Source organism: Cupriavidus sp. SS-3, assembly GCF_035818815.1.
Lineage (GTDB): Bacteria > Pseudomonadota > Gammaproteobacteria > Burkholderiales > Burkholderiaceae > Cupriavidus > Cupriavidus taiwanensis_C.
The window spans coordinates 56,549-114,219 of sequence record NZ_JAYLVT010000020.1; the positions used below are offsets into that span (position 1 = coordinate 56,549).

43 protein-coding genes and 1 tRNA gene (1 of these 44 cut by a window edge) are annotated in these 57,671 nt (G+C 62.9%); 24 read left to right on the top strand and 20 right to left on the bottom strand.

Annotated elements, in window-relative coordinates; genetic code table 11:
- The 4 genes from clpP to U9J39_RS24475 all read left to right on the top strand — a co-directional run.
- Nucleotides 1-344, top strand: the 3' portion of a protein-coding gene (clpP, locus tag U9J39_RS24460) for an ATP-dependent Clp endopeptidase proteolytic subunit ClpP (protein ID WP_011615108.1). It extends 307 nt beyond the left edge of the window; only the last 344 of its 651 coding nucleotides appear in the window; its start codon lies off the left edge, out of view; its stop codon occupies nucleotides 342-344.
- 251 nt (nucleotides 345-595) lie between these two features.
- A complete protein-coding gene (gene clpX / locus U9J39_RS24465; protein ID WP_115680086.1) occupies nucleotides 596-1,873 on the top strand; it encodes an ATP-dependent Clp protease ATP-binding subunit ClpX in 1,278 nt (425 codons plus the stop codon).
- 255 nt (nucleotides 1,874-2,128) lie between these two features.
- The gene (lon, locus tag U9J39_RS24470; RefSeq protein ID WP_115681436.1) at nucleotides 2,129-4,540 is read left to right on the top strand and encodes an endopeptidase La; all 2,412 of its coding nucleotides are present in this window, start codon (nucleotides 2,129-2,131) and stop codon (nucleotides 4,538-4,540) included.
- A 189-nt stretch (nucleotides 4,541-4,729) separates the two neighbouring features.
- Nucleotides 4,730-4,805, top strand: a tRNA-Val gene (locus U9J39_RS24475).
- Between the two features lie 194 nt (nucleotides 4,806-4,999).
- Here the strand turns inward: U9J39_RS24475 and U9J39_RS24480 are convergent.
- Both U9J39_RS24480 and U9J39_RS24485 read right to left on the bottom strand, forming a co-directional pair.
- Nucleotides 5,000-6,097, bottom strand: coding sequence for an enolase C-terminal domain-like protein (locus U9J39_RS24480; protein ID WP_326348314.1), 1,098 nt, complete (start codon nucleotides 6,095-6,097; stop codon nucleotides 5,000-5,002).
- Between the two features lie 221 nt (nucleotides 6,098-6,318).
- Nucleotides 6,319-7,053 carry an RNA polymerase sigma factor gene (locus tag U9J39_RS24485; protein ID WP_326348315.1) on the bottom strand — a complete coding sequence of 245 codons (735 nt, stop codon included), beginning with the start codon at nucleotides 7,051-7,053 and terminating at the stop codon, nucleotides 6,319-6,321.
- 301 nt (nucleotides 7,054-7,354) lie between these two features.
- On the opposite strand from U9J39_RS24485, the gene U9J39_RS24490 reads away from it, so the two are divergent.
- Complete coding sequence (locus tag U9J39_RS24490; RefSeq protein WP_240991252.1) at nucleotides 7,355-8,656, top strand: c-type cytochrome; 1,302 nt, start codon at nucleotides 7,355-7,357, stop codon at nucleotides 8,654-8,656.
- A gap of 247 nt (nucleotides 8,657-8,903) precedes the next feature.
- Nucleotides 8,904-12,278 carry an adenylate/guanylate cyclase domain-containing protein gene (locus tag U9J39_RS24495; RefSeq protein WP_326348316.1) on the top strand — a complete coding sequence of 1,125 codons (3,375 nt, stop codon included), beginning with the start codon at nucleotides 8,904-8,906 and terminating at the stop codon, nucleotides 12,276-12,278.
- A 90-nt stretch (nucleotides 12,279-12,368) separates the two neighbouring features.
- Here U9J39_RS24495 and U9J39_RS24500 read toward each other — a convergent pair whose 3' ends face one another.
- From U9J39_RS24500 to U9J39_RS24515, 4 genes are read right to left on the bottom strand one after another with little or no spacing between them, the layout of a single operon-like run.
- On the bottom strand, nucleotides 12,369-12,872 hold the full coding sequence (locus U9J39_RS24500) for an Lrp/AsnC family transcriptional regulator (protein WP_115709198.1): 504 nt from the start codon (nucleotides 12,870-12,872) through the stop codon (nucleotides 12,369-12,371).
- A gap of 31 nt (nucleotides 12,873-12,903) precedes the next feature.
- Nucleotides 12,904-14,256 (bottom strand): aspartate aminotransferase family protein, encoded by a 1,353-nt coding sequence (locus tag U9J39_RS24505; protein ID WP_115709199.1) that lies wholly within the window; start codon nucleotides 14,254-14,256, stop codon nucleotides 12,904-12,906.
- Nucleotides 14,257-15,318: a phosphotransferase gene (locus U9J39_RS24510; RefSeq protein ID WP_326348317.1), complete on the bottom strand. Its 1,062-nt coding sequence runs from the start codon at nucleotides 15,316-15,318 to the stop codon at nucleotides 14,257-14,259. It abuts the gene before it with no gap.
- Between the two features lie 5 nt (nucleotides 15,319-15,323).
- Nucleotides 15,324-16,019 carry a haloacid dehalogenase type II gene (locus tag U9J39_RS24515; RefSeq protein WP_115709201.1) on the bottom strand — a complete coding sequence of 232 codons (696 nt, stop codon included), beginning with the start codon at nucleotides 16,017-16,019 and terminating at the stop codon, nucleotides 15,324-15,326.
- A gap of 95 nt (nucleotides 16,020-16,114) precedes the next feature.
- Here U9J39_RS24515 and U9J39_RS24520 point away from each other — a divergent pair, with 95 nt between their 5' ends.
- A complete protein-coding gene (locus U9J39_RS24520; protein WP_147310525.1) occupies nucleotides 16,115-16,333 on the top strand; it encodes a hypothetical protein in 219 nt (72 codons plus the stop codon).
- A 317-nt stretch (nucleotides 16,334-16,650) separates the two neighbouring features.
- Here the strand turns inward: U9J39_RS24520 and U9J39_RS24525 are convergent, their stop codons facing one another.
- The 4 genes from U9J39_RS24525 to U9J39_RS24540 form a co-directional block, all read right to left on the bottom strand.
- The gene (locus tag U9J39_RS24525; RefSeq protein WP_326348318.1) at nucleotides 16,651-17,640 is read right to left on the bottom strand and encodes a threonine/serine dehydratase; all 990 of its coding nucleotides are present in this window, start codon (nucleotides 17,638-17,640) and stop codon (nucleotides 16,651-16,653) included.
- A 44-nt stretch (nucleotides 17,641-17,684) separates the two neighbouring features.
- Nucleotides 17,685-18,674 (bottom strand): ornithine cyclodeaminase family protein, encoded by a 990-nt coding sequence (locus tag U9J39_RS24530; RefSeq protein WP_326348319.1) that lies wholly within the window; start codon nucleotides 18,672-18,674, stop codon nucleotides 17,685-17,687.
- Between the two features lie 37 nt (nucleotides 18,675-18,711).
- Entirely contained in the window at nucleotides 18,712-19,821 is a 1,110-nt protein-coding gene (locus U9J39_RS24535; protein WP_326348320.1) for a tartrate dehydrogenase, read from the bottom strand.
- A gap of 211 nt (nucleotides 19,822-20,032) precedes the next feature.
- Nucleotides 20,033-22,150 (bottom strand): TonB-dependent siderophore receptor, encoded by a 2,118-nt coding sequence (locus tag U9J39_RS24540; protein ID WP_326348321.1) that lies wholly within the window; start codon nucleotides 22,148-22,150, stop codon nucleotides 20,033-20,035.
- Nucleotides 22,151-22,531: 381 nt separating this feature from the next.
- Between U9J39_RS24540 and U9J39_RS24545 the strand changes: the two genes are divergently transcribed.
- The 9 genes from U9J39_RS24545 (at nucleotide 22,532) to U9J39_RS24585 (ending at nucleotide 34,244) form a co-directional block, all read left to right on the top strand.
- Nucleotides 22,532-23,713, top strand: a complete 1,182-nt coding sequence (locus U9J39_RS24545) for an amidohydrolase (RefSeq protein WP_115709208.1) — start codon at nucleotides 22,532-22,534, stop codon at nucleotides 23,711-23,713.
- A 41-nt stretch (nucleotides 23,714-23,754) separates the two neighbouring features.
- On the top strand, nucleotides 23,755-25,176 hold the full coding sequence (locus tag U9J39_RS24550) for an aspartate ammonia-lyase (RefSeq protein WP_115709210.1): 1,422 nt from the start codon (nucleotides 23,755-23,757) through the stop codon (nucleotides 25,174-25,176).
- Nucleotides 25,177-25,489: 313 nt separating this feature from the next.
- Complete coding sequence (locus U9J39_RS24555; RefSeq protein ID WP_115709211.1) at nucleotides 25,490-26,155, top strand: haloacid dehalogenase type II; 666 nt, start codon at nucleotides 25,490-25,492, stop codon at nucleotides 26,153-26,155.
- Nucleotides 26,156-26,185: 30 nt separating this feature from the next.
- Nucleotides 26,186-27,475, top strand: a complete 1,290-nt coding sequence (locus tag U9J39_RS24560) for an NAD(P)/FAD-dependent oxidoreductase (RefSeq protein WP_326348323.1) — start codon at nucleotides 26,186-26,188, stop codon at nucleotides 27,473-27,475.
- Nucleotides 27,476-27,545: 70 nt separating this feature from the next.
- Nucleotides 27,546-29,165 carry an ABC transporter substrate-binding protein gene (locus U9J39_RS24565; RefSeq protein WP_326348324.1) on the top strand — a complete coding sequence of 540 codons (1,620 nt, stop codon included), beginning with the start codon at nucleotides 27,546-27,548 and terminating at the stop codon, nucleotides 29,163-29,165.
- 127 nt (nucleotides 29,166-29,292) lie between these two features.
- Nucleotides 29,293-30,222: a 2-hydroxyacid dehydrogenase gene (locus U9J39_RS24570; protein WP_115709217.1), complete on the top strand. Its 930-nt coding sequence runs from the start codon at nucleotides 29,293-29,295 to the stop codon at nucleotides 30,220-30,222.
- Nucleotides 30,223-30,478: 256 nt separating this feature from the next.
- Nucleotides 30,479-31,594: a porin gene (locus tag U9J39_RS24575; protein ID WP_115709219.1), complete on the top strand. Its 1,116-nt coding sequence runs from the start codon at nucleotides 30,479-30,481 to the stop codon at nucleotides 31,592-31,594.
- A gap of 126 nt (nucleotides 31,595-31,720) precedes the next feature.
- The gene (gene acs, locus U9J39_RS24580) at nucleotides 31,721-33,703 is read left to right on the top strand and encodes an acetate--CoA ligase (RefSeq protein WP_326348328.1); all 1,983 of its coding nucleotides are present in this window, start codon (nucleotides 31,721-31,723) and stop codon (nucleotides 33,701-33,703) included.
- A gap of 244 nt (nucleotides 33,704-33,947) precedes the next feature.
- On the top strand, nucleotides 33,948-34,244 hold the full coding sequence (locus U9J39_RS24585) for a hypothetical protein (protein ID WP_115706743.1): 297 nt from the start codon (nucleotides 33,948-33,950) through the stop codon (nucleotides 34,242-34,244).
- 45 nt (nucleotides 34,245-34,289) lie between these two features.
- Here the strand turns inward: U9J39_RS24585 and U9J39_RS24590 are convergent, their stop codons facing one another.
- Entirely contained in the window at nucleotides 34,290-35,147 is an 858-nt protein-coding gene (locus U9J39_RS24590) for a GNAT family N-acetyltransferase (RefSeq protein WP_326348329.1), read from the bottom strand.
- Nucleotides 35,148-35,708: 561 nt separating this feature from the next.
- Here U9J39_RS24590 and U9J39_RS24595 point away from each other — a divergent pair.
- Entirely contained in the window at nucleotides 35,709-36,449 is a 741-nt protein-coding gene (locus U9J39_RS24595; RefSeq protein ID WP_326348330.1) for a cupin domain-containing protein, read from the top strand.
- Between the two features lie 179 nt (nucleotides 36,450-36,628).
- Here U9J39_RS24595 and U9J39_RS24600 read toward each other — a convergent pair whose 3' ends face one another.
- On the bottom strand, nucleotides 36,629-38,032 hold the full coding sequence (locus U9J39_RS24600) for an aspartate aminotransferase family protein (protein ID WP_326348331.1): 1,404 nt from the start codon (nucleotides 38,030-38,032) through the stop codon (nucleotides 36,629-36,631).
- A 619-nt stretch (nucleotides 38,033-38,651) separates the two neighbouring features.
- Between U9J39_RS24600 and U9J39_RS24605 the strand changes: the two genes are divergently transcribed.
- A complete protein-coding gene (locus tag U9J39_RS24605) occupies nucleotides 38,652-40,271 on the top strand; it encodes an ABC transporter substrate-binding protein (protein WP_116312469.1) in 1,620 nt (539 codons plus the stop codon).
- 207 nt (nucleotides 40,272-40,478) lie between these two features.
- Here the strand turns inward: U9J39_RS24605 and gabT are convergent, their stop codons facing one another.
- The 5 genes from gabT to U9J39_RS24630 form a co-directional block, all read right to left on the bottom strand.
- Nucleotides 40,479-41,771: a 4-aminobutyrate--2-oxoglutarate transaminase gene (gene gabT, locus U9J39_RS24610; RefSeq protein ID WP_326348332.1), complete on the bottom strand. Its 1,293-nt coding sequence runs from the start codon at nucleotides 41,769-41,771 to the stop codon at nucleotides 40,479-40,481.
- A 346-nt stretch (nucleotides 41,772-42,117) separates the two neighbouring features.
- Nucleotides 42,118-43,596: an NAD-dependent succinate-semialdehyde dehydrogenase gene (locus tag U9J39_RS24615; RefSeq protein ID WP_115709231.1), complete on the bottom strand. Its 1,479-nt coding sequence runs from the start codon at nucleotides 43,594-43,596 to the stop codon at nucleotides 42,118-42,120.
- A gap of 25 nt (nucleotides 43,597-43,621) precedes the next feature.
- Entirely contained in the window at nucleotides 43,622-45,274 is a 1,653-nt protein-coding gene (locus U9J39_RS24620; protein WP_115709233.1) for an ABC transporter ATP-binding protein, read from the bottom strand.
- A complete protein-coding gene (locus U9J39_RS24625) occupies nucleotides 45,274-46,158 on the bottom strand; it encodes an ABC transporter permease (RefSeq protein WP_115709235.1) in 885 nt (294 codons plus the stop codon). The genes U9J39_RS24620 and U9J39_RS24625 overlap by 1 nt, the downstream gene beginning before the upstream one ends.
- Nucleotides 46,159-46,188: 30 nt before the next feature.
- The gene (locus U9J39_RS24630; RefSeq protein WP_115709237.1) at nucleotides 46,189-47,145 is read right to left on the bottom strand and encodes an ABC transporter permease; all 957 of its coding nucleotides are present in this window, start codon (nucleotides 47,143-47,145) and stop codon (nucleotides 46,189-46,191) included.
- A gap of 475 nt (nucleotides 47,146-47,620) precedes the next feature.
- Between U9J39_RS24630 and U9J39_RS24635 the strand changes: the two genes are divergently transcribed.
- On the top strand, nucleotides 47,621-48,589 hold the full coding sequence (locus U9J39_RS24635) for a GNAT family N-acetyltransferase (RefSeq protein WP_240991253.1): 969 nt from the start codon (nucleotides 47,621-47,623) through the stop codon (nucleotides 48,587-48,589).
- A 199-nt stretch (nucleotides 48,590-48,788) separates the two neighbouring features.
- Nucleotides 48,789-49,283 carry an Lrp/AsnC family transcriptional regulator gene (locus U9J39_RS24640; RefSeq protein WP_111519868.1) on the top strand — a complete coding sequence of 165 codons (495 nt, stop codon included), beginning with the start codon at nucleotides 48,789-48,791 and terminating at the stop codon, nucleotides 49,281-49,283.
- Here U9J39_RS24640 and U9J39_RS24645 read toward each other — a convergent pair.
- Nucleotides 49,247-49,675, bottom strand: a complete 429-nt coding sequence (locus U9J39_RS24645; protein ID WP_116312473.1) for a helix-turn-helix domain-containing protein — start codon at nucleotides 49,673-49,675, stop codon at nucleotides 49,247-49,249. The genes U9J39_RS24640 and U9J39_RS24645 overlap by 37 nt on opposite strands.
- A 300-nt stretch (nucleotides 49,676-49,975) precedes the next feature.
- Between U9J39_RS24645 and U9J39_RS24650 the strand changes: the two genes are divergently transcribed.
- The 3 genes from U9J39_RS24650 (at nucleotide 49,976) to U9J39_RS24660 (ending at nucleotide 54,170) form a co-directional block, all read left to right on the top strand.
- Entirely contained in the window at nucleotides 49,976-50,857 is an 882-nt protein-coding gene (locus U9J39_RS24650) for an HpcH/HpaI aldolase/citrate lyase family protein (protein ID WP_240991254.1), read from the top strand.
- Between the two features lie 415 nt (nucleotides 50,858-51,272).
- A complete protein-coding gene (locus tag U9J39_RS24655) occupies nucleotides 51,273-52,736 on the top strand; it encodes an aldehyde dehydrogenase family protein (protein ID WP_326348335.1) in 1,464 nt (487 codons plus the stop codon).
- A 108-nt stretch (nucleotides 52,737-52,844) separates the two neighbouring features.
- Nucleotides 52,845-54,170: an NAD(P)/FAD-dependent oxidoreductase gene (locus U9J39_RS24660; RefSeq protein WP_115706757.1), complete on the top strand. Its 1,326-nt coding sequence runs from the start codon at nucleotides 52,845-52,847 to the stop codon at nucleotides 54,168-54,170.
- 101 nt (nucleotides 54,171-54,271) lie between these two features.
- Here U9J39_RS24660 and U9J39_RS24665 read toward each other — a convergent pair whose 3' ends face one another.
- Together U9J39_RS24665 and U9J39_RS24670 are read right to left on the bottom strand one after the other, a co-directional pair.
- Nucleotides 54,272-55,567 (bottom strand): NAD(P)/FAD-dependent oxidoreductase, encoded by a 1,296-nt coding sequence (locus tag U9J39_RS24665; protein ID WP_326348336.1) that lies wholly within the window; start codon nucleotides 55,565-55,567, stop codon nucleotides 54,272-54,274.
- A 37-nt stretch (nucleotides 55,568-55,604) separates the two neighbouring features.
- Nucleotides 55,605-56,477, bottom strand: coding sequence for a hypothetical protein (locus tag U9J39_RS24670; protein ID WP_326348337.1), 873 nt, complete (start codon nucleotides 56,475-56,477; stop codon nucleotides 55,605-55,607).
- On the opposite strand from U9J39_RS24670, the gene U9J39_RS24675 reads away from it, so the two are divergent.
- Nucleotides 56,388-57,380, top strand: coding sequence for a LysR family transcriptional regulator (locus tag U9J39_RS24675; RefSeq protein WP_115709248.1), 993 nt, complete (start codon nucleotides 56,388-56,390; stop codon nucleotides 57,378-57,380). The two genes, U9J39_RS24670 and U9J39_RS24675, sit on opposite strands and share 90 nt — an antisense overlap.
- Nucleotides 57,381-57,671 lie beyond the last annotated feature (291 nt).

A 57,671-nucleotide genomic window follows, 5' to 3' on the forward strand; every position in this document is an offset into this window, starting at 1 on the left:
TGCAGTTCATCAAGCCGGACGTGTCGACGCTGTGCATGGGCATGGCGGCCAGCATGGGCGCCTTCCTGCTGGCGGCGGGTGCCAAGGGCAAGCGTTCGGCGCTGCCTAACTCGCGCATCATGATCCACCAGCCGCTGGGCGGCGCGCGCGGCCAGGCCTCGGATATCGAGATCCAGGCGCGCGAGATCCTGTACCTGCGCGAGCGGCTCAACACCATCCTGTCGGAAGTGACCGGCCAGCCGGTCGAGAAGATTGCCCGCGACACCGATCGCGACAACTTCATGAGCGGCGACCAGGCGGTCGACTACGGCCTGATCGACAAGGTTCTCGCCCGCCGCGGCTGATGCGGCGCGCCGCCGTGGCCATGGTGCAACGGCGGCCTGCCACGCTGGCTGGGCCCAAATGGCAAAGGCTATACCGGAACGAGGCCCCATGCCTCGTTTTTTGCATCGGAACCTGTGAAACGGGGCCTTGGCCCCACAGCCGGGGGGAACCGCCGGTGGTGCCAATTGTTTTGGCGTATGATGCGTTTGAAGCGTATCGCCGAGGAGCCTGTCGCCCCGCGGTGTGCGCACTGCAAAAGTGACTGATTCCTATGGCGGACAAAAAAGGTTCATCCAGCGAAAAGCTTCTGTACTGCTCCTTCTGCGGCAAGAGCCAGCATGAGGTCAAGAAGCTGATTGCCGGCCCGTCGGTGTTCATTTGCGACGAGTGCATCGACCTGTGCAACGAGATCATTCGCGACGAGGCCACGGCATCCGAGAAAGACGCCGCCACGGCCGCGCGCTCCGACCTGCCCACGCCCCACGAGATCCGCGAAAGCCTGGACCAGTATGTGATCGGCCAGGAACAAGCCAAGAAGATTCTGGCCGTGGCGGTCTACAACCATTACAAGCGCCTCAAGCACCTCGGCAAGAAGGATGACGTCGAGCTGTCCAAGAGCAATATCCTGCTGATCGGGCCCACCGGCTCGGGCAAGACGCTGCTGGCGCAGACGCTGGCGCGCCTGCTGAACGTGCCGTTCGTGATCGCCGACGCGACCACGCTGACCGAAGCCGGCTACGTCGGCGAGGACGTCGAGAACATCATCCAGAAGCTGCTGCAGAACTGCAACTACGAAGTCGAGAAGGCGCAGCGCGGCATCGTCTACATCGATGAGATCGACAAGATCTCGCGCAAGTCGGACAACCCATCGATTACGCGCGACGTGTCCGGCGAAGGCGTGCAGCAGGCCCTGCTCAAGCTGATCGAAGGCACCATGGCATCGGTGCCGCCGCAGGGTGGCCGCAAGCATCCGAACCAGGACTTCCTGCAGGTGGACACGACCAACATCCTGTTCATCTGCGGCGGCGCCTTCGATGGCCTCGAGAAGGTCATCATGCAGCGCTCGGACAAGACCGGCATCGGCTTTGCCGCGCAGGTCAAGAGCAAGGAAGAACGCGACGTCAGCGAGGTGCTGCCGCAGACCGAGCCGGAAGACCTGATCAAGTTCGGCCTGATTCCCGAACTGATCGGCCGCCTGCCGGTGGTGGCGACGCTGGCCAAGCTGGACGAGGCCGCGCTGATGCAGATCCTGGTCGAGCCCAAGAATGCGCTGGTCAAGCAATACCAGAAGCTGCTGGCGATGGAAGGCGTCGAGCTCGAAATCCGTCCCGGTGCGCTGAGCGCCATCGCGCGCAAGGCGATCCGCCGCAAGACCGGTGCCCGCGGGCTGCGCTCGATCCTGGAGCAGTCGCTGATGGACGTCATGTATGACTTGCCTAATTACAAGGGCGTGCAAAAGGTGGTGATCGATGAAAATACGATCAACGGCGATGCACCGCCGCTGCTGATGTACGAAGAGCAGCAGCCCAAGGTGGCAGGGTCTAACTGACGCGAGGCCTGCCAGAGTGGTCAGAGGTCGGCACCACACGGGCAGCAGGTCGAAAAAGGCCGTTCGCGTAGAAGCGAGCGGCTTTTTTTGTTTATTTCTACCGACGAGAGGGAGGAAACGCGGGTATGCTGTTTCAGAGGGGCCACCAAGTGCAGGTAGCGGCATCTGCCTGTCTTGATGAATCGATTGGCACGTATCTTGTAATCGATTCGGGCGGCCCAATTTACGCCTTAAATGACTGACTTGGGGAAAATGATGTCCGGAACACAACTCCTCCCGGCCGAGCCGATTCGCCTCCCACTGTTGCCGCTGCGCGACGTGGTGGTGTTTCCGCACATGGTGATCCCGCTGTTCGTGGGACGCCCAAAGTCCATCAAGGCGCTTGAGACTGCGATGGAGGCGGGCAAGAGCATCATGCTCGTGGCCCAGAAGACGGCGGCCAAGGACGAGCCGACCGCCGACGACCTGTACGAGGTCGGCTGCATCGCCAATATCCTGCAAATGCTGAAGCTGCCCGACGGTACCGTGAAGGTGCTGGTCGAGGGCACCCAGCGCGCAAATATCCGCGAGGTGAGCGAGGACGATTCGCACTTCATGTGCGAAGCCGTGCCCGTGCCGCCCGCACCTGGCGAAAGCGCCGAGACCGAGGCCCTGCGCCGCGCGATCGTGTCGCAGTTCGACCAGTACGTAAAACTCAACAAGAAGATCCCGCCGGAGATCCTGACCTCGCTGTCGGGCATCGACGAGGCCGGGCGCCTGGCGGACACCATCGCCGCGCACCTGCCGATCAAGCTCGAGCAGAAGCAGAAGATCCTGGAGATGGTCAACGTGACCGAGCGCCTGGAAAGCCTGCTGTCGCAGCTCGAGGGCGAGATCGACATCCTGCAGGTCGAAAAGCGCATCCGTGGCCGCGTCAAGCGCCAGATGGAGAAGAGCCAGCGCGAGTACTACCTGAACGAGCAGGTCAAGGCCATCCAGAAGGAACTGGGCGAGGGCGAAGAAGGCGCCGACCTGGAAGAACTCGACAAGCGCATCAAGGCTGCGCGCATGCCGAAGGAAGCCAAGAAGAAGGCCGACGCCGAATTCAAGAAGCTCAAGCTGATGTCGCCGATGTCGGCCGAAGCCACCGTCGTGCGCAACTACATCGACACGCTGGTGAACCTGCCGTGGCGCAAGAAGAGCAAGGTCAACAACGACCTCGCCAACGCCGAGCGCGTGCTGGATGAAGACCACTACGGCCTGGAGAAGGTCAAGGAACGCATTCTCGAGTACCTCGCGGTGCAACAGCGCGTGGACAAGGTGAAGGCACCCATCCTCTGCCTGGTCGGGCCTCCCGGCGTGGGCAAGACCTCGCTCGGCCAGTCGGTGGCGCGCGCGACGAACCGCAAGTTCGTGCGCATGGCACTGGGTGGCGTGCGCGACGAGGCCGAGATCCGCGGCCACCGCCGTACCTACATCGGGTCGATGCCGGGCAAGATCCTGCAGAGCCTGTCCAAGGTTGGCGTGCGCAATCCGCTCTTCCTGCTCGACGAGATCGACAAGATGGGCCAGGATTTCCGCGGCGATCCGTCGTCGGCGCTGCTCGAGGTGCTGGACCCGGAACAGAACCACACGTTCCAGGACCACTACATCGAGGTCGATTTCGACCTGTCCGACGTGATGTTCGTGGCGACGTCGAACTCGCTGAACATTCCGCCGCCGCTGCTCGACCGTATGGAAGTGATCCGCCTGTCGGGTTATACCGAGGAAGAGAAGCTCAACATCGCCACGCGTTACCTGCTGCCGAAGCAGATCAAGAACAATGGTCTGAAGGCGGGCGAGATCGAGGTCACCGATGCGGCGATCCGCGACATCATCCGCTACTACACGCGCGAAGCCGGTGTGCGTTCGCTCGAGCGCGAGGTCTCCAAGATTGCCCGCAAGGCGGTCAAGCTGCTGCTGCTGAAGAAGGAGTCGGGCACGATCAAGGTCGATTCGGACAACCTCGACAAGTTCCTGGGCGTACGCAAGTACGACTTCGGCCTGGCCGGCAAGGAAAACCAGGTGGGCCAGGTGACCGGCCTGGCGTGGACCGAGGTGGGCGGCGACCTGCTGACCATCGAAGCCGCGATCATGCCGGGCAAGGGCAACATCACCCGCACCGGCTCGCTGGGCGACGTGATGAAGGAATCGGTCGAGGCCGCGCGCTCGGTGGTACGTTCGCGGGCACGCCGCCTGGGCATCACCGATGAGATGTTCGAGAAGCGCGACATCCACATCCACGTGCCCGAAGGCGCCACGCCCAAGGACGGCCCGTCTGCGGGCGGTGCCATGACCACGGCGCTGGTGTCGGTGCTGACCGGCATCCCGGTGCGCGCGGATGTCGCCATGACCGGCGAGATCACGCTGCGCGGCGAGGTGCTGCCCATCGGCGGCCTGAAGGAGAAGCTGCTGGCAGCCCACCGCGGCGGCATCAAGCTGGTGCTGATCCCCGAGGAAAACGTCAAGGACCTGGCCGAGATCCCGGACAACGTCAAGAACGCCATCGAGATCGTGCCGGTGCGCTGGATCGACAAGGTGCTGGAACTGGCACTCGAGCGCAAGCCCGAGGCGTTGCCGGAAGAAGATGCCAAGCCCGCCGAGGTGGCGGACAAGGCCACCGCCAAGGTCGAGCGACTGCATCACTGACGACGCCTTAGCCGCATGAACCAAACGCCGCAGGGCAGCGATGCCCGGCGGCGTTTTTTGTCCGCGCGGGCCTTGGCAAACCGAAATCACATGTATTAAACTTGCGCCCTCGCAACGCAAACCACGGCATCTGCCGCGAGGTGCGGAGCGTTCAGCAAGTTGCAGGCAGGCAGCCTGCGATGGTCGAGCGGGTGCTTAGCTCAGTTGGTAGAGCGGCGCCCTTACAAGGCGTAGGTCGGGGGTTCGAACCCCTCAGCACCCACCACCGCTCCACCAGCAAGAATCAAGGACTTAGAGCGATCTGGGTCTTTTTTTTTGCCTGTTTCGCCACCCTGCATCCGAGCCCCAAAGAGCCTCTGCCACCCAAAGCGAGCTGCTCGACGAAATCACCGCTGATATCGGTGCCAGTGCTAGCCGATGCCGCGCTCTGCAAGAATGGCCAGCCCCTGCGCGGCAGCCTTAGTCGTACTGAAACCGCTTCACCACGCTCTCGTCCCACTCGATTCCAGATCCGGGCCTGTCCGGCACCACCAGGTGTCCATCTGCAAGCGCAAAAGGCTCCCTCAGCACGGGATAGGCCCAGTCCTGCCATTCCAGCCAGTGCGCCGTTTCGGTGACGCGCATCAGATGTGCGCAGACTTCCGGATACAGATGCGTGGAGACAGGGAGTCCTGCCGCCGAAGCGATCGGCGCAGACCGCAGCCACCCCGACACGCCGCCGATCCGCATCATGTCCAGCATGACGCAGTCACACGCCTCGGCCTGCACTGCCTTCAATAACTCGCGCGGACCATAGAAGTTCTCGCCCAGCTGGATCGGCGTCTTGATCTCGCGCGCCAGTCGCGCATGGCCGCTGGTGTTGCTGTATGCGAGGGGCTCCTCGAACCAGTACAGCCCCTCGTTATCAAGGGCATGGCAGCGGCGCAGACCGTCATCAAACGACAAGCCCTGGTTGAAATCCACCATTAGCTTGATCTCGTCGCCAGCCGCTTCGCGCACCGCGCGAATGGCATCAAGGTCGTCTTGCAGCTTCTCGCGGCCCAGCCGCAGCTTCAAAGCGCTGAATGCTCCTTCTGCAACGAGCGAACTAGCTTCTTCTGCAACGCCATCCACGTGGCTCAACCACAGCCCATTACTGTTGTACGCCTGCACGCTGCCCACTGTTCCGCCAAGCAATGCTGCGAGAGGCAGGCCTGCGGCCTTGCCGAGCGCGTCCCACGCGGCCATGTCGAGCCCTGCGATGGCGATCATCGTGATGCCTTCGTAGCCGAGGAGATGCGTTGAACCTCTGGCGTTCTGGAAGTCATCAAGCGGTGCGATCCTGCTACCGGCCCGTGATGCGGCAAGATCCCGGATCGCAGGCACGATGTACCTGGGCGCCTGTATCAGATATGGCTCAAGATAACTGCGACCGACAACGCCTTCCCGAGTGTGAAGATCAACCAGGATCAGCGGCCACTGGTCGAATGCGCCGACCTTCGAAATGATTGGTCGATTTAACGGAATCAGAACCGCACGGACCTCAACGCTTTGGTAAGTGAGGGGTTCGAAATCCATGGCGACACCTCCTGACGACCAGTACAACCCGCGCGGCACCGGACCAGGAACTCCTTATCGGAGTTCCTCGAGTCTGTCCAGCGCTCGCGCAGGCTGTAACCCGCACAGTACGCCGCGATCGGTGGGATCCGCAACTGGAATCAGTCGCCGCCCGTGCGCCGACGAGATGCCGTTCGTTGCCGAAATCCGCTTCCCAGGAGCACTGCCGCGTTCCCTCGTCGTCATTGCGAGCGGACCAGCCCGCGCTCGCTGAGGGCGTCGAACACGTGATTGACCACCGCGTCGCAGCGCGTACCGGCAAAACTGAATGTGCTCTGCAGATAGGGCCTTACCTCCGCGGCCAGGGATTCGCGCAGCATCATGCGGGCCCGCAGAAAGCGCGTCTTGACCACGTCGCCGCTAACGCCAAGGCAATAAGCCGTTTCCTCTACGCTCAAGTCTTCGACCGCCCGCAGGATGAACACGCAGCGGTAGATCGGCGGCAGCTTTTCGACCGCAAGCTGCAGCAGTTCCCGCACCTGACCGCGTTCGGCCATGGCTTCAGGTGATTCGTCGTCAGCGGCGCGGAAGGACATCATGTTCTCCTGTAAAGGTCCGCCAGGAAGATCTTCTTCTTCGCCCCATGCTTCGATCTGAAAGAGCCGGCGTCTCTTGCGCTGCGCTGTCAGGGCGACATTGATGGCTATGCGCGCCAGCCAGGTGCTCAGCGCGGCCTCGCCGCGAAACGAATCCAGGCTGGTAAAGGCGCGCAGGTAGGTTTCCTGCACGACATCCTGGGCTTCGGCATCATCCGCAACCACGCCACGGGCCGTGCGGAACAACAGGCGGTTGTTGCGCCGCATGATGGCCTCAAAGGCAGACGCGGCGCCGGCGCGGGCGCTGGCGACCAGTTCGGCGTCTGTGGTGGCACTGGCGCCAGACGGCAGGGGCGGCCTGAGATCCCGGTTCTTGTCCATTTGGAGATCTGGCTCCTTTCCCGTTGCAGATCATTAGACGGCACAGCTGCCAAAAGGTGACAGTCGACTGGGCGCATACGCTGCTGCGGTACCTCGCCTGGGGTCGAACCACGCGTCAGCAATCATAGGCAGATGCAATGCAGCCACAACTCATCGCAATGTGGCTCAGACCTCGTGTCACCTTCCGGCGTCTGCAAACGTCTAACGCCTATGCAACGGACAAATTCGAGCCACTGCCGTCGGAGACCTGTCGGTTGTTTTATTTCAGTTGCTGCATCTCCTCCTGACAAGGACGTCGATCATGAAAAGGCAACCCTCCGCACTGACATCTGAAACTGAAGTGCAGCCGGTACCGCTGCGGCAGCCAGCGATGCCGCAGCTGGCTCGACGGAGGCTGGCAAATGCACTGCTCACGGCAGCCGCAGTGGCGGCCGTGGCGGCATGTGGCGGCAGTTCTGGAGGGGGCGGCACGGACGCGGCCAGCACGGAGGCGGCGCAGAAGGCCCTGGTCGAGCAGGGCAAGCAGATCTTTCGCTTCGACACCTTCGGGGACGAGGCGAAGTGGACCGATCACCTGAGGATGCACGAGGTCATCGCCAGCTCGGTGGATCCCTTGACCGCATTTTCAGTCGGCCTCAAGGTCGACGCGGAGGCCTTGCCCGAGGCCGTCGTCAATGGAATCCGCAATGGCACGATCGACCTCAAGAGCCCGGCTACGACAGTGGCGCTGCTGAAACTGAACGCGGTCGTCGGCCTCCAGGGAACCGTCGAGACCGTCAATGGGGTCGACAAGCTGACCCGCGTCGGCACTACCTGCGCGCTCTGTCATTCGACGGTGGACAACTCGTTCGCGCCGGGCATCGGCAAGCGTCTGGACGGATGGCCCAACCGGGATCTCAATCCCGGCGCCATCATCGCGCTGTCACCGGCCATTGACGAGGCCATGAAAAAGGTCCTCAACGCCTGGGGCGCAGGCAAGTACGATCCGCGCAATAATATCGACGGCCTCAGCAAGCCGGTCGTGATACCGCCCGCCTTCGGGCTGGCCGGCATTCATCGCATTACCTTTACCGGCGATGGCGAAGACATCATGTACTGGAACCGGTATGTCGCCGTTTCCCAGATGGGCGGCCTCGGCTCCGTATCCGAACCGCGCCTGAATATCTCCATCACCAATGGCTCGGTGGACCTTGTCACCAGCAAGCTTCCGGCCCTGCAAGCGTATCAGCTATCCCTGGGCGCTCCGCCGCCACCGGCTGGCAGTTTCGACCCGGCGGCGGCGCTGCGGGGCAAGGCCCTGTTCGAAGGCGCGGGCCGATGCGCCACGTGCCATAGTGGCCCGGCATTTACCGATGCCAACTCGCTGCTTCACCCGCCCGCCGACTCGATGGCGGAACCGGAGAGCCCGAGCTACGCCTCGCGCTCCGCAACCAAGCAATACCGGACCACGCCGCTGAAGGGCGCATGGCAACACCCTCCCTATTTCCATGACGGCTCTGCGGCGACTTTGCCGGAGGTCGTGACGACCTACAACACCAAGCGGGGACTGGGGCTGAGCAGCCAGGATATTGCCGACCTGGCGGAGTATCTGAAGTCGCTGTGACCTGAAGCCCCTACATTTGGCAAGAAGGCTGGTCGCGCCTGGCAGATGGCTTTCGCTGTTTCCAATGGGATGCGCACGACGAGGTGGCCAACCTTCCGCCCGGCGTGATCGGGCCGAATGCTCAATGACGAATATGCGGACTTGACTCGCATGCGTCACAGATCACGGAGGGATCGCCTCGCAACTTGCGAGACACCTCTCCTGTGGTTTCTAATGTGTGCTATCGGGCCAAGCGGTCAGAGGGCATATGCGCTGCATCAAGTGCGGATTCGATAACCCCGCAGGCGGGCGATTCTGCCAGGCATGCGGGCACGGCCTTGCGCGAATCTGCCCGCAATGTGGCCATGAGTCGGGGGCCGCGGCGAGATTCTGCGGCCATTGCGGCGTGCTGCTGCCCGACCTTCCCGCCGGTCAGCACCTTGGGACGGCGCCCGTGTTCTATACGCCGGCACATCTGGCCGAGCGCATCCTGGCCGAACAGGCGGCGATGGAAGCCAGGGGGCAAACCGCTGGCGAACGCAAGACCATTACCGCGCTATTTGCGGACATCGCTGGCTCGACGGCACTCATCCAGGATCTGGATCCAGAGGATGCGCGCGGTGTGATCGACCCCATTGTGTCGATGATGATGGAGGCGGTTCACCACTATGAGGGATACGTCGCCAAATCGCTTGGTGATGGCATCCTGGCGCTGTTCGGTGCGCCCATCGCGCATGAGGACCATCCCTTGCGGGCGCTCTACGCCGCGCTCCGGATGCAGGATGCGATACGCCGTCATAATGGGCGGACGCCTCAGGCAACCGGCTTGCCGCTGCGCATCCGGGTGGGCGTCCATACCGGCGAAGTGGTAGTGAGGGCAATTCGAAAGGATGACCTGCGCACCGACTACGATCCGGTGGGCCACACCATCCATATCGCGTCGCGGATGGAAGGGGTTGCGATGCCCTCATCGATCGCTGTCAGCGAAGCGACCCATCGGCTGACCGAAGGCTACTTTGAGTTTCGCGCGCTCGGGACGGCATCGGTAAAGGGCATTCAGCAACCGCTTGCCGTTTACGAAGTTATCGGCCCTGGTGCTTTGCGCACGCGGCTGCAAGTTGCCTCGCATCGCGGGTTGTCGCGTTTTGTCGGCCGCCAGGACGAATTGCGGTGTATGCAGGTGGCGCTACAGTCGGCAAGGCGTGGCCAAGGACGCGTCGTTGGCGTGGCAGGCGAGGCAGGCGTCGGCAAGTCGCGCTTGTTTCACGAATTCCGAACGCGTGCGCAACCGGGCTGCAAGGTGCTTGAAACCTTCTCGGTTTCGCACGGCAAGGCGTTTCCCTATCTGCCATTGATCGATCTGATCAGGGCGTACTTCGACGTCGCGTCGCAGGATGACGACCGGCAGATTCGCGATAAGGTCACCGCCAGGTTGATGGCGATCGGCTGTGCGCCGGACGAAGTTCTTCCCTATCTGCTCTATCTGCTTGGCATCAAGGATCCGGCGTCGACGCTTCCCATGATGGAGGCTTCGGTGCGGCGCCAGAGAACTTTCGATGCGCTGGTGCGGTTGCTTGTGCGCGAGAGCGAGTTCCAGCCGCTGATGGTGCTGTTCGACGATCTTCAATGGCTTGACAGTGAATCAGAGGCTTTTCTTTGTATCCTGGCTGATCATGTGCCCCGGTCAAGGATGCTGTTGCTCGTCAACTATCGCCCGGAGTATGTGCATGACGGGGGCGTGCCATGTCACGTCAGGCTGGAGCTTGCGCCACTGGGGCAGGGCGATGCACAAGGATTCCTCAGCGCGATGTTGGGTGACGATGCTTCGCTCGAGTTGCTGAAGCACGAAATCCTGTCCAAGACAGAAGGCAATCCCTTCTTCATGGAGGAGGTCGTCACAACGCTTATCGAGGAGAACGTCCTGCATGGAGAACGGGGTAACTTCCGGCTCGACGACCGCGTGGTGTCACTACATATGCCGACCACCGTGCAAGGCGTGTTGGCCGCCCGCATCGACCGCCTGCCGCCGGCTCAAAAGGAATTGCTGCAGACGCTCGCGATCATTGGCAAGGGATTTTCCGTGAGCCTGGTCCGACATGTCACCGGGATGGCGGACAGTGCTCTCCATGCGATGCTCGTCGATCTTCAGGCCGGAGATTTCATTTACGAGCGCCCCGCGTTTCCGGAAGTGGAGTATGTGTTCAAGCACGCCTTGACGCAGGAGGTCGCCGCCAGCTCGCTGCTGAGTGACAGGCGCAGCGCGCTGCACGAGCGCACAGCCCAGGCCCTGGAAACGCTGTTCCCTGGCAGCTTGATGGATTACTGCAGCGAACTGGCACACCACTACAGCCGAAGTGGCAATACCCGCAAGGCCATCGAGTACCTGGGTCTTGCCGGGCAGCACGCGGCGCAACATTCCGCGCAGCGCGAAGCCATTCGCCATCTCAATGCGGCGCTCGACTTGCTTAAGACACTGCCGGACAACCCCGAGCGCGCACGTGATGAACTGGGCCTGCTGCTGAACCTCGGCATTGCATGCATCACGGCACGCGGCCATGGGGCACCGGAAGTCGAGACAATCTACACGCGGGCGCTGGCTTTATGCGAGCAAGGAGCGGAGACGCCGCAGCGTTTTTCCGCCCAACTGGGGCTCTGGTCCTTCTATCTGTTGCGCGGCAAGCTCCTGACGGCACAATCCCTGGCTGAAGGCCTGCACCAGCTGGCCGAAGACAGCGGTGACACGGAGCAGCGCGCAGAGGCGCAGCGCGTGCTGGGCGTTACACGGTTCCGGCGCGGCGATATCCGCATGGCCCGCACGCACCTGGAGCAAGCGCTGGCGCTGCACCGTCCCGACCGGCACGCCTATGGCCACCTGCTGCGCTATGCGCGCAACCCGGCGGTCCATATGCGCAGCTCGCTGAGCTGGGTGCTCTGGTATCTCGGCCTGTCACAGCAAGCCGTGAACCGAAGCGAGGAGGCGCTGGCGCTGGCCCGCCAGGCCGCCGATCCGTTTGGCTTGGCCCTGAGCCTCATCTTCGCGGCCGAGCTGCACCAGCGCCGTGGTGATGCGCAACGTGTGCTGGAGTGCGCGGAGGCGGCGATCGCACTGTCGGAAGAGCATGGGTTCCAGCTGTACCGGAGCTGGGGATCGATACTGCGTGGTTGGGCCCTGGCTGCAACGGGCACGGCAGAAGTGGGGATTGACCTGATGCGCCGCGGCTTCGAGGACCTGGAGGCCACCGGCGCGGTATTGGGACGGCCCTCGCTGCTGGGATTGCTGGCCGATGCGTATATGCGCTGCGCGCGAGGCGAGGATGCGATGCGTGTGCTGGCTGAGGCCATGGCCCTGGCAAGGGATACCGGCGAACGCTTTGACGAGCCCGCGCTGCTCCGGCTCAAGGGGGAGGTTCTGGTGCAGACGAGGGATCGGCAGGGAGATTCTTCATCCACGGCCGACCGCGAAGCCGAGACGTGTTTTCGCACGGCGATGGAGCTGGCCCGTGGCGAGGGTGCCAGCTCCATCGAGCTTCGTTGTGCGATAAGCCTTGCCGAGCTATGGCATCGTCAGGGCAGGGACGACGCCGCCCGGCAATTGCTGACCCGCGTGAGCGGCCTTTGCTCGGAAATGGAGCGGCGCTCTTAAGTTTGGGTTTACTGAAAACTCGATTGAGCCACCGCCAAGGCAGGCTCGATGGTCTGCCTGGATCGCGTGATGCGGCCAGTGCGCATTACATCAATCCCAGTCTGGCCTTCCAGTTGCAATAATCCGCAGCGGATACCCCCGTTGCTCGAGCGGCTTGCGCAATACGATCCGGCTGGAAAATTTTTCGATCCCGATATCGTCTTTCAACAACCGCTCCATGAGCGCCTGAAAATAAGCGATATTAGGTGCGATGACCTTCAGCAGGTAATCGTAACCGCCACTGACGTTGTAGCATTCGACGATTTCGTGGTACTTCTCAACCCCTGCTTCGAATTTGCGAAAGTCTTGGGGCCGATGGCTGCTGATTGTGACCTCGGAAAACACGATGACGTGGCTGCCCAGCTTCTCCAGCGCAACCTCCGCGCGGTAGCCACGGACAACGCCGGTCTCCTGGAGCCGTTTGGTACGGAGCAGGCATGGGCTTTCGCTGAGGCCAATGGCTGCGGCCAGGTCGACATTCGAGCAGCGTCCCTCGCGCTGAAGATGCACAAGAATCTTGATGTCAAACTGGTCGAGGGAAGCTGAAGCTCGCATGAGTCGGTACTACTGTCAGTGTCGGCCCCGGTTACTTCCGTTTTGCCGATTGCACTGTGGTCAGCGCTTCGTCGAGCGTTTCGATCACGATGCCGGCTTGTTCCGCGGATAGTACCAGAGGCGGTCGAATCTTGAGCACATTGTGGCCCATCGCACAGGCGCTGAGCAAGACCCCCTTGTCGCGCATTCGATTGACTACCCGGGTGGTGAGCTCGCGATCGGGCGTTCGCGATGCGCGGTCCGAGACAAGCTCCACACCGACGAACAAGCCGACGCCACGGACGTCACCAATGGCCTCGTGCCGGGCGGCGAGAGCGGCGATGCCGTTACGCAGGATATTGCCTACCGTGGCGGCATGCTGCATCAGCCCTTCCTTCTCGATCGTATCCAGGACCGCCAGCGCAGCCGCACACGATACGGTATTGCCGGCGAAGGTGTTGAAGTATCTTGAGTTCTTTCCGAATTCTGCCAGCGCGTCGGCGGTGGCCAGCAGTCCCGCGACAGGTTGTCCATTGCCCATCGGCTTGCCGAGGGTGACGATGTCGGGGATGACGCCGTGACGCTGAAAACCCCACATATGCTCGCCGGTACGGCCGAAGCCCGGCTGGACCTCGTCGGCGATGAAAAGGCCGCCAGCACGCTTGATCGCGTCGACCGCGCCCTTCAGGAAGCCCGCTGGTTCAGGAAGGATGCCGTCGCTGGTGAACAGGGAATCGACGATCAGTGCCGCAGGCTTGATGCCGTGACGCCGAAGATCGGCGATCGCGGCCTCGACATCGCGCGTGAAGCGTTCGGAGAGGTCAGCTCCCTCGGCATGATAGAGGCGCGGTGCCTGGACCAGGCGAACGTGCGCGCCGAGATCGACGGTCACGCCGAGCGATGGCGAGAATTGCGACACTGCGTCGGTGAAGCCATGATAGGCGGTTTCGGTCACGATCACGCCCGTGCCACCGGTGCGGACCTTGGCGATGCGATAAGCAAGATCGTTTGCTTCGCTGCCCGTGCAGGTCAGCATGAGGTGGGCAAGGTTGGTCTCAGGCATGCTCGCGAGCAGGCGTTCGGCCAACTCAAGAATCGTGTCGTGCAGATAGCGGGTGTTGGTCGCAAGGATCCGCGCTTGCCGGCATATCGCCTCGGTCACCGCCGGGTGACAATGCCCCAGCGACGCGACGTTGTTGTAAACGTCGAGGTAACGGCGGCCTTCCGGATCGATCAGCCATACGCCTTCGCCGCGCACGATGTGAAGCGGATGTTCGTACATCAGTCGGTATGCCGGGCCGAGCAATGCATCGCGCCGATCGATCATCGCCGCAGTGACGGGTCCCACGTTGGCACGTCCGGGGATATAGGCGTTGACCATGTTGAGGTCAGTGGTACTTTTCATTCACTTATCCTTTCGTACTTCAGTTAGTAGCCGGTCGCGAGCCTCATTGCGGGAAAGAGCGGCCATCTGAGACAGCGCTTCCCATGCAGCGGGATTGTGGCGCATGATGTAGGCCCGGTTCTCGGGGTAGCGCGCGGCGCGCCATTCCGAGATCAACGCTGTGATCAGGTGGCGTGTGGCCATGAGATCGGTGATGATCTCCTGCTCGCTTTCGGTAAGCGGCAGCGTCGCGTGGTAGGCGCCGACGAACTGCGCCGGCCCTTCGAATGGATCGGGGTTGCCAGTCATATGAAAGGCCGCCGCCGTAGCGACCTCGCCGACCAGCGGCGCATACAGCATGTCGCCGAAGTCGATAATCCCCAGAATGCGTTCATGGTCCTCGGGTGCGACCAGAACGTTGTAGAGATGGTAGTCGTTGTGGATGACCTGCGCCCTCACCGAGGCGAGACGCGGCAGGACATGGTCGATGAAGCGCGTCATGAACGACTCAGCGAGCGCGCGACGCGGGGCGTCCACGATGCCATCGAGCTTGGCTGCCAGCCGATGCGCCGCCGAAACATTCCAGAGCAGATTGTGCGTCGCGGAAGGATGCGTGAAATCGCGCAACGCGAGGTTTAGCTTGGCAAGCACTGTCCCCATGGCCCGACGCTGCGCGGCGGTCCGCGGAGTCTCCCGGATCTGCACGCCGTCGAGATAGGTAAGCATCCGCACGGTGGTTCGAAGCCCGTCGGCCCATGCCACATTGGCGCGCGTGCGTCCGCCAAGCGTCCGCACGACTCGGGGCACTGGCTGGTCGGGCGAAACACGCGCGATGTGGTCCAGTGCAGCGATCTGGAAATCGACCACTGAAACCGGCTCCGAAGGATTGCTGATCTTGACAACGTAACGAGTGCCGTCCGCAGTCTCTATGCAGCAATTCTGGTCTCGTTCACCGGCCAATGGCATGACGCTGCCATTGATACCGTAGAGACGACTGACCAAGGCTGCCACTTCGTCTGGCGGAAGATTTGGCGCCGCGGTGCTCAACGCTGCTGCCGCAATCGGACGATTCTCCGGCATCATGCGTCTCACTTCATCGTCGCGGTCGCAAGCCGACCTTCAAGTCCAAGCAGGCCGGGAAGCTGGCGGACATCGGTCAACCGGTTGACGCCATAGCTGTCGGAGGTGGGCTCGTGACCCCGATCGATGAACGCTTTGGCCATGAATCCCAGGTCAGACGCCGTCATGAGGTCATAACGAAAGCTCGACGAGACGTGCATCATCTGGTCTGGTCCGCAACCGAGTTGATCGAACATATATTCGAACACCTGGGCCCGCGGCTTGTAGGCACGGGCTTCCTCGGCGGTGTAAACGGCGTGAAAGGGTGCCTTGAGATGCGCGACGCTAGGCGGAATCAAATCGACCATCGAATTCGAGAGAATCACCAGCGGGATGTGCGGAGCGATTGCCTCAAGCACCTCAACTACGTTCGGATGGGGCCGCCAGGTCGGGACCGCCTCATACAATGCGACCGCATCAGATGAGCGATATTCAACACCGTGTGCCTGGCACGCCCGTTGAATGGAATTTTCAACCACCTCAAAGAAAGGTTTCCACTCGCCTAATACTTCATCCAGGCGGTAAAATCGAAAGCTATCAAGAAACGCCTGCATCCGATCGGCCGGAACACGATCTTCGAAAATATTCTTTGCGGTCGGACCCATTTCGAAGTTAATCAGAGTCCCGTAGCAATCGAAGCTGATGAATTTCGGTTTGTGTAGCATTTCGGTGATTCCCGGCAGTGGATAAGTACAAATAAGTTTATTGGTATCAGCGCTAAGGGGCTGCTTTTTTGCCGAGCGCACCAGGCAGTTTCCACTTGAATCTGGAGCATGCCTGGAGTTTCCTGCCTCGACCGTTCAGCACGGTGCTGTCGGACGGTGTTCTGCACGCGATGCGCGTCGAACCCGGCGCTCCACATGCGCAGTGCGCCGGGCCGGTGCCCGGGTACCTCGGCCTGTCACGGCAAGCCGTGCAACGAAGCGAGAAGGCGCTGGGCTGGCACGGCGGGCCGCCGATCCGTTCGGCCTGGCGCTGAGCCTTAGCTTCGCGGCCGAACTGCGCCAGCGGTGGTGATGTGCAATGTGTGCGGGAGTGCGCGGAGGCGGCGAGCGCTCCGTCGCAAGGGACTGGGTTCCGGCCGTAGCGGAGCTGGGGATCGAGACTGAATGGTGGGGCCCTGGCTGCAACGGGCACGCAGAAATGGGGATTGACCTGAGGCGCTGCGGCTTCGAGGACGTGGAGGCCGCCGGCGCGGTATTGGCGCGGCGGCCGGAGGATGGCTATCCAGCGTCTGCCCAGCCTGCCAGGCAGAGCAGGCCGGGCTCCCTCGCGGCGATGAGACCGCGCCTGCTATCAACGGATGGCATTATTTTCGTCGGCAACCTTGTAGATCTCGGCCAGGTCGCATAGGTCCCAGTTTCCGCCAGTCAGAACCGCGCACACTTTCTCGTGTGGCTTGACTTTGATGTTGCCGGCGAGCAAGGCGCCGATACCAATCGAGGCGGCGGGCTCGGCAATCAATTTTGCATCATTGGCAAGCATGCGCATGCCAGTGACGATATGTTCGTCTTCCACCAGAACGATCTCGTCCACGTATTTTTCAATAATTGGATATGGATTCTGGCCGGGCACACTTATCCTTAATCCGTCGGCAATGGTATTTTTCAAGGGCAGCGATGTGCGTTCCTTATTCTTGCGACTGTGGAAGTACTTTGGTGTCAGGGCAGGCTCTACCCCTATGACGCGCACCGAGGGGGCGGTTTCCTTGATGGCGGTAGCGATTCCTGAAATAAGTCCGCCGCCACCGACGGGAACAATCACCGTGTCTACCTGTTCCAGATCCTCCAGTATTTCACAACCGATGGTGCCCTGGCCAGCCATTACCAAGGGGTCCTCAAACGCATGGACAACTGCATAGCTGTGTGCCTCGGCGATTTCACGCACCCGCTTCCAGCGCGCGGCGGTATCGCCATCGTAAAGAATGACTTCGGCGCCCAGGGATTTTGTATTGGCAATCTTGATCCTGGGGGTGGTGATCGGGAGCACCAATACTGCTTTGACGCCAAGCATCTTGGCGGCGTACGCCAGTCCCTGAGCATGATTGCCGGAGGACGTGGCGATAATGCCGTTAGCTATCTCTTCCCGGGTAAGCGAAAGCGATTTATTCAGCGCGCCGCGAATCTTGAAGGCCCCGGTAATTTGCAGCATCTCCGGCTTAAGGTACATCTGGCAGCCCAAAGCTCGCTCCATCTTTTCCGCGCGCAGTAATGGCGTATGCCTGATGTAGGGCTTCAGCCGTGCCTGCGCGTCTCGGATGTCTTGGATCGTCGGGTAGTCGAGCATGTGCTTTATCACTTTTTCGGGGCCGTCGGTTCTTTGGCGGCTAGTCAAAGAAATTCAAAGAATGTGCCGATCTTGCTTGCCATTGCATTGTGATAAATCTTGGTCGCGGTAGTATTGTCCTGTATGGCCATGCCGGTGGAGTCGAAAATCGTGATCTCGTCTTCGTGTTCTCTTCCTGGTTTTATGCCAAGCAAGATCTCGCCAATTTCAGCGTGGATGTCATCCTTGCTTATGAGGTTCTTGTTTATCGGGTGCCAGGTCTCGCCTTTTTCCGTGCATTGGCTGATTGAGTCATTCACGATTTTTGCGTTCTTGAATATCTCTGGCTCGAGTTCTTGCTTGCCTTGCTGATCGGTGCCAATCGCAACAATGTGGGTGCCTGGCTGCACCCAGGCGGCTTCCACCAGGGATCCTTTCCCGCGGGTCGTGGTGATCAGAATATCAGCTTGTTCAACTGCTTCTTTCTTGGAAGCTGCCATCATGACAGGAATGCCAAACTCGCTTTCGATATCATCTTTGTATTTTGAAAGCGTGTCCGCATTGCTGTCCCAGGCATGGATCACTTCAATCTTCATGATCTCCCTGATTGCCCGGATCTGCATCCTGGCCTGATGCCCGGTACCGATGGAGGTGATTTTTTTCGCGTTCTTTCTTGCCAGTGCTTTCACCGAAACCGCGCCGGACGCGCCAGTTCTGAGGCCGGTGATCAGGCTTCCGTCCATCACGCAGATCAAGGCACAGCTCTGCGCATCGAATAGCACGATGGTTCCCATTCCGCTGGGAACCCGGTGAGACTCGGGATTATTAATGAACCCTCCGGAAGATGCCTTCATGGAGATCATTTCATTGGCCTTGCAGTAGCCGAGCTTGAAATCAATTTCGCCGCGCGGTGGCGGGAGATGAATGCCGATATAGCCGGGTTGAACCACCTGGTTACTGTTGAAGGCTTTGTATGCCTCTTCCACAGTAGCTATGACTTCCCTCATGCTGATCAGGCTGCGTACTTGCGCTTTATTAAGCAATAGGGTCTTCATGAATATCATCTCCATGCATTTTGAGTGCATGCCATTGCTATGCTTGCCCGCCCGGACTGATGTGTTCCACGACGCTGGCAATGGCTTCGCCCATCTCGGTGGTCGAAGCGTCACCGCCCAGGTCTGCCGTGCGCGGACCGTGAATCAGTACGTGCTGGATAGCGGTAAGAATCGCGTCATGCGCCTTTCTTCCGGCGTCGTTGTCGGTATCGAGGAAGTCGAGCATCATGGCACCTGACCAGATCATGCCGATGGGGTTGGCAATGTTCTTGCCATAGATATCGGGGGCCGAGCCGTGCACCGGCTCAAACAGCGAAGGGAAGGTGCGCTCGGGATTCAGGTTGGCCGAAGGCGCGAGTCCCAGCGTACCGGTGCAGGCCGGGCCCAGGTCTGACAGGATGTCGCCAAACAGGTTGGATGCCACCACCACATCGAAGCGCTGCGGCTGCAACACGAAGCGGGCGCACAGGATGTCGATGTGCTGCTTTTCCCAGCCGACATCCGGATACTCGTCCGCGATGGCGGATGCCCGGTGGTCCCACCATGGCATGCTGATGGCAATGCCGTTGCTCTTGGTCGCCACGGTAACGCGCTTGCGCTGCCGCTGCCGCGCCAGGTCGAAGGCGAAGCGCAGCGCGCGGTCGGTCCCATGCCGTGAAAAAATCGACTGCTGCAGCACGACTTCGCGTTCGGTGCCTTCGTACATCACGCCACCGACCGACGAGTATTCGCCCTCGGTATTCTCGCGCACGATGATCGTGTCGATATCGCCCGGCTTTCTGCCGGCCAGTGGGCACGGCACGCCTTCGAACAGGCGGGCGGGGCGCAGGTTGATGTACTGGTCGAACTCGCGGCGGAACTTCAGCAGCGAGCCCCACAAGGAGATGTGGTCCGGCACGATATCGGGCCAGCCCACGGCACCGAAGTAGATGGCATCCATGCCCGCCAGTTGCGCTTTCCAGTCATCCGGCAGCATCTTTCCGGTGGCTGCGTAGTAATCACAGCTTGCCCACTCGACATGGGTGAAGTTCAGGCCGATGCCAAAGCGGCTAGCGGCGGCACGGAGCACGCGCAAGCCTTCCGGCATGACCTCCTTGCCAATGCCATCGCCCGGGATCACCGCGATATTAAAAGTCTGGGTCGTCATGACGATTCCTGTGAAGTAACGAGGTTGCGCCATGGCCGCCACCAGAGACGCGAGTAGTGTCCCAAATTGTAGTGGCCGCATTTCGGCGGGAGGTTGCGTATGCCGGGTGCGCGACAGAAGGAAATCCCGTATTCATCGCCGTGTTCGGCACGCTGTGCGTGGGGTTGGATCCCGGCCAGCATGAGATCACATGAACGCCCTTGCTACGCAGTCAGAACCGATGCCGTAGTCCGGCGACAAACTGGCGCCCCAGCCCCGGCACGACGGCAAGGTTGCCCCACGACGCGGGATAGTAGGTTTTGTCGAACACGTTGTGAATGTCGAGGAAAAGGCGCGTGCGGCGATCAATCTGCCAGTACGTGACAAGCTTCACCGTGGCGTAGGCCGGCAGCGAGTACGTGTCGGAGGCATTTCCGGATCGATTGCCGACGTAGACAATGCCAGTGCCGATGCCATAGCGGCCGCCGAACTTCGGCATGGCATCTTCGCGGATGGCGAGCAGGCTCGCGCTGATCCTGGGGATATTGCTCAGACGGGTGCCGGGGGCGATGGTATTGTCCTCGGTGACCCTGGCGTTCACCAGCGAAAAGCTGCCGCTGATGCGCCAGTGCTGGTCCAGGTTGCCGAATGCGTCGAACTCGAGCCCGCGGCTTGCGGCCTGGCCCGTGGCGATGTTGAAGTTGGGGTTGGCAGGGCTGCGTGTCAGGACGTTGTGCTTGCGGATGTCGAAGAGCGCAAGCGTTGCCCCTAGCCGCTCGTCCCGGGACTGCCACTTCAGCCCTGCCTCTATCGAGCGGGCGTACTGCGGATCAAAGGCGTTGCCAGCCTCATCCACGCCGCTGTTCGGGCGGAAGGATTTGCCAAAGGATAAGTATGCGGAAAGCTGCGGGGTCGGGAGCCACGTCAAGCCGATCCGGGGCGACACGGCACTCTGGCTCTGGCGGGTCGATGCCGCGGTAAGAAGGTTATCCACTGACTGCTGGTAGTTGTCGAAGCGGACGCCGGCAAGCAGCTTCCAGCGCTCGTCAATCGACACCTCGTCCTGCAGATAGGCGCCGAGATTGCGCTGGTTCTCGCGCGTCGATATGCCTGGCAAGACTGCCGGCTTTGCTTGCCCGTATACGGGCTCATAGATGTCGATCGCATACGCGTTGGCTGCGAGGCTGGAGTAGGCGATATCCATGCCCATGAACAGCCGCGACGCTTCGATGCCGAGAAGCATGCGGTGGCCCAGCCCGGCCGCATGGAAGTTTCCCTCCGCCTCTGCGCGGACCGACGTGTCGCGCGAGGGTAATGTCCGCCAGCTGTTGCGACGCGTGAGCGTACGTCGATCGGCGAGCAGACTGCCAAACTCCGCGGCGTATCCCTCGAAGCCGGATTCCTTGTAGCTCGCCCCGATGCGCGTGCGCCAGGCCGCGGAAAGCTGCCGCTCGAGCGTTAGCTGATGCGTATCGCTGGAAAGATGGAGGTTTGGGTCGCTGGGCTCCTGCAGGTAGCGGTCGCGGGGAAGCGTGAGTCGGCCGTCCACATTGACGAGACCACGGTCAAGCGGTGTACGCAAGCGCATGAATTCTCCCTCGTATTGCAGCAGCGTACGGTCGTCCGGCGCCCACGTCAGTGCCGGCGCCACGAGGTATTTGTGGCCGTCGATCAGGGGGCTGCGGCTGGCGCTGTCCTCCGCCATGACATTAAGGCGATAGGCCAGCGTCTTGCCAAGGGGGCCGGTGGTATCGATGGTGGCGCGCCGGAACCCGAGCGTCCCGACACTCACTTCCGCCGCGGTCGCCGCCGTGAACCTTGGCTTCTTCGTGACAATATTGATGGTGCCGCCCGGTTCGCTGCTGCCATAAAGCGCCGCCGCGGGGCCTTTGAGGAATTCGAAGCGCTCGACCGTGGCGGCGTCGCGCATCGGGTTGTACCCACGCGAGCCGGGAAAGCCGTTGACGAGATATCCCATCTCCGTGCTGCTGAAGCCGCGGATGGCATAGTTGTCCCAGGTCCCGCCAAAGTCATTGAGGCGCGCGATGCCGCTGACATAGTCGACGGTGTCGGCAAGCCGCGTCGCACCCAGGTCATCAATGAGCTCCGAGGTAACCACGCGCACGGATTGCGGGACTTCACGCAACGGCGTGTCAGTACGCGTGGCGCCAGCGGCGTCGACCGCAAGATATCCGCTGCCGCCGGCACTGGCGCTGACACGGACTTCGGGCAGGTCTGCCGCTAGCCCCGGCGGTTCGGCAAGCGCCGCATCGGATAGCGGGAGCAGGAACAGGCCGGCATGACAGGCATGGTGTGCGAGGCGCCTGGCGCTTGAGCGAAATGATGGCATGTGCTTGGCATGAATGACTCAGGGCCAGCAATGTAGCCGCGTGGATGAGATGGATTCTCATTCACTTACTCGCTGCCCGGGAATCATGCGACTTGCCAGATTGCGTGCTACCGGCGCAAGCCGCTCGGGTCACAAAACAATCTATTCGCCCGGACGGGCAAAACGCAATGCAATGCGGTACGGCCCACTGCGATCGGCACCATCGTTAGCGAGACTGCTTTTAAGCTGGCGGCGATGCAGTTCCTCTGGCGCTGCCGCGGCTTTCACTTTCGACATCCAATAACACGGGAGCACAGCGATGGATCTTTGGGATCTCGATGTCCTGTTCAACCATTCAATGCCTCGTCAGAGACAGCCTTTCAATCGAACGGGGGCCGGCTCGTGAGGTGGAACCAGATCGCGGAACCCGTCGCCGACTTGCTGCCAGACCTGATTGCGCTGCGCCGGGACCTGCACGCCAATCCTGAACTCGGCTACGAAGAGCACCGCACGGCTGGCATCGTGGCGCAGTCGTTGCGCATGCTGGGTCTCACAGTGCATGAGGGCATCGGCGGCACGGGCGTGGTCGGCACGCTGCGCGCCGGCAATGGAAAGCGCAGCGTCGGCCTGCGCGCGGATATGGATGCATTGCCGATGGTGGAACTGGGCCGCCCACCTTATGTCAGCCACGTGCCCGGCAAGCATCACGGCTGTGGCCACGACGGCCATACCAGCATGCTCGTGGGCGCCGCGCGTCAGCTTGCGCGCAGCGGTATCGATGGCACGGTGCATTTCATTTTCCAGCCGGCAGAGGAGGGCAAGGGCGGGGCCCGCCGCATGATCGAGGAGGGCCTGTTCGAGCGCTTTCCTTGCGATAGCGTTTATGCGCTGCACAACTGGCCAGACTTGCCGCTCGGCCACGCACAGACGCTGCCTGGCGCCATCATGGCGGCGGCGGATCGATTCGATATCGTGCTGCGCGGGCGAGGCGGTCATGCGGCGCAGCCGCATCACACCGCAGACGCAATCCTGGCTGCCAGCCAACTCGTGTCGCAATTGCATACGATCGTGGCGCGTCGCATTGACCCCGCCGAATCCGCGGTGTTGTCCGTCACGCGTATCGAAGGTGGGCACAGCCATAACGTGTTACCGGCCGAAGTGCAGATCACCGGCACGGTGCGAAGCTTCGATATGGAGGCCCAGAGCCGGATCGAGACCGCGCTGCGTGCGATGGCGCACGGCGTGGCGACGGCCAGTGGCACCGAAGTCGAAGTGCATTACGACCGCTATTACCCGGCCACGGTGAACAGTCCGGAGGAAGCGGCAGTGGCCGCTGACGCGGCCCGTACCATCGGCCTGGAAGTGCGCATGGCTCCCCGGGCTGCCTTCACCTCCGAGGACTTCGCCTTCATGCTGCAGCAAAGGCCCGGCGCCTACCTCTGGCTGGGACAGGGACGGGCCGAACCCGGCCCCGATGGCGAGCGCCCCTTGCACCACCCTTGCTACGACTTCAACGACGACGCGCTGCCCCTCGGCGTGCGCTGGTTCTGCGAAGTTGCCCGGCGCGCGCTGGCGGCCGCCTGACGCGGCTAACCATTCTTATCACCCCCCCCTTCAGACTCATCATGACCACTGCAGCGGCCACTCGCCAGGAACAGGACCTACTCGGTGTGCGAGAGCTTGATCACACCTTGTACTACGGCGTGCAAACACTGCGCGCCAAGGAGAATTTCTATCTTTCCGGCCGTTGCATCGGGGAGTACCCCGACTTCATCAAGGCGCTGGCTATCGTCAAGCATGCGGCCGCCAATGCCAACCATCGGCTCGGCTTGCTGGACAGCGCCAGGCATGGCGCCATTACAAAAGCTTGCGCCGAAGTCATCGACGGAGCTTTCCATGACGCCTTTGTCGTTGACATGATCCAGGGTGGTGCCGGAACGTCGACGAACATGAACGCCAACGAGGTGCTGGCCAACCGCGCACTGGAACACCTGGGCGAGCAGAAGGGGAGTTACGGCCGGCTTCATCCAAACAACGATGTCAATTTGTCGCAATCGACCAATGACGCTTATCCGACCGCGATCCGGGTCGGATTGCTGTTGGCCCATCTGCCGCTGCTGGAGAGCCTGTGCCACCTTGCCGCAACCCTGGCCAACAAGGCGCAACAGTTTGGCGGCATCCTGAAGATGGGACGTACCCAGCTCCAGGACGCAGTTCCCATGACGCTCGGTCAGGAGTTCCAGGCGATGGCCGATACCGTGTCGGCCGACCTCGAGCAGATGCGTACGCTCATTCCCGCGACGCTGTGCGCCGTCAATCTGGGCGGTACTGCGATCGGCACCGGCATCAACGCGGACCCGCGCTATCAGGCCATTGCAATCGAAGAACTGGCGGCGCTGTCCGGGTTTCCCGTCCGCGCCGCGTCCAACCTGATTGCCGCGACTTCCGACATGGGCGACTTCGTGCTGCTATCGGGACTCGTCAAGAGGACGGCGCTCCGTCTGTCGAAAATCAGCAATGACCTGCGCCTGCTTTCCAGCGGCCCTCGGACCGGCATTGCGGAAATCAACCTGCCTGCGCGCCAGCCCGGCAGTTCGATCATGCCGGGCAAGGTCAATCCGGTTATTCCGGAAGCGATGAACCAGGTCGCTTATGAGATCGCCGGCAACGATGCCGCGCTGACCCTCGCAGCCGAAGCAGGTCAATTGCAGCTCAACGCGATGGAGCCGCTTATCGCCTACAAGCTCTATGACTCCATCCGGCTGCTGTCCCGCGCCGTGCGCATGCTGGACCGCGAATGCATCGAAGGGATTAGCGCGAACCCGGACCAATGCTCGGCGCTGGTCCACCGTTCGATCGGTATCGTGACAGCGCTGAATCCGTATATCGGGTATGAGAACGCTACGCGGATCGCACGCCTGGCGCAGGAAACCGGCCGAACCGTGGTAGAGCTGGTCCAGTCGGAACAGCTGCTCAGCAATGCGCTGCTGGCGGAGATTCTGCGGCCGGAGAATATGGTGGCTCCCCGTAGCCCATTGACGCGCTAAGCAAGGCCATGCGGAGCCGCAATTCGCCGGTTCCGCCAAGACGCATCCATTGCGCAGCTCTGGAGCCGCCTCGCCGCGATCAGCGCGGCCGGAGTGTCATGCCAAGCGTCTTTCGATGTCGCGGTGCCAGCCTGGGTCTCAGGGTTTCTCCGGAGATTGGAAGATTCGTTCGCCTGGGGTGCCAGCTTTGCAATTCGCTGCGGTGGCGCACTCCGCAACAGGGACAAATTCTGGTGCTCCGCGTCTAGCATGGAAGCCATGAATCAACCACGGTGCCGACCCCAGGCGCCCATCATGCTGAGGATCAGAAACCATGACCTTCCGACCCAAGTACGTGACTTTCGACTGCTATGGCACGCTCACGCGATTCCGCATGGGCGAGATGACGCGCGAGCTGTTCGCCGATCGGATCTCGCCCGAGCAAATGGAGCAATTCATCGCCGACTTCAGCGCCTATCGCTTCGACGAGGTGCTGGGCGACTGGCAGCCGTATGAGGTGGTGCTGAAGAACGCCGTGCGCCGCCTGTGCAAGAAGTGGAAGATCCAGTACCTGGACCACGACGGCCAGGCGTACTACGACGCCGTTCCCACCTGGGGCCCGCATGAGGATGTGCCGGCGGGCCTGGCCAAGGTGGCCAAGGAGATTCCTCTGGTGATCCTGTCGAACGCTTCGGACGACCAGATCCAGAAGAACGTGGCGAAGCTGGGCGCGCCGTTCCACCGCGTCTACACCGCGCAGCAGGCGCAGGCCTACAAGCCGCGGCTGAAGGCCTTCGAGTACATGCTGGATTCGCTGGGCTGCAATCCTGAAGACGTGCTGCACGTGTCGTCGAGCCTGCGCTACGACCTGATGTCGGCCGATGACCTCGGCATCGTCAACAAGGTCTTCGTGAATCGGGGACACGGCCCGGGCAACGCGGCTTACCGCTACACCGAGATCCAGGACATCGGCGGCCTGCCTGGCGTCGTCGGTCTCTGAAAACCCTCAGCGGTCCCTCCGTACATCACTATGAAGCTCGATTCCTATTGGAAAGATTCAGTGCCGCCGCTGGCTCTGGATGCGTACGATCTGCCGTCCCAGGTCGATGTCGCCATCGTCGGCGGCGGTTTCACCGGGCTGTCGGCGGCGCTGGCGCTGGCCAGGCGTGGCGCGAGCGTCGTGGTGCTCGAGGCGGGGCCCGCCGTTGCGCCGGAGGCTTCCGGACGCAACGGCGGACATGTCAACAATGGCCTTGCGGTTGACTACGCCGATGTTGCCGCCCGGGTCGGCACGCAGCGGGCGCGTGACTGGTACCGCGCGTACGACGAGGCGGTCGACACGGTGGCGCGCCTCATCCGCGACGAGGGCATCGCCTGCGACTTCGAGCGCAACGGCAAGCTGAAGCTCGCGACCCGTCCTTATCAGATGGAGGCGCTGCGGCGCAGCGCGGACCGGCTTATCGCCGATGGCGTGGATACCGATGTGGAAATCCTCGACGCGCACCGCGTGCGGGCCGAGGTTCAAAGCGAACGCTTCCACGGCGGCCTGCTCTACAAACGCAGCGGACAGATGCATATGGGCCGATTCGCCCAAGGCCTGGCCGTGGCCGCGCAGCGTCATGGCGCACAGATTCATATCGGCACGTGTGTACAGCGCGTCGAGCGCACGCATGGCCAGGTACACCGCCTGCACACCACGCGCGGCACGCTGCTGGCCCGGCAGGTGCTGCTCGCCACCGGCGCGAGCCGCCACGGCGGCTACGGCAGTTTTGGCTGGCTGCGCCGGCGCATCGTGCCGATCGGCAGCTTTATCGTGACCACGGAGCCGCTGGGGGCGGAGCGCGCGGCTGCACTGCTGGCCAAGCGCCGCACCTACACCACGGTGGCGAATATCCACCACTATTTCCGTCTCACGCCCGACCATCGGCTGGTCTTCGGCGGCAGGGCGCGCTTTGCCATCTCCAGTCCGCAGCAGGACGCCGCCAGCGGCGAGATCCTGCGTGCCGGCCTGGCCGAAATCTTTCCTCAGCTGGCCGATGTCCGGCTGGACTATTGCTGGGGCGGGCTGGTCGACATGACACAGGACCGCCTGCCACATGCCGGCGAGCGTGACGGTCTCTTCTATTCGATGGGCTACAGCGGCCACGGCACCCAAATGTCCGTCTACATGGGTGAGCGCATGGCCGCTGTGATGGCCGGCGATGCGAGCGCGAACCCATGGCGCGAGCGCGAATGGCCCGCCATTCCCGGCCACTTCGGCCCGCCCTGGTTCCTGCCCGCCGTTGGCCTGTACTACCAGCTCAAAGATCGGCTGGCGTAAGACACACCGACCGATCCTTCATTCAACGCGACTTGCATGCCTTTCCTAATCGATACACAGGAGTACAACCATGAGCGATAGCCGTAACCAGTTGGAAAACTTTGTCGGTCCCGGTGAAAGCCTTCGCATGATGGATGCGCTCGAGCGCGGCGCCACGCGGCGCGATGTGCTGAAGATGCTGCTGGCGGGAGGCATGCAGGCCACGCTCGCCGGCGGCCTGGCCGGCGCGGCGGTCGGCGCGCATGCGCAGACGCCCAAGCGCGGCGGGCGCATCCGCGTGGCGGTGGCCACGGCAGCCGCCTCCGATACGCTGGATCCGGCCAAGCAGTCGAACCAGAACGACTATGTGCGCTGCAATATGGTGTACAACGGGCTGACTTCGCTGGACCGGAGCCTGACGCCGCGGGCTGCGCTGGCGGAGACGTTCACCACCACCGATGCCAAGACCTGGGTCTTCACGCTGCGCAAGGGCGTGACCTTCCACGACGGCAAGGCGCTGGCGCCGGCCGACGTGGTGTACTCGATCATGCGCCACAAGGATCCGGCGACTGCGTCGAAGGCCAAGGTGCTGGCCGAGCAGATCGAGAGCGTGAAGGCCACCGGCCCGAACGAGGTCACGGTGGTGCTGAACAGTCCCAATGCCGACCTGCCGGTTATCCTGGGCACGTTCCACTTCCACATCGTCAAGGACGGCACCACCGACTTCAGCGCCGGCATCGGCACCGGGCCTTACAAGATCAAGGAGTTCAAGCCCGGCGTGCGCACGCTGGTGGTGCGCAACGACGCATACTGGAAGCCGGGCAAGCCCCACCTCGACGAGATTGAGCTCGTCGGCATTGCCGACGACAGTGCGCGGCTCAATGCGCTGTTGTCCGGCGGCATGGACCTGGTGGCGATGGTCAACCCGCGTTCTGTGTCGAGGGTGAAGGGCACCCCGGGCTACGCCATCATGACGACGCAATCCGGCCAATATTCCGACCTGATCATGCGCAAGGACGTGGGCCCGGGCACGAACCCCGATTTCATCCTGGCAATGAAGTACTTGCTGGACCGCCAGCAGATGCGGCAAACCATCGCGCTCGGTAATGCGGTGGTTGGCAACGACCAGCCCATCGATCCCACCAACCGCTTCTATTTCAAGGATCTGCCGCAGCGGCCGTTCGATCCGGAGAAGGCGAAGTTCCACCTGCGCAAGGCCGGCGTGTCTGGCAAGGTACAAGTGGTAACGTCCCCCGCAGCGCTGTATTCGGTCGAAACCGCGCTGGTGATGCAGCAAGCCGCGCAGCGTGTCGGCCTGGAGCTCGACATCAAGCGCATGCCGGCCGATGGCTACTGGTCAAACCACTGGCTCAATAGTCATGTCGGCTTTGGCAATGTGAATCCGCGGCCCAGCGCCGACACCATCTTCACGCAGTTCTTCAAATCGGATGCGCCGTGGAACGAGTCGCGCTGGAAGAGCCCGAAGTTCGACCAGTTGCTGGTTGCTGCGCGCGGTGAGACCGACTTCGCAAAGCGCAAGCAGATTTATGCCGACATGCAGACCATGGTTCACGACGAGGCCGGCATCGGCATCCCGTTGTTCCTGGCAAGCATCGACGCGCATACGACCAGGCTCAAGGGGCTTTCGCCCATCCCGCTGGGCGGTCTGATGGGCTATATGTTCGCCGAGAACGTGTGGATCGATGCCTGATCCAGATTCGGGCAGCGCCGGGTGTTTCCGGTACGGCGGCATCCGTTCCCTGTACCCCTGTGTGAAGCAGCCCGCGCTGTAGTTCCCTTTCTTGAACGACAACCGCTCGTAGACGGAGACATTCTGCATGAGCACATTCCTTTACAAGGCAGATCCGGTGCGGGGGCAGGACTGGCGCAAGGTCTTTGCGCGCGAGCGGCCCGACCTCGATTTCCGCATCTGGCCCGATGTCGGCGATCCCCAGCAGGTGCGCTACCTTGCCGCCTGGGAGCCGCCCGAGGATATCGGACAGCGCTTTCCTAACCTGCAGGTGGTGTTTTCAACGGGCGCAGGCGTTGACCAGTTCAATCTGAAGGCGATCCCGGACCATTTGCCGCTGGTGAGAATGATCGAGCCCGGTATCGTGGAAGGAATGATCGAGTACGCCGTGTTTTCGGTGCTCGCGCTTCACCGTGACATGCCGGCATATCGGCGGCGACAGGCGCAAGCAGACTGGAGGCCTATGCCGGTGCAACCGGCGCAAGCGCGGCGCGTCGGGGTACTGGGACTGGGTTCGCTGGCGCAGGCGGTGCTGGCGCGCCTGGGCTTGTTCGGCTTCGATTGCGCGGGTTGGTCACGCTCGCGCCGCAGCCTCGACGGTGTGACGTGCTACGCCGGCCAGGAGGAACTCGACGCATTCCTCGCACGTACCGATATCCTCGTGTGCCTGTTGCCGCTGACAGACGAGACGCGCGGGATGCTGGGCGCCCGGATGTTCAACAAATTGCCGCGCGGTGCCGGACTGGTGCATGTTGGCAGGGGTCAGCAACTCAACCACGCCGACCTGCTGGCCGCGCTGGAGTCGGGACAGCTTGGCGATGCCATTCTCGATGTCACGCATCCGGAGCCGCTGCCCGCGGATCATCCATTGTGGCGGCACCCCCAGGTATGGCTTACCCCCCATATTGCCAGCATGACCCGGCCCGATACCGCGGTCAGGGCGGTGCTTGACAATCTGCGCCGCCTTGAAAACGGCGAGGCTGTTATCGGACTTGTCGACCGTCAGAAGGGATACTGACCGCCAGCGAAGCGCTTCGACCCGAATATGTTTGCACAAACTATCCACCAGCGACTTCCCCGATAAAGCGAAGCGCGCGTACTTCCGGCAGGGCATAGGTGAGGAACAACAGACGGACGCCTGAACGGCGAGATCCGTGGCATTGCTGTGGCCGGCAGGAATGCGAGTTCCTGTTTGAAAAATATCGATGCAGGCTTTGCTTCGCCCCGTGCATTTCATGTCACGGGTTAATCATATAAATCGGAGGAGTTATTCAATGAAATACCGAATGTTGGCCATCGCGGCGGCATGGCTGCTGGGCCCCGTGGCATACGCCCAATCGAGCGTTACGCTTTATGGGGTCGCCGATGTGGGGCTCGAGTATCTGAATCATGCCGTAGCGTCTACTGGCACCGTCGCCGCTGGCGCAGCCGCTCACAATCTATGGGCACTGCAGTCGGGCAACCAGTCTGGCTCGCGCTGGGGCTTGCGTGGCGTCGAAGACCTGGGAGGAGGGCTGAAGAGCATTTTCCTGCTGGAAAGCGGATTCAACATCGATACCGGCACCATGGGGCAGGGCGGGCGCTTGTTTGGCCGCGGTGCCTATGTCGGCCTGCAGCACGAATGGGGCCAGGTCACCTTCGGCAGGCATACCACGCCCTTCTATGACTTTGGCGTGACCTACGACCCGATGGCCATTGCCAGCCGTTATTCCGTTGGCGCACAGGACCCGTACATGGGCGGCGCGCGCGCCGACAACTCGGTCAAGTACATGGGCAAGTTCGGCGGGCTAAGCCTGAGCGGTCTCTATAGCTTCAACAGCAGCAACCAGGAAGTCGCGGGGAATTTCACCAACGGACGTTCGTATTCGGCCTCGGCAAGTTATGCCGCCGGCCCGTTCGCCTTCGGTGCCATCTATGACCAGTCGAACCGTTCGGCAGCCACTGCACTGACGACCGACAGCCTGATCCGGCGCGCGGCAGCGGCGGCGACCTACTCGCTGGGTTCGGCCAAGTTCTATGCCGGATATCGCTATGCGCACGCGTTCAACGGCGCCGTCCTGCCGGGCGTTGCGCTGGCCAACACGGTGTCGAACCTCGCCTGGCTTGGCGCTGCCTACCAGGTTACGCCCGCACTGTCGCTGGCCGGCTCTGCCTACTACCAGAATCTGCGCGAGTCGAATGCCGGCAATCCATGGCTGTTCGTGGCGCTGGTCGACTATGCGCTATCGAAGCGAACCGACGTCTACAGCACGGTTTCGTACGCGCTGAACCGCGGCAAGTCGAACCTCGGCGTGAATGGGTTCAATGACCAACTGGGCGTCAGCAGCGAAGCCGTGCGCCCCGGTGCCAACCAGTTTGGCGCCGTGGTTGGCATTCGCCACAAGTTCTGAACCTGCCGCGATGCCCGGATCGTAAGGGAATCCGGGCCCCACTGCTGAGCAGACCGCTGCGAGTTCACCGTAGCAACCGGGCCGGACTCGCAGCACCCACGCTCTCATCGTCCACAGGAATCGCCAATGTCTGATATTGCACCGCTGCAACAGGAAATCGAGCTCATCAATCCGCCCGCCCAGTTCGTGGATCAAGCGAACATTGCAGGCATGGCGGCCTATCGGGCCCACTGCGCGGCCGCAGAGGCGGACTACGAAGGCTTCTGGGCTCGGCACGCGCGCGACTGCATCAGCTGGCACCGGCCTTTCACCAGGACGCTGAACGAGGATCATGCGCCGTTCTACCGCTGGTTTGAGGACGGGCAGCTCAACGTTTCGTACAACTGCCTGGACCGCAACCTGCAGTTCGGCAACGCGGACAAGACGGCGATCGTATTCGAAGCCGACGATGGACTGGTCACGCGGATAACGTATGCGCAATTGCACGCGAAGGTGTGTCAGCTGGCCAACGGCTTGCGGGCCATGGGCGTCGGCAAAGGGGATCGCGTCGTCATTTACATGCCGATGTCCATCGAGGGCATTGTCGCGATGCAGGCATGCGCACGCGTTGGGGCGGTGCATTCGGTGGTCTTCGCCGGATTTTCGGCGAAGTCGCTGCGCGAGCGGATCATCGATGCCGGCGCGGTGGCCGTGATCACCGCCGACGAGCAGGTGCGCGGTGGCAAGTCGCTGCCGCTGAAGTCCATTGTGGATGAGGCACTCGCACCAGGCGGTTGCGAAATGGTCAGGCACGTTGTCGTTCACCGCCGTACTGGCGCGAGTGTTCCGCTGGTGGCGGGGCGCGACCTCTGGCTCGACGCGTTGATGGCCGCCCAGCCCGCAACCTGCGAGCCGGAATGGGTCGGCGCCGAGCACCCGCTGTTCATCTTGTATACCTCTGGCTCCACCGGGAAGCCAAAAGGGGTTCAGCATGCATCCGGCGGCTACCTGCTGTGGGCGGTGTTGACGATGAAGTGGACCTTCGACATCAAGCCTCACGACGTCTTCTGGTGTACAGCAGACATCGGGTGGGTCACCGGCCATACCTATATCGCCTACGGCCCTCTCGCCGCAGGAGCAACCCAGATCGTGTTCGAAGGGGTGCCAACCTATCCCAACGCCGGCCGCTTCTGGGACATGGTGCGCAAGCATCGGGCCACCATCTTCTATACGGCGCCGACGGCAATCCGTTCGCTTATCCAGGCCAGCGACAAGGATCCGGCAGTACACCCGGGGCGATACGATTTGTCCAGTCTGCGCCTGCTCGGCTCGGTGGGCGAGCCCATCGATCCGGACAGCTGGCGCTGGTACCACCGCAACGTCGGCAACGGCAACTGCCCGATCGTCGACACTTTCTGGCAAACCGAAACGGGCGGACACATGATCAGCCCGATGCCGGGCGCAATGCCATTGCAACCCGGCTCATGTGCGTTGCCGCTGCCAGGAATCATGGCCGCGGTGGTGGATGAGACTGGCAAGGAATTGCCAGACGGGCAAGGCGGCATCCTGGTAATCAAGCGACCATGGCCCTCGATGATCCGAACGGTCTGGGGTGATGCAGACCGGTTCTGGAGAAGCTACTTCCCGGCGGAGTTGGGCGGCAACCTGTACCTGGCCGGCGACGGGGCGGTGCGCAGTGACAAGACAGGCTACTTCACGATTACCGGTCGCATCGATGATGTGTTGAATGTTTCGGGCCATCGCATGGGCACCATGGAGATCGAGTCGGTGCTGGCGGCCCACTGCGACGTGGCCGAGGCCGCGGTGGTGGGCAGGCCGGATGACACCACGGGCGAAGCGGTTTGCGCGTTTGTGGTGCTGAAGCGCACCCGCCCGCAGGGGGATGAAGCAGCGCAGGTCGCGAAGGCGTTGCGTGAATGGGTTGCGCGCGAAATCAGCCCGATCGCCAAGCCAAAGGAGATCCGCTTCGCCGACAACCTGCCCAAGACCCGCTCGGGCAAGGTCATGCGCCGTCTGCTGCGAGGGATTGCGAAAGGGGAGCAGATCACGCAGGACCTGTCCACCCTGGAGGATCCCTCGATCCTGGTTCAACTCAGGCAAGCACAGTAAGTCAGCGTCACCGGCCGGCGCGCCGCCTATCCCTGCTTCAGGAAGCGGCCGGCCGCCGCACGGCGGTACGCGGATGCCATGCGGAACGTACCGGAAACGGTATCGAGCCGGCATGGTTGAACACCGGCAGTAACCTGCAACAAATATCGGAAGGCAAATGAACGCGGAGAAAGGAGGGAATCTCGGGCGGAATACGGGGGGCGGCAATGTTCCCCCGATGTCCCCGAAAAGACGATGGGCGGCAATGCAGCAGCGCTACCCGTCGCTGGGCGAGTTCGGCTATATAAGCATGATGCTCAGTTCATCCATGCATCCCAGGACGCAGCATCGGGTGCTGGACTGCATTGAGGAACAGCGTGTATGGGAGTGGAGGGACCCGCCCGGGATCGGCGTCACGCGCTTCGGGCGCTTCGAGCATGCCTGTTGTGTGACGTTTGCGCGCCGGGGCCGGTCGGCGATGTACTACGTCAGCCAGGATGAACGCTATCGCATGGAAGCAGCGCCGGCGTTCGTGTCCGAGTTCAATGCCGAGGCTGCATGAGCGATCGCATGATGAAAATCTCCGGATCGCTGCTGGTGCGCTGACTTAGCAGAGCGCCTGGCTAACGATTGCAAACTGCTGCAGCGTGCTATCCGACTGCGGTTCACCGTGGCGTGCCATGGCCACTCCCGTGTCAACCTGAAGTAGTCCTGCCTCCGCCAGCCAACCTTGCAGGCCGCTCGCGCCGGTGACGTCAATGCGCACGAAGGAGCCGGCGTAGGCTTCGCACCAATAGGCGATCAGGGCTTTCGCGTGATCCGCGTCAGACGCTACCACCGGCCCGATCGCATGGCCGCGTCCAAAGGGGCGCATGATGGAGAATCCGGTGACCTCGCCATGGCGCTCGAGCACGACCGTCTCGCCAGCCGCGAGCAGTGCCCCGAGGACCTCGTCGCGAGACATGCCAGTGGCCCGGTTTCCCAGCGCAATGATGGCCTCGGTATCGCCGGGGACGTACGGGCGCAGTGCTGCGCCTGGAAAGGACGGGGCGTGAGCGGGGGCTTTCAATGTTCCCTGGTGCTGGTGGATCGTGCCGGTCGCGATAAAGCCGAGTTGCTCGTACAGGGGCCGGCCGGCAGGCGTTGCGATCAGCAGCGTGGAACGCTCCCCCAGCGCCTCAAGCACCAGTTTCATCAACGCCTTGCCGATACCTTTGCCCTGGTGCTCCGGGGACACGATGATCATCCCGAGCGACGCCTGCTGTCCTTGTTTCCAGCACAGCGCGGTGCCAATCACCGCACCGGCCTCTTCGGCAACGAAGCCAGTGCCGAGGCCCAGGACAAAGCTCCAGTCCTCCTGGCGATGTGGCCAGCGCATGGTCTGCGACAGCGCATGGGCTGCAGGCAGGTCCTTTTCGTCCATCGCGCGATAGGTCACTGGAATAACGGTTGCTTGGCTTGGCATGATGTCTTCCTTTCTGGCACATTGAACCGGCCGCCGTGGCCCGCTACGGGCCCGCCATTGGCAGCATTGGGCAGCATTGCCCGGCCTGGTCGCGTCTGGCGGGCCTGGCGACTCCGGTAATCTTGCCATAGCTATGGGGCCGCTTCGCGGCCCGGCAGAGAATCCACACGATCATCTGGCTGCCGTGGCGTAACGAGGGTCTTATGCGGTCAAGCCGGCGGCAGACCGCATGAATTGCTAAGCCCATGGGCGTACCGTTGGCTTAGCGTCGGCAGGTGCGTCAGCGAGTGCCGCGCGGGCGGCGTCGCCATAATGGGTGCATCCGAGGCTTGCAGCAACATATGCCGCCGGGCGCCGCGAATGCCATAGATTCTTTCCTTAAGCCCTACCCAAACACGATACGCCGGAAAGCTGGTAGTGGTCTAATCCTCCTCGGGTTGCAGGAACGAGCGAAGACGCTTTCATGGTGCTCTGACCGTGCCTGTCCACCGATTTCTTCATTCCGAGACCCTGCGCCGACAGGCTATGCAGGCGCAATCTCATCGATCGCGGGAACAAGTCATGTCGAGTTTGCAGCAGCGCGCCACCCCGGCCACCTTTGTCGATCTGCGCGAGTTTGCGCGGGATCCTACCCGGGGCGTCCCGGTCACCGCGCAGGATGGCGAAGATGCATTCCTGTCCAGCCGCCGGCTGCTCGACTTGCCGCCAGGACCCGTCACGGTAGGGAAGATCGTGCTCGATGCTGGTGCGGGAGCCGTTGACGCACTGCAGGCGGACGAGTTCATCATCGTCAGCGAAGGCAGCCTGACGTTGACGCAGATGGGCCAAACGGTCGTCCTCGGTTCCGGCAATAGTGCCGTCATACTGCGCGAGGCGTGGTTCGCGTGGCGTGCCGAAGCGCCTGTCACCATCATCTTCATGCGTTACAACCACAGCGTGGTTGGCTCGCGCGCACTGGTGCCGATTGCGCAGGCGCCGGAACTGCAACAATCCGGCACGCCACCGGCCGAGTTTCTGCTTACGCCGGCGCCGGTTTGCCGCAACCATACCGATTATCGCTCCGAGGACGGAGAATTTGTCTGCGGCACCTGGGATTCGACGCCTTACCACCGCCGTGCAATGCCGTATATCCATTACGAACTGATGCACCTGCTGGCCGGCAGTGTGACGTTCCAGGACGAGACTGGTCGCAGCGGCACATTCTCGAAAGGCGATATTTTCCTGGTCGAACAGCATGCGCAATGCAGTTGGGAAAGCCGGGAGCATGTGGCGAAGGTCTATGCCATCTTCCGTCCGTCCTAGCCATCGATTTCCGGTCCGTTTTTCTTCAGTGGTCCCCGCTTCACTGTGAGGCGTTTGCCCACAGGCTGCCATGCCTGTGGGCCTTTTTTTAAAGCGGCGCTGCGCGATGCTCTGCGGCCCGGCGCTGGGGCGCTGTCGCACGTCGATGCAACGGGCTCAGGCAATAGCTGGGTCAGCAATCAGCTTGCAAGCGCGGTGCGCACCTCAGGTGCGGCAAGCACGTCGTCCAGGGTCTTCTTCACGCGTGCGAACATCAGCTCGAACTCGGCTTCGGTATAGGTCAGTGCGGGGGCAAAGCCCAGGATATTGTCTGCGAAGGCGCGGAACACAATGCCGTTGCGGTAGGCTGTCGCCGCGATCCGCTCGGCCAGGCGCAGCGAAGGGTCGAAGCCGCGCTTGCTGTCCTTGTCGCTAACAAGCTCCAATGCGCCGAGCAGGCCGCGATGGCGCGAGTCACCCACCAGCGGATGGTTGCGCAATGCATCCAGGCCGGCGGCAAACGGCGCTGCGCCCCGCTGACCATTGGCCAGGATGCCGCCCTCCTCATACAGGCGCAGCACCTCCAGGGCCACCGCGGCGCTGACCGGATGAGCAGAGTATGTCGCGCCATGGCCGACTGGCGCCCCATCGGGCGCGCCGTCGGCAATGCCGGCATACACCTGCTCGGAGACCACTGTCGCCCCCATGGGCACGTAGCCGGCGGTGAGGCCCTTTGCCAGTGTCATGATGTCGGGGACAACCTCTTCAGCCTCGCAGGCGAACATAGGGCCGGTGCGCCCGAACCCGGTAATGACTTCGTCGACGACAAAAAGGATGTCCAGCTCGCGCGCCGCGTCACGCATGGCCTTGAGCCAGCCCCTGGGCGGCACAATCACTCCGCCCGAGCCCTGCACCGGTTCACAGAAGAAGGCGGCCACATTGTCCGCGCCGAGCTCCGCGACCTTGTTGCGCAACGCTGCCACCGAGGCGTCGATGATTCCCTGGGCATCGTCAGGGTTGCTGGCGCGATAGGGATTGGGAGAGGGAATGTAGTGCTGCGTTGGCAGGGGCAGGTCGAAGCCGCGGTGGAAGGCGGGCAGGGCGGTCAGTCCGGCGCCGGTGGAAGAAGAGCCGTGATAGCCGCGCTCCAGTGCGATGCAATGCTTCTTGGTTGGCCGCCCGGTGGCATTGAAGTATTGCGTAATGAAGCGCACGGCCGTATCCACCGCTTCGGAGCCGCCCAGGGTGAGATAGACGTGGTTCAATGAGCCGGGAGCGAGCTGCGCGAGCTTCTCGGCGAGGCGGATGGCAGGCTCGCTGCTGAAGTGAAAGTAACCGGTCGCATAGGGCAGGCGGCGCATCTGCCCGGCGGCGGCCTGCACCACGCTTTCCTGTCCGTAGCCGATATTGACGCACCAAAGACCGGCGAACGCGTCGAGGACTTCATTGCCGTTGGCATCCGTCAACCAGGCGCCGCGGCCGGAAGCCAGTACGGTAGGGCCGCGCTGCTCGTGCAGGCGCCACGGCGAGACGGGATGGATCAGGTGCGCGCGGTCCGCGGCGTCAAGAGCGGCGAGTTGGGGCAGGTCATTAATCAGGGTCATTGCGGTGTCCTTCGCATCCATTCATACCTAGCGCTGCCGGCTGGTTTGAAACAAGCTTAGCGGCGGCGGCGCACGGCATGGTGCTGCATTGTGGGGGCGCCACGATGAACGCTGCCGTTATGCGGGGCGAGACAGCAGATTGTTTGGCGTGAGGGTTCGTCAAGCGCCTGAACGACGCTGTCCCGTATTGACTGGCTGTTCTGGGGACTCCGCCACAGCGGGACCCGGAGTGGCGCCGGCTGCATCGGGACGGCGGCTACCGGCTTCCATTGGCGGTAGGGGCATGGAGGCGGCCGACTCGCCGTGCAGGAAGGACTGGAAAGGGCGCGTCGCACAGCGCATGATGCCTGATGACAGGATGCCAGGTTGCTGGAACGGGCTGGGGTTTATCCGTAGTTTGAAAGATTCGTCTGCCGGAGGCCCCAGCTTTGCAATTCGATACGGTCGCGCAGCCCCCAACGGGAACAAATGCTGGTGGGGTTGGCTAGCATGAAGCACCGAAGCCGATCCTGTAGTCGTCGGTTGCGGAAGAAAAAGGAAAATGCGGCGCAGGCCCGAGGGTCAATGGCATTCCGCCGGGGACACCGTCCTCATGCCCCCGGCACCATAGGAGCAGACGATGAGCGATAGCCGTAACCAGTTGGAAAACTTTGTCGGTCCCGGTGAAAGCCTTCGGCTGATGGACGCGCTCAAGCGCGGCGCCACCCGGCGCGATGTCCTGAAGATGCTGCTGGCGGGAGGCATGCAGGCCACGCTGGCCGGCGGACTGGCCGGCGCGGCGGTCGGCGCGCATGCGCAGACGCCCAAGCGCGGCGGACGCATCCGCGTGGCGGTGGGCACGGCCTCCGCCTCCGACACGCTCGATCCGGCCAAGCAGTCGAACCAGAACGACTATGTGCGCTGCAACATGGTCTACAACGGACTGACCTCGCTGGACCGAAGCCTGGCGCCGCGGGCGGCGCTGGCGGAGACGTTCAACACCACCGATGCCAAGACCTGGGTCTTTACGCTGCGCAAGGGCGTGACCTTCCACGACGGCAAGGCGTTGTCGCCGGCCGACGTGGTGTACTCGATCATGCGCCACAAGGATCCGGCCACGGCCTCCAAGGCCAAGGTGCTGACCGAGCAGATCGAGAGCGTGAAGGCCACCGGCCCGAACGAGGTCACGGTAGTGCTGAGCAGCCCCAATGCCGATCTGCCGGTCATTCTGGGCACGTCCCATTTCCACATCATCAAGGACGGCACCACCGACTTCAGCGCCGGCATCGGCACCGGGCCTTACAAGATCAAGGAGTTCAAGCCCGGCGTGCGCACGCTGGTGGTGCGCAACGACGCATACTGGAAGCCGGGCAAGCCCCACCTCGACGAGATCGAACTCGTCGGCATTGCCGACGAGAGTGCGCGCGTCAACGCACTGTTGTCCGGTGGCATGGACCTGGTCGCGATGATAAACCCACGCGCCGTGGCGAGGATCAAAGGGACTCCCGGCTATGCCGTCCTCACGACGCAATCCGGCCAGTACTCCGACCTGATCATGCGCAAGGATGTGGGCCCCGGCACGAACCCTGACTTCATCCTGGGCATGAAGTACTTGCTGGACCGTCAGCAGATGCGGCAAACCATCGCGCTCGGTAATGCGGTTGTCGCCAACGACCAGCCCATCGACCCCACCAATCGCTTCTATTTCAAGGATCTGCCGCAGCGGCCGTTCGATCCCGAGAAGGCGAAGTTTCATCTGCGCAAGTCGGGCGTGACAGGCAAGGTGCCAGTGGTGACATCGCCGGCCGCCCTGTATTCGGTCGAGATGGCGCTGGTGCTGCAACAGGCAGCGCAGCGTGCGGGTCTGGAGCTCGAAGTCAAGCGCATGCCGGCAGACGGGTATTGGTCCAATCACTGGCTCAATAGCCCCGTAGGTTTCGGCAACGTGAACCCGCGGCCCAGCGCCGATACCATCCTCACCCAGTTCTTCAAGTCCGACGCGCCATGGAACGAGTCCCGCTGGAAGAATCCAAAGTTCGACCAGTTGCTGCTGGCCGCGCGAGCCGAAACCGATAACGGCAAGCGCAGTCAGATGTATGCCGACATGCAGACGATGATCCACGAGGAGGCTGGCATCGGCATCCCGTTGTTCCTGGCAAGCATCGACGCGCATACGACCAAGCTCAAGGGGCTTTCGCCCATCCCGCTGGGCGGTCTGATGGGCTATATGTTTGCCGAGCATGTGTGGCTCGATGCCTGACCGGCGGCTGTAGCGGCAGATGATGCAAAGGCTCCCTACGCTGTAGGGAGCCGTGGGGCATGGTTGCGCGCACCTCGGCCGGACCCTGGCGTTGCGCCTGAGTGCGGCGCCGGGGTCCCCAGCGAAACTGCCGTGTGCCGGGCGCCGTTCGCGGCGCCGGTTTCCTGGTTATTGCTCAGCGTTAGTGCTCAGCGTTATTGCTCAGCGTTATTGCTCAGCGTTATTGCTCAGCGCAATGGCCGCGCGCAGAATCTCCAGGGCCTCTTGAGCGGTTTCCAGGCTGGTGTTCAGCGGTGCCAGCAGGCGCACGGTATTGCGATGCACGCCGCATTTGATTACCAGCAGACCACCTTCGCGGCAGCGGTCGATAACCGCTTGCGCGAAGGCCGCGTCAGGCTGGAACGGGTCGCCGTTCTTGACGAATTCCAGCGCCAGCATCGGCCCCAGGCCGCGCACCGTGCCGATGGCGGGGAATTCCCGTGCGAGCTGCTCCAGGCCTGCACGCAGCGTTTCGCCAAGTCCGTGCGCCTTGGCGAGGAGCTGTTCCTCCTCGAATACGTCGAGCACGGCCAGCGCGGCGGCGCAAGCGAGCGGGTTGCCACCATAGGTCCCACCCAGGCCTCCCGCTGCCGGCGCATCCATGATCTCGGCGCGCCCGACCACGCCGGACAGCGGCAAGCCACCGGCCAGGCTTTTCGCGACGGTGACCAGGTCCGGCTGGATGCCCGCATGCTGGAAGCCGAACGTCTTGCCGGTGCGGCCGAAGCCGGCCTGGATCTCGTCGAGGATCAGCACGATGCCGTGCTTTTCCGTCAGTGTGCGCAGCGCGCGCAGGAACTCGCTGCCGGCAGGGATGAAACCTCCGTCGCCCTGCACGGGCTCGAGAATGATGGCGGCAACGCGGTCGGGCGCGATCTGCGTGGCGAACAGATCCTCGAGAGCGCGGATTGCATCGGCGCTGGAAATGCCGCGGAACGCATCCGGGTAAGGCGTGTGGTACACCTCGCCGGCGAGCGGGCCGAAGTTCTGCTTGTAGGGCGCGCTGATGCCGGTCAGGGTAGTGCCGAGCAAGGTGCGGCCATGGAATCCGCCACGGAACGCGATGACGCCCGGCACGTTGCGATAAGCGCGTGCGATCTTGATCGCGTTCTCGACGGCCTCCGCGCCTGTGGTCGCGAAGAGCGTCTTGTATTGCGCCGTCCCGCCGACGAGCTTGTTCAGCCGCGCAGCGAGCTCGACATAACAGTCATAGCCAACGACCTGGAACGCCGCATGGGTAACGCGACCCAATTGCTTGCGCACCGCTTCGACAATCCTGGGGTGGTTGTGACCGATGTTCTGCACGCCAATTCCACCCACAAAGTCGATATAGCGGCGGCCTTCCACATCCCAGAGGTAAGAGCCTTCCGCCCGGTCCGCGAAAATCGGATGCGCGGTGACGATGCCGTGCGGCACATGTTGCGTACGGAACGCGATAAGGTCCTGGTTGGACTGGGTCATTGCACTACACCTCATTTTTTTCAGGTTCCGCGAAGCCGGGGTCGCGGTGAGTTGTGAAGGAACTGGAGCCGGCAAGCGTTTCGGCACGGGGCGGTTATCGTCGCCGTGCAGCCTGGTCGCTCACGCTGGCTGACGCTGATCGTGAAGACGAGTATAGGGAGGATGCCGGAGGCGCTTTGACGGATTTCGCTCCCTGTATTGGTAGCGAATCCTGTTGTAAGGAGGGGAACAGCAGTTCCTTCGCTGGCCGGATGATCGCGTCCGCCGCGACGTAGAAATGCAGAGCGGCCGGCAAGGCCGGCCGCTCTGCGTGCTGAGAGGGAAAGCCCTGGCCGGCCTCGGCCGCTCAGTCCAGCTGGCCCTGGCACACGTACTTGATGTGCATATACTCTTCGAGGCCATGTCGCGAGCCTTCGCGCCCATATCCGGAATCCTTGACGCCGCCGAAGGGAGCCGCTTCCGCGGCCAGTGCGCCTTCGTTGACGCCAACAATGCCCGTCTCCAGTGCCTCCGCCAGGCGCCAGATCCGTCGAACGTCGGTCGAGTAGAAATACGCGGCGAGGCCGAACGGCGTGGCATTGGCCGCCTCGACCACATCGGCCTCGGTATGGAAGCGGGTCACGGGCGCTACGGGGCCGAAGGTTTCCTCGCAAGAGCATTGCATGGATGCATCCGCATTCACCAGCACGGTCGGCGCGTAGTAATTCGGACCGGTGCACTGCGCGTTGCGAACGCGCTGGCCGCCGACCACCACGCGGGCCCCACGGCCGAGCGCATCCTGGACGTGGCGTTCGATCTTGTCCACCGCGCGCGCGTTGATCATCGGGCCGATCTGCGCCGCCGGGTCGGTCGCGGGACCAACGACCAGCGCACCGACGCGCGCAGCGAGTTTGTCGACAAAGGCATCGTGGACCTTGTCCTGGACATAGATCCGGTTCGGAGACACGCAGGTCTGCCCGCCGTTGCGGAACTTCGCGGCCATCAGCCCGTCGACGGCCGCGTCCAGATCCGCATCGTCGAACACAATGAACGGAGCGTTGCCGCCAAGCTCCAGCGACAGCTTCTTCAGCGTATCGGCGGAGCGGCGTGCCAGGTGCTTGCCGACCGGCGTCGAGCCGGTAAAGGTAATCTTGCGCACGCGTGCATCATCCAGCCACACATCGACGACTTCGGCAGCGCGCTCGCGCGAGGCCGTGACGATGTTCAATACGCCCGGCGGCACACCCGCCTCCTGGGCAAGCCTTACCAGTGCGAGCGAGGTCAGCGGGGTATCTTCCGCCGGCTTGCAGACGACCGTGCAGCCGGCAGCCAGCGCGGGGGCGATCTTGCGCGCGATCATTGCGGCAGGGAAATTCCACGGCGTGATCGCGGCGACGACGCCAACCGGCTCGCGCAGCGCCAGCATGCGGCGGCCCTGTAACGGCGCCGCGATCACGTCGCCATCCGCGCGCGTGGCTTCTTCCGCAAACCATTCGATATAGCTGGCCGCGTACAGAACCTCGCCTTTGGCTTCCGCCAGCGGCTTGCCTTGCTCGCTCGAGATCAGCCGGCCAAGGTCTTCCTGGTGGCTGACCACGAGATCGTTCCAGCGCTTGATGATCTGCGCGCGCTGCTTGGCCGGGGTCTTGCGCCATGCGGGGAATGCGGCGTGGGCGGCGTCGACGGCGCGCAGCGCGTCGGCAGCGCCGCTATCCGGCGCGGTCGCGAAGGCTTCTTCGGTGGCGGGATCCACCACGGCCACGGTGCGGTCATCGGCCGCACTGCACCATTCGCCGCCGACAAAGTTGCGGCCCGGGAGCAAGTGTTGGTTCAGGGACAAAGGCATGAGAAAAAATCTCCGTGAGGAAGAGTCAAGCGGCACTGCGCACGCCTTGTGCCGCGCGCGCGCCTTCGATATGCAGGTCGACTTCGTCGATCCAGCCGCGGCGCAGCTCCGGCACGGAGCGGGCGAGCAGCGTGAAATAAGGATGATGAGGTCCGCGTTCGTAGTCCTCGTGCGCGACCTGCGTGACCTTGCGGCCATGCTGCATCACCACGATCTCGTCGCAGATGGCGCGCACGGTATGCAGGTCATGGCTGATGAACAGATACGAGACGCCCAGTTCCTTGCGCAGTTCTGCCATCAGGTCAAGGATCGCCGCACCGACCACGGTGTCCAGGGCGGACGTAATCTCGTCGCAAAGGATCAATTCAGGCTCGGCCGCCAGGGCGCGCGCCAGATTCACACGTTGCTTTTGCCCGCCCGACAGGCCGCCGGGCAGGCGTTGGGCCACGCCGGCCGGCAGGCGCACCAGGTCAAGCAGTTGACGAATGCGAGCGCGTTGGGCTTCGCCGCGCAGTCCATGGAAGAACTGCAACGGGCGCGCCAGGATATCCTCGATCGTGCGAGCCGGATTGAGCGCGGTGTCGGCCATCTGGAATACGATCTGGATACGGCGCAGTTCTTCGCGGCTGCGCTGCGCGACGGTCGGCTTCAACGAATGGCCGTTGAACACGATGCTGCCATGGCAGGGGGCGACCAGCCCGGCAACGGCCCGCGCGAGCGTGGTCTTGCCGGAGCCGGACTCGCCGATGACGCCGATTGCTTGTCCACGGTACAGCTTCAGATCCACGCCCTCAAGGATCTTCGAGGCGGGTTGGCCGTGCGCGTCAAGCTCGCCATAGCCGGCCGACAGGTCGCGGACCTCGAGAAGCAGGGGACTCTTGTCCGGATCGACGGGTGCCCCGGGGCGCTCGGCGGGCTTGGCGGCGGCGAGCAGGCAACGGGTGTAGTCGTCCGCCGGCTGGTACAGGATCTGGTCCGTCTCGCCCAGTTCGCGCATCTTGCCGTCGCGCAGCACCAGGATATGGTCCGCGACCTGGGCCACCACGGCCAGGTCATGGCTGACATAGACCGCGGTGGTACGGCGTTCCTGCACGGCGCGGCGGAATACGCGCAGCACTTCCACCTGCGTGGTGACGTCCAGGGCAGTGGTCGGCTCGTCGAGGATCACAAGGTCGGGATCGGTGATCAGCGCCATCGCGGCCATCAGCCGCTGCAGCTGGCCGCCGGATACCTGGTGCGGATAACGCTCACCGATCGATTCCGGATCCGGCAGTGCCAGTTCGCGGAACAGCGCCACGGCTTTCGCTTCGGCAGCGTCGCGGTCCATGAGGCGATGGATCAACGCTGGCTCGACAACCTGGTCCATGATGGTGCGGGAGGGGTTGAACGACGCTGCCGCACTTTGCGCAATGTACGTGATCTCGCGCCCGCGCAACCGGCGTTGTTCGCCCGCAGGCAGGCGAAGCACGTCATGGTGCCCGACCCGGATGTCGCCGGAAATCTCGCAGCCGTGGCGTGCATAGCCCATTAGCGCCAGCGCGGTGGTGGTCTTGCCGGAGCCGGACTCGCCGATCAGGGCGAGCACTTTGCCAGGCTCAATTTCAAAGTCGACCCGGTCGACCAGCGTCGCGGGCCCGGCGGTAATGCGGAGGTTGCTGACCTTGACAGACGTGCCCATTACTTGGCTCCATTGCGTGCCGAGCGACCCGGCAGGTTGTCGATGACGAGGTTGACGGCAAGGGTCAGGCTGGCAATGGCCAGGGCCGGCGCCACCACGGCCATGCTGCCCTCGGACAGCGCGCCGATGTTCTCGCGTACCAGCGAACCCCAGTCGGCATCGGGAGGCTGGATACCCAGGCCAAGGAAGCTCAGGCTGGCGAGCAGCAGCACGACGTAGACGAAGCGCAGGCCCAGGTCGGCCAGCATCGGGCCGATGATGTTGGGCAGGATTTCCTGGCGCATGATGTAGGCCGTACCTTCACCGCGAGTGCGGGCGACGGTCACATAATCCATGGCATTGATGTTTACCGCCAGCGAACGGGCAATGCGATAGGCGCCCGGAACGTAGATGATCGCTGCCGTGATGGCAAGCATCCAGACCGACGAGCCGAAGGCCGCGACCATGATCAGCGCGAACATCTTGCTTGGAATGGCCGTGAGCGTGTCGAGGCCGCGGCTCATGCAGGCATCGATCCAGCGGCCGCTGACCGTTGCCAGCAACGCCAGCGTAATGCCGATGCCGCTTGCGCACAGCGTGGATACCAGCGCCACGCATACGGTATAGCGCGCACCCAGGATCACCCGGGTCAGCATATCTCGCCCCAGGTAATCGGTACCCAGCCAGTGCTGCGCGCTGATCGGCCCGAAGACCTGGATCTCGCCAGTGGGCGAGCCGTCCGCGTTGATCAGAATCGGGCCAAGCACGGCGGCAAGCAGCCAGCCAAGCAGAATCAGGCAGCCGATCCAGGCGGTGAAGCCCATGCGGGGCAGGCGAAAACGTCGACAGCTCTTGCCGACGGTGCTCGCTGCGGCGGTGGCTTGCGTATTGGAAGTGGTGGACATGAGTAGCGGCTCCAGCATGCGTTCAGGGCATCAACGATGACGCAGACGCGGGTTAGCGACGATGCCGCATACATCGGCAAGCGTGACGAGAGTCAGGAACGCGGCGCAGAAAATCATGGCGCAAACCTGGACAACGGGCATGTCACGCTGGGCAACGCTGTCCACCATCAGCTTGGCGATTCCCGGATAGTTGAAAATGGTCTCGACGATGATGACGCCGCCAAGCAGGTAGGAAAGGCTCAGGGCGACCGCATTGGCGATCGGGCCGATGGCATTAGGCAGCGCATGGAACAGCACCATGCGGGTGGGGGAGGCGCCTTTGAGCCGCACCATTTCGATGTACGGCGCATTGAGCTGATCGATCACCGCGGCCCGTGTCATGCGGAGCATTTGTGCAACGATCACACAGCAGAGGGTCAGCACCGGCATGGCCAGGGAACGCAGCACCTTGTCCCAGGGTTCGTTGTTGCCGATATACGCAAGGGCAGGCAGCCAGCGAAGCTGTACCGCGAACAGCAAGACCGCCAGAGTGGCGATCAGGAATTCCGGCACGGACACCACGGCTACGGCACCGAGGCTGACGCTGCGGTCGAACCAGGTTCCGCGGTAGACCGCCGCCAGGATGCCAAGACCCAGCGCGACCGGGACCGAGATCAGTGCGGTCAGCCCTGCCAGCAGCAGCGAATTCGGTAGACGGCTGCCGATGGCTTCCGAAACGGGCATGCGCGTGACGAGGGACTCGCCTGCATTGCCCGCAAGCATGCCGCCCAGCCATTGGGCGTAGCGGACGGGCGCTGGCGCGTCGAGCCCCATCTGTGTGCGCAGCGCCGCCAGCGCTTCGGGCGTGGCGTCCTGGCCGAGCTGCTCCTGGGCGGCATCGCCGGGTAATACCGCGGTGATCGCGAATACGATGGCCGAGACGGCCAGCAATGAGATCAGCGCCAGTCCGACGCGCCGCGCCAGCAGACGCAGGATGAACAGGTTCACGGTGTCTCCTTTCATGGTTGATATTTATTGCTGCAAGCGACGGTGCCGCGGACTGTGCAGCCGGACCTGGCGGTACCGCGCACCGGCTTCAGTGCGTGATACCTCGTGCCCCGGGGGCGCGGCCCGGCGCAGACATCGCTCAATGCGGGCTCCGGGTGCTCAAAGTTCCCTGAACGGTGTCTTGCCAGACATGGCGCCAATGCGATGGGGCCGCTGCAGTGCAGGCTTCATCGTGGGGCTCGACCGCGGCCGCGCTGCCTATAAGGTGTCGGGTCGGCTTGCTTGCGCGCTACGTTGCATCTCCCTGACATTGAAGCATGTGCGACCAAGGGCTTTGTGGGGTATTCCGCGCCATGGCAGTCAAAGCTGCGGTTTCCTACAGGCGCTTTGGCATTGCGTGCCACGCGCACTTCCGATGGGCAATGTGCACCGCAACATCCTTCGGGAATACCCTAGGCGATGCATCATTTGGTGCATGGTCGACGCAGCAACTTTTTCCTATCCGGAGCCGGTGGTTCATCGCATGATCTACGCTACCAATTCGTCTGGCGACACCCATACCGCAATGAACTCCGCCAAGCATCCTCTGCATGCCACCGAACTGCTACCCGTGATTCGACCGATGGTCCTGGCAGACTTGCCTGTCGCGCTCTCTCTTTCTGAAGGGGAACGGTGGCCGCATCGTCCGAGCGACTGGAAGACGCTGTTCTCCATGGGCGAGGGTCGAGTGGCCGAGGTCGATGGCGCCGTGGTGGGCGTAGGCATGCGCTGGCTCTGGGGCGAGCATGCTGCGACGGTTGGCCTGGTCGTCGTCAACTCCGATTTCCGAGAGCGCGGCATCGGCCGCAAGCTCCTGGAAGCATTGTGTGCGGGTCTGGATCGGCGCACCGTGCTGCTTCACGCCGCCGGCACCATTCACCGCTTCTATGGAAGCATGGGCTTCGAACGGATCGGCGAAATTCGCCAGTACGAGGGCAAGGCCGTACAGCCACCCTTGATGGCGCTGCCTGAGAACAGTCGTCTGCGCCCCGGCGGTCGCAATGACATGCAGCTGCTGGTCGGGATGGACGAGCGCGCAGGAGGCGCGGTGCGCGAAAGATTAATCCAGACCTGGCTGCGCCATGCCATCGGCACCGTGGTGCTGGACCATCCCGACGGTCCACGGGGCTTTGCGATCCTGCGGCGCTTCGGTCGCGGTGCGACTATCGGCCCGGTGGTCGCCCCTTGCCCCATGGCGGCCAAGGCAATGATTGCGCACCTGGCGGGACTGGTCACCGGGCGCACGCTGCGGCTCGACGTACAGGCCCATGGGGAACTCGAGGACTGGCTTCCCGGGCTGGGTCTGGCCAGCGTCGCAGATGCAACCGTTCTGCGCCGGGGCACGCCACCTTCTCCTGCCAATCCGCTTCTTTCATTCGCGCTCGCCGATAAGGCGATCGGGTAGTGGGTGAGCCAAAAAGTATGCAAGCGCGCACATGTTGCGGCGTCGCTGAAGCACTGTGTGCGACGTATAGTCAACAGCCCGTCGACCCGCGTCGTTTACGCAGGAATCCTCGCTCGGCTGGCGTCTCCGGGCGCGCCCCGGTTGCCCTGACCGGGGCATATGAAGACAATGTGATTCAGTCATCCTGCCTTGAAAGACTATGTCCGCCCCCATCAAACTTGACCGGCTTGACCTCCGCATCCTTGCCCAGCTGCAAAAGAACGGACGCATGACCAATGTGGACCTTGCCGACGCCGTAGGCCTTTCCGCCAGTCCTTGCCTGATACGGGTCAAGCGCCTGGAGCAGGCCGGCTATATCGGCGGGTATAGCGCGCAAATCCGCATGGACAAGCTCGGTGACATCCTTACGGTGTTCACCGAGATCACGCTGGAGGACCATCATCGCGAAGATTTCGCGCGCTTTGAAAAAGCCGTGTATGCGATCGACGAGATCGTCGAATGCCATCTGGTCAGCGGTGGCTATGACTACTTGCTCAAGTTCATCACCCGTGGTGTCAACCATTACCAGGAGCTGATGGAAAGTCTGCTGGAGCGCAATATCGGCATTGAAAAGTACTTCAGCTTTATCGTCATCAAGTCGCCATTCATCAAGACTCACTATCCGATTGAACGGTTGTTTCCGCTGGCAACCTGAGGCATCGGGACTCGGCGAGCGTGAGCGGCGCCGGCAGATGCGGTTTTCATCGCCGTTTGAAACTGCCGTGGTGTCATGCCGCATTGGCTTTTCAGGCAGCGCGTCAGATGGCTCTGATCATAGAAGCCGCACTCGTGCGCAGCCAATGCCGGAGGGTGGCCCTGCCCAAGCAGACACTGCGCGCGATGAATGCGCTTCAGGTAGATGTAGCGATGCGGGGTTACCCCGAGCGTCAGCCGAAATACGGTGACGAAGCGCCCGACACTCAATCGGGATAGCTGTGCCAGCAAAGGCAGCCGCAATGGTTCGCCCAGGTGACGATGGATGTACTTTAGCGCGGCGTCGAGACGAGGATGAGCGTGTTCGTCTGAAGAGGGGGCGTCGGCGTGCATCAGGGGGCGGAGGCAAGGTCAGGATCGTGCCATCCAGCATAAGAGCACCATCGCCGTGCAAGACGCTGATTTTGACGCTACCGCCAAGAGCAAATTGCGAACTGTATTGCCCGAAACGCAGAAACTGCGGTACCGGCGAGTCTGGCGGGCGTGCGCGGAGCCCCCAAGAGGGGATGATTTGCGACCGCCTGGACGATGGGGGCGGACGTCGGCTCGCGGTGATACGAGACCAGTTGGGGCCGGACGGGCGCCGATCCGGAACGCCAAAGGAATTGAAAGCCAGACTTTATGCATAAATTCATGTCACAACATTTGCGTTCCTTGCTATTCGTGCCTGCTGATAGTGAAAGAAAACTCACCGCCTCGCTCAAGGCAGGTGCCGATGGCCTGGTCTTTGATTTGGAAGATGCTGTCCCGGAGCATGGTAAAGACGAGGCCCGCCTGAAGCTGGCGGGCTTTCTTGCCGAGCATCGGCTTTCGATAGACGCACAAGTGCTGGTGCGAGTCAATGGGCTGGCATCCGGGCGTATTCTTCACGATCTGGCCGCAGTATTGCCGTATCAGCCCGATGCGATCGTTCTTCCAAAGTGCCGGGGGATCGAAGATGTCCATCGTCTGTGCGATTTTCTTGCCGCGCTCGAGCATGTGTTGCTCGATGGCGCGTGGGAGACGGGCATTGTCGCCATGGCCACGGAATCATCGGAAGGTGTATTTGGCCTGTCGTCGTACCGGAATGCGCCGATGCGTCTGCGCGCCTTGATGTGGGGCGTCGAGGACCTGGCGGCCGATCTGGGCATTCGCTCGCCCCATCAGGGAAGGGAGCTTGCCTCGCCATTCTCGGTGGCACGAACGATGTGTCTGTTAGCTGCTGCGCAGGCAGGTATAGACGCCATTGATGCGGTCAGTACAAACCTGTCGCACAACTTCGAGATCGGCCATGAGGCGGCCCTTGCCCGGCGCGACGGCTTTGCCGCGAAGGCGGCAGCCCATCCGTCCCATATTGCCGCAATCAATGAAGCTTTCATGCCTCATGCGGAAGAAATACAGTGGGCGAGACAAGTCATCGAAGCATTTTCCAGAGTCGGGGCCTCCGGCGTTGCCAGGCTTGGCAATGCGATGATTGACCGCCCGCATCTGCGCTTGGCCCATCGCATTCTTTGTCGAGCGGAGGGGGCGGACTGATTGCCGCGACTTGGCCTTGCCGGCATTCGTATCGCGTGGTCGACATCAAGCCGATGAACGAGGAAGCGCATCGACCGGCATCGCCCAGAACTGGGTGAGGCTTGACTAACTCGATGCGGGCGGCCAGAAGATGCGCATCCTGCACGCCATTCGCCCGCTCGGCACGGCATGCTGGCAGCGTGTCATAAAACAGCAGCTTCGTGATGATCAGCCGTGCGTTTCGCGACAAGCGCATGGCGGCTCTATGTTGCAATGACAGTGACCGAAAAGTTCACTCATTCGCTACCTCAGCGAGACATAGAAGCGCCACTGCCATGAAACTCAATACGTACTGGATCGCTGTCCCAGCCGCGAGCACGCCGCCCGACCTGGATGGTTCCATGCATCGGAAGGGCTTGTGCAAAGGACAGCTCTGATGAAACCCGCCATCATCGAGCGCCTGACCAGCGCAGGTCATCTGGACCGCATCTTCATCGACGGCGAGTGGGTTCACCCTGCAGGGCAAGCCCGGGCGGCCGTCACCGACCCGTCGACCGAAGATGTGGTTGCGGAGATCGCCCTGGGCAGCAGGCAAGACGTCGCCGCCGCCGTGGCGGCTGCCAGAGCCGCCTTTGCCGGGTGGTCCGTCACCTCCATACAGAGCCGGGCGGCGCTTCTCGACCGTGTGCACAAGCTCATCCTCGAGCGGGCCGAGTTGTTCGCCGAGGCAATCTCGCTGGAGATGGGCGCTGCCATCAGCGTGGCGCGCAGCGCGCAGGTGCCGGCCGGGGCAGCGCACATCCGGGTGGCCTGCGACGTCATGAGTCGTTATCCCTTTGTCTCGGACCGGGACGGCGTCACGATCGCGCGTGAAGCCATTGGCGTGTGTGGCCTCATCACGCCATGGAACTGGCCGCTCTATCAGATCACTGCGAAGGTAGGTCCTGCGCTGGCGGCAGGATGCACCGTGGTGCTGAAGCCGAGCGAGCTGTCACCCTTCAGCGCCTTGCTGTTCGCGCAGGTGATGCAGGACGCGGGCGCTCCTGCGGGCGTGTTCAACCTTGTGAACGGCGAAGGGCCGGAAGTCGGTGCCGCGCTGGCGGAACACCCGGACGTGGACATGATCTCGATCACGGGCTCTACCCGTGCGGGTGTTCTGGTCGCGCAGGCGGCGGCCATAACGGTCAAGCGAGTAGCGCAGGAACTGGGTGGCAAGTCCCCCAACGTCATCCTGCCGGATGCGGACCTCGCGCGAGCCGTGCCGGCGGGTGTGGCGGCGGCCTTCCGCAACGTCGGCCAATCCTGCAGCGCACCGACGCGCATGATCGTGCCGCGCGAACGCCTGGCCGAAGTGGAGCAGATCGCCCGCGACGCGGTTGCCCGCCTGGTGGTCGGCGACCCGCGCTCCGTACAGACCACGCACGGCCCGGTGGCGAACCGCGCGCAGTTCAACCGTGTGCAAGACATGATCGGCGTCGGCATTGCCGAGGGCGCGCGGCTAGTCTGCGGCGGCCCCGGCCGCCCGGCCGGCCTGGAGCGCGGGTTCTACGTACGGCCGACGATCTTCTCGGACGTGCATCCAAAAATGCGCATCGCTCAGGAAGAAATCTTCGGACCGGTGCTTTCGATCATTGCCTATGACAGCGTCGACGAAGCCGTGGCGATCGCCAACGACACGATCTACGGTCTGGGCGCCCATGTGCAGGGCCGGGATCTCGACGCGGCGCGAGCCGTGGCTGCGCGGATCCGCGCCGGCCAGGTGCATATCAACTATCCGGCATGGAATGCCCACGCTCCCTTCGGCGGGTATAAGCACTCGGGGAATGGTCGCGAATACGGGTTGGAAGGCCTGGAAGAGTATCTCGAAACCAAGGCCATCCTTGAACACGACGACGAATAGCCGGCATGAAGGCCGCCATGATGTTGCCGGCCGGCGGAGCGCAGGGCGTGTCGCCGAGTTCAACCTGAAACAAACCATGCAAGACAAATAATGCGAGGAGATCGATCCATGTCCCAGCCCTTGCGTCTCATCGAGAGTTCCTCTTCCCTGCCGACCCATGCCGACGCGGTGGTGATCGGCGGTGGCATCATCGGCGTTTTTGCTGCGTACTACCTGGCCCGGCGCGGCCTTTCGGTTACCGTAGTGGAAAAGGGCCGCATCGGCGCCGAGCAATCGAGCCGCAACTGGGGCTGGTGCCGCCAACAGAACCGTGACGCGCGTGAATTGCCAATGGCCTCCAGGAGCCTCGAACTGTGGGAGCGGTTTGCCGAGGACACCGGCGAAGACACGGGTTTCCGCAGATGTGGTTTGCTTTACCTCAGCAACGACGAGGACGAGATTGCACGCTGGGCCAGATGGCGGGACTTCGCCAGAACTGCCGGCGTGACCACCCACATGTTGAGCGGCAGCGAGGCCAGCGAACGGGGTCGGGATACCGGCCGCGCATGGAAGGGGGGTGTGTTCTCGCCCAGTGACGGTACGGCCGATCCAGCCAAGGCAGCTCCGTCGGTGGCTGCCGCGCTCATGAAGCTCGGCGGCACCGTGCTGCAGAATTGCGCCGCACGGGGCATTGAGCTTGAGGGCGGCCGCGTCAGCGGCGTCGTCACCGAAGCGGGGACCATCAAAACCCGCGTCGCGGTGTACGCTGGCGGCGCGTGGGCGTCTTCGTTCTGCCGCCAACTGGGCATTCGCTTTCCCCAGGCTACCGTTCGCCAGTCCATCGTCCGGGTGTCCGGGGTGGCCGCGCATCTCCCTGACGCGCTGCACACCGCGCGCGTGTCCATCACCCGCCGCAGCGATGGCAGCTACAACCTTGCCATCAGCGGGCGCGGACGCGTGGACCCGACGGCCCAACTGATGCGCTTCGCGCCGCAGTTCCTGCCCATGTTTGCCAAGCGCTGGCGTAACGTGTTTCCAGGCGGAATGGAGGGTATCCGCGCAGGCCACGAAACACTCGCGCGGTGGCGACTGGATGCACCGACCCCCATGGAGCGGACGCGGATACTCGACCCCAAGGCCGACGCGGGGGCTGTCAGGCAAACCTATCGTCGTGCGGTCGAACTGATGCCTGCACTGGGACAGACCGGCATCGCCAATGCCTGGGCCGGCTTTGTGGACAACACGCCTGACGGTGTGCCCGGGATTGGCGAAGTGCCGGAAATCCCCGGTTTCATCCTGGCGGCGGGCTTCTCCGGACATGGGTTCGGCATCGGCCCCGGAGCTGGCCACTTGATTGCCGACCTGGTGACCGGTGCCGAGCCGATCTTCGATCCTGCCCCGTACAACCCGGCGCGCTTCAAGCACTCGGCCTGGGGCAAAGTGGCCGACTTCTGACGGTGCACTCAGAGTTTCGACGACCAGGCCAGGCCGTGAACTGGCATGGCTGAGCTTCGCTCAGCCATGCCTCAATGCGCGCCTGCATTGGAACGTGCACTTCAATCGAGCCGATAACCCGCCCCCAGCAGCCGCTCCAGACGCTGGGACAGTGCCATCGCGGCGGTTCGCGCAAAACCCTGCACCGACAGCACGTGACGTCGGTAGATGACACGGTGCACCAGCTTTGCCAGCGTGCCCTGTACCTGCCAGCCGTCGCCGGCGCCGGGCGCGAGCAGATGGCACAGCGCCATGTCGTCCGCCAACGAGATCACCGAACCCCGATCGCGAAACGTAAACCCGGCTACGGACTTGCCAGCGAGCACGCGTGGCAAGGCCCTGGCCAGGTAAATGGCCTGCTGATGCGCAACCTGTGCTCGCGTGGGAAGCTCTGCTTGTTGCCCAGCCGGGCGGAAGCTCGCGCAATCACCCAGGGCATAAATATGCTCGTCCTCCAGGCTCTGGAGCGTATCTCGCACCCGGACGCGCCCGTTGCGGGTGACCTGCAGGCCGATGTTCGACAGCACAGGCGCCACCGTGACGCCGGCGGTCCATACGGTCACGTCCGCGGCAATGGGGGCGGCATCCGCGATATGCAGGCAGTCGGGGCGGACCTCGGTGACGCGCGTGTTCAGCAGGATCTCGATACCCTGCGCCTGCAGCTCGGCGGTAGTCCTCTCGGCGAGGCGACGATCCATGCCCGGCAGAATGTTTCCGGAAGCTTCGACAAGCCGTACATCGGTGCCGTGGTCCGGATCGAGGGAATGGATGCCATACTGGCTCAGCACGCGCGACATCTGCCTCACCTGGGCAGCCAGTTGCACCCCGGTCGCTCCCGCACCGACGATGGCAACGCTGGCCCGCGCCGGACGGTCGGCCGCTGTGGCCTGCGACGACACGCGGCGCAGCGCATCCACGATGCGGGTCCGCGTACGCTCTGCACCTGCCACGCTGTCCAGCGCCAGCGCGTGCTCGCTCGCCCCCGGAACACCAAAGTACTGTGTGGTCCCGCCGATCGCCAACACCAAGGTGTCGTAGGCCAGCGTTGTCGCTTGCATGTCGCCATCATTTCCGGATGCCGTGATCTCCAGCGTGCGATTGTCGCGATCCAGCGAGGTGAACTCGCCTTGCACGAAGCGGAAACCGTAGCGGCGCGCCTGGAGGGCGAAGGACGTGTGGTGGATGTACGGTGCGAGCTTTCCCGTGGCGACTTCGTGCAGCAGGGGCTTCCACAGGTGTGTCCGATAGCGGTCCACCAGGACAATGTTGGCCAGACCGCGCTTGCCCAGTTGCTTGCCCAGCCGGGCTGCCAGCTGAAGGCCGGCGGTTCCGCCGCCGATAATGACGATCGTCTTCATTCCATCCCTCCGTATGCGTTGGTGGTGCCACGCCGGCTCATGCCGGGGCGGTCAATGTTCCTGGGCGCGTGTAGCGCGACGGCTGGCCCGGTGCGCCTTGCGTGAAGCGCATCTCGATGTCGTCGAACGATGGCCACGACGCGGCGGGCGCGTCGGAAAGGAAGGTTGCTCCATCGTCCTGCCGGCAGGACATGCCATGGTGCAGCCGCATCAGCGGCATGCCGAGTGCGGCCGCGGCGCAGGCCTCGCCGGCATCTGCAGCGATGACCAACGCGCGGTCGGAAGGCACGTCGACGGCATGGAGCACCAGCCGCAGCAGGTCCGCGGGGCCATCGCCGCGGCCCAGCGAATCCGCCGTGGCGGTCACGGTAAAGCGATCGGCGGGCTGGTCATAGCGGTCGAGCAGGGCGCTCAGCATGCGGGACGACATCATCGTCACGATGGCAAGCCTGGCTCCGGCTTGCTCGGCTTCGCGCATCAGCTGCTCGGTTTGCCGGCGCACGGATAGTTTCGCGCTCGCTCCCGCCTGGACGAACGCCTCCTGATACGCCGCGCTGAAGTCTGCGCCAATTGCGCTGGCAGGCGCCGCTTCCGCCCGGGCCTGGGTGGCCGCTGCCAAGCCGGCTGCATGTTGCGCCTCGGTCTGGAACAGTACATGGTCGGCGGAAACAATCAGCAATTCGATCGACATGGTGGACTCCTGGATGGTTAGGCCGAACGCGAAAAGGGTAGGGCGGATCTGGTCTTGACGTTTGCACTGTACGCGGGAAAACTCATATTGAATAATTGAGAAACAAAGCCGACCGATAGGTTTTCTTGTATGAATAAGACCACTACCTTCCGACAGCTCAATGCGATCGACGCGGTAGCGCGCCTTGGCGGCGTATCCCGCGCCGCCGAGGAGCTGCATCTGACCCAGCCCACGGTATCGCTGCAATTGCGACTGCTCGAAGAAGCTACGGGCACGCCGCTGGTGCAGCGGTCTGGCCGCGGCTTGCTGATGACGCCCGCCGGGGAAGTGATGGCAGGCTACGCCAGCCAGATTCTCAAGCTATGGCGCGATGCGGTGGAGGAGGTGGCTGCCTTGCGCGGCGGCATTGCCGGGACCCTTCGCGTCGGCGCGATCACCACCGCTGAGTATTTGCTTCCGCAGATGCTGGTGGCGTTCACCCAATGCAATCCGGAGGTGAAGATCGTGCTACGGGTCGGCAACCGGGAAGAGATCGTCCGCATGCTGGGAATGCACGAGATCGACCTTGCCATCATCGGCCGCCCGCCTTCCGAGCTCAGGACGAATGCGGTGACCTTTGCCAAGCATCCGATGGCCTTCATTGCCGCGCCTGACCACCCATTGATGTCACGGCGGCACAACACGTTGCACGATCTGCTGGCGGAAAACCTGCTGATCCGCGAACGCGGCTCAGGCACACGCGATACCGTCGAACGCTTGTTCCGCGAGGCGGGGCTGCGCTTGCCGCATGGATCCGAGCTGTCCAGCAATGCCGCAATCAAGCGCATGGTCTCCGCAGGGCTTGGCATCGCGTTTCTGTCGCTGCATGCCTGCACGCTGGAGTTTCAAGCGGGACTGATCGGCGTGTTGCCGCTGGCAGGAAATCCGGTGGAGCGCGACTGGTATGTAGCGCACCTGCCGGCGGTCCGCCTGCCGCCGGCGGCGTCGGCATTCCGGGCATTCCTGGTTGAGAACGGGCCTGAGGAGATCCATCGGCAACTCGAATCGTTCGATGGCATTCTCAAGCGGCTGCACCAGTCCGAACGTCGGCGAGCAAAGCTGAGGGGGAGCGCGCAGAAATAGGCCGGCACAATCCCGGCCCTCCGCTCTGAGGAAAGGCGAGAAGCTGTGTCAGCGCGCCGTCAGCGAGTCCTTTGGTGAGTCCATTGGCGAGAGCGCTTTCACGTTGGGATCGCGCCGCCTCCTCCTGATAAATCGCGGCGCAGCCAGCCTGGGCCAGGGCGATCGAGCTTATTGGGGGGGGCGTTCCGCAGAGTCTGCCAAGGGGGGCTCGAAGAATCGTTTTTTGTATCGAGTGGCTCGAACTTTCAACGTCATATGCGGTTTTCACCGTGCTGTAATGAAGTCGTGGTG

Excerpts from the sequence above, each read along its gene's own strand:
- U9J39_RS24575 (WP_115709219.1), top strand. The coding sequence starts at position 30,479 with ATGAAATACCGAATGTTGGCCATCGCGGCGGCATGGCTGCTGGGCCCC.
- U9J39_RS24655 (WP_326348335.1), top strand. The coding sequence starts at position 51,273 with ATGAAACCCGCCATCATCGAGCGCCTGACCAGCGCAGGTCATCTGGAC.
- U9J39_RS24570 (WP_115709217.1), top strand. The coding sequence starts at position 29,293 with ATGAGCACATTCCTTTACAAGGCAGATCCGGTGCGGGGGCAGGACTGG.
- U9J39_RS24620 (WP_115709233.1), bottom strand. The coding sequence starts at position 45,274 with ATGGGCACGTCTGTCAAGGTCAGCAACCTCCGCATTACCGCCGGGCCC.
- U9J39_RS24560 (WP_326348323.1), top strand. The coding sequence starts at position 26,186 with ATGAAGCTCGATTCCTATTGGAAAGATTCAGTGCCGCCGCTGGCTCTG.
- U9J39_RS24480 (WP_326348314.1), bottom strand. The coding sequence starts at position 6,097 with ATGGATTTCGAACCCCTCACTTACCAAAGCGTTGAGGTCCGTGCGGTT.
- U9J39_RS24485 (WP_326348315.1), bottom strand. The coding sequence starts at position 7,053 with ATGGACAAGAACCGGGATCTCAGGCCGCCCCTGCCGTCTGGCGCCAGT.
- U9J39_RS24530 (WP_326348319.1), bottom strand. The coding sequence starts at position 18,674 with ATGAAGACCCTATTGCTTAATAAAGCGCAAGTACGCAGCCTGATCAGC.
- lon (WP_115681436.1), top strand. The coding sequence starts at position 2,129 with ATGTCCGGAACACAACTCCTCCCGGCCGAGCCGATTCGCCTCCCACTG.
- U9J39_RS24665 (WP_326348336.1), bottom strand. The coding sequence starts at position 55,567 with ATGAAGACGATCGTCATTATCGGCGGCGGAACCGCCGGCCTTCAGCTG.
- acs (WP_326348328.1), top strand. The coding sequence starts at position 31,721 with ATGTCTGATATTGCACCGCTGCAACAGGAAATCGAGCTCATCAATCCG.
- U9J39_RS24505 (WP_115709199.1), bottom strand. The coding sequence starts at position 14,256 with ATGAAAAGTACCACTGACCTCAACATGGTCAACGCCTATATCCCCGGA.
- U9J39_RS24540 (WP_326348321.1), bottom strand. The coding sequence starts at position 22,150 with ATGCCATCATTTCGCTCAAGCGCCAGGCGCCTCGCACACCATGCCTGT.
- U9J39_RS24635 (WP_240991253.1), top strand. The coding sequence starts at position 47,621 with ATGGTCGACGCAGCAACTTTTTCCTATCCGGAGCCGGTGGTTCATCGC.
- U9J39_RS24535 (WP_326348320.1), bottom strand. The coding sequence starts at position 19,821 with ATGACGACCCAGACTTTTAATATCGCGGTGATCCCGGGCGATGGCATT.
- U9J39_RS24615 (WP_115709231.1), bottom strand. The coding sequence starts at position 43,596 with ATGCCTTTGTCCCTGAACCAACACTTGCTCCCGGGCCGCAACTTTGTC.
- U9J39_RS24525 (WP_326348318.1), bottom strand. The coding sequence starts at position 17,640 with ATGCTCGACTACCCGACGATCCAAGACATCCGAGACGCGCAGGCACGG.
- clpX (WP_115680086.1), top strand. The coding sequence starts at position 596 with ATGGCGGACAAAAAAGGTTCATCCAGCGAAAAGCTTCTGTACTGCTCC.
- U9J39_RS24670 (WP_326348337.1), bottom strand. The coding sequence starts at position 56,477 with ATGCAGCTCCTCGGCGGCGCGGGATACGCCGCCAAGGCGCGCTACCGC.
- U9J39_RS24500 (WP_115709198.1), bottom strand. The coding sequence starts at position 12,872 with ATGCGAGCTTCAGCTTCCCTCGACCAGTTTGACATCAAGATTCTTGTG.
- U9J39_RS24590 (WP_326348329.1), bottom strand. The coding sequence starts at position 35,147 with ATGCCAAGCCAAGCAACCGTTATTCCAGTGACCTATCGCGCGATGGAC.
- U9J39_RS24550 (WP_115709210.1), top strand. The coding sequence starts at position 23,755 with ATGACCACTGCAGCGGCCACTCGCCAGGAACAGGACCTACTCGGTGTG.
- U9J39_RS24585 (WP_115706743.1), top strand. The coding sequence starts at position 33,948 with ATGCAGCAGCGCTACCCGTCGCTGGGCGAGTTCGGCTATATAAGCATG.
- U9J39_RS24495 (WP_326348316.1), top strand. The coding sequence starts at position 8,904 with ATGCGCTGCATCAAGTGCGGATTCGATAACCCCGCAGGCGGGCGATTC.
- U9J39_RS24600 (WP_326348331.1), bottom strand. The coding sequence starts at position 38,032 with ATGACCCTGATTAATGACCTGCCCCAACTCGCCGCTCTTGACGCCGCG.
- U9J39_RS24660 (WP_115706757.1), top strand. The coding sequence starts at position 52,845 with ATGTCCCAGCCCTTGCGTCTCATCGAGAGTTCCTCTTCCCTGCCGACC.
- U9J39_RS24675 (WP_115709248.1), top strand. The coding sequence starts at position 56,388 with ATGAATAAGACCACTACCTTCCGACAGCTCAATGCGATCGACGCGGTA.
- U9J39_RS24490 (WP_240991252.1), top strand. The coding sequence starts at position 7,355 with ATGAAAAGGCAACCCTCCGCACTGACATCTGAAACTGAAGTGCAGCCG.
- U9J39_RS24555 (WP_115709211.1), top strand. The coding sequence starts at position 25,490 with ATGACCTTCCGACCCAAGTACGTGACTTTCGACTGCTATGGCACGCTC.
- gabT (WP_326348332.1), bottom strand. The coding sequence starts at position 41,771 with ATGACCCAGTCCAACCAGGACCTTATCGCGTTCCGTACGCAACATGTG.
- U9J39_RS24625 (WP_115709235.1), bottom strand. The coding sequence starts at position 46,158 with ATGTCCACCACTTCCAATACGCAAGCCACCGCCGCAGCGAGCACCGTC.
- U9J39_RS24640 (WP_111519868.1), top strand. The coding sequence starts at position 48,789 with ATGTCCGCCCCCATCAAACTTGACCGGCTTGACCTCCGCATCCTTGCC.
- U9J39_RS24650 (WP_240991254.1), top strand. The coding sequence starts at position 49,976 with ATGTCACAACATTTGCGTTCCTTGCTATTCGTGCCTGCTGATAGTGAA.
- U9J39_RS24605 (WP_116312469.1), top strand. The coding sequence starts at position 38,652 with ATGAGCGATAGCCGTAACCAGTTGGAAAACTTTGTCGGTCCCGGTGAA.
- U9J39_RS24565 (WP_326348324.1), top strand. The coding sequence starts at position 27,546 with ATGAGCGATAGCCGTAACCAGTTGGAAAACTTTGTCGGTCCCGGTGAA.
- U9J39_RS24515 (WP_115709201.1), bottom strand. The coding sequence starts at position 16,019 with ATGCTACACAAACCGAAATTCATCAGCTTCGATTGCTACGGGACTCTG.
- U9J39_RS24595 (WP_326348330.1), top strand. The coding sequence starts at position 35,709 with ATGTCGAGTTTGCAGCAGCGCGCCACCCCGGCCACCTTTGTCGATCTG.
- U9J39_RS24510 (WP_326348317.1), bottom strand. The coding sequence starts at position 15,318 with ATGATGCCGGAGAATCGTCCGATTGCGGCAGCAGCGTTGAGCACCGCG.
- U9J39_RS24645 (WP_116312473.1), bottom strand. The coding sequence starts at position 49,675 with ATGCACGCCGACGCCCCCTCTTCAGACGAACACGCTCATCCTCGTCTC.